Raw genomic sequence first — 56,644 nt, forward strand, 5'->3', positions numbered from 1 at the left:
CGCGCCCCGCGCCGCCGCCGGCCCGCACCGCGCCACCGGCGCCACGGCCCACCCCTGCGGCCGAGCCCCGCGAACGGCTGGACACCCGCCTGGCGCAGGAACTGGTGCGGCTCGATCCCGCCGAGCGCCCGGACCCGGTGTGGGACCTGGACCATCCCGATGCGCTGGAGATGGCCCGCCAAGGCCCGCCGACGAACCTGCTGGACACCCCCAGCGCCTTCCTGCCCAGTGGCCTGACTGAAACCCCCGCGGTCACCCATTTCCCACGGACGCTGCAGCTGCCCGCCCGCGAGCCGGCTCCCGCGCCAGCCACCGCACCAGATACCCCTGCAGTTCCAGCCCCTGCGACGCCTCACCCCACGCCCGAGGTACCGGCTGACGACGGCACGCCGACCGATGCGCCGGCCCCTGAGCCCACGCCCTCGACGCCGGCAGCCGCCCACGCCCCTGCGCCAGAACCTGCGCCAGCCCCATTGGCCCCATCGGCCCCCTTGGCCGTCGACCCCTGTCCAGCCCCGGCGCCTGAAGCACCGCCTGACCCTCCCGCGCCCGAGCCGGCGCACCCCATGGCAGGCCAGGGCCAGGCAGACTCCGTACCGCCCTGGGCCGACGAGCCCCCGGGCCAAGAAGCCCCTGCAGGGAATCCGCAAGACACGGCAGCCCCGGCAGAGATCGCGCACCGTGACGAGGCGCCGGGCCTGACCCTCCCCGCCACCGACATGGCGCCGGCGACAGCTCCCCCGGCGCCCTTACCCGCCCCCCCCGCAGTACCCAACCCCCTCCAGCCTGAAGCGCCGCAGCCTCTCCTGGAAGCCGCCCCGGGCGACCCGGCAAGCGACCCGGCACAGGCCCTAGCGTCTGACACCGGCGCCACGGACAGCTCAGCCGCCGAGCCGGAAGCCGTCCCGCCGCCGGCTATCCCCGCTCCTCCAGACCCTCCACCTCCATCCGACCCCGCCCCCGCAGCACCGGCAGACGCCGAGCGCACCGCCGCCACGCCGCCCGCGGTGCAGGCTCGATTTCTGCAGCAGGCCGAGCGGGCGCAGCGCTGGCAGTCATGGCCGGTGCGGGCAGCCCTGTGCGCCGCAGCGCTGTTGCTGGGCGCCACGGCGGCGGGTCAACTGGCCTACACGCAGCGGGACGGCCTGGCCGCCCAGCTGCCCGCACTGGCGCCTGCCCTGCACTGGGGTTGCCGCCAGCTCGGCTGCGAAGTGCAGGCGCCCCGTGTGCTGGAGGCCCTGAGCCTGCAGGCCAGCCACATCCACCAGACCCAAGTCTCCGGCGTGCTGCGCCTGAGCGTGGAGCTGCACAACAAGGCACGCCATGCCGTGCGCGCACCGGCCCTGGAGCTCACCTTGACCGACTCCCAGGGCGCCGTGCTGAGCCGGCGCATCCTGCGCCCGGAGGAGCTTCAGGCACCCGCCTCGCTGGCCGGCGGCGAAGCCTGGCTGCCCGAGGCACTGATCCAAGTCGGTGGGCTGGCCGTCTCGGGCTTTACCGTCGAGGCCCTCTATCTTTGAACCTCCATCCGGCCGGCCCCCCAGGTGCCAGCCGGCCTTCCCCCTGCACAGGACCTGCAAGCACCATGGCCATCCTCGTCAGCGGCTCTCTCGCCTTCGACACCATCACCAACTTCCCGGGCCGCTTCGCGGACCAGATCCTGCCGGACCAGGTGCACATCCTGAACGTGTCCTTCCTGGTGCCAACCCTCAGGCGCGAACTGGGCGGTTGCGCGGGCAACATCGCCTACACCTTGCGGGCCCTGGGCAGCACGCCGGTGGTGTTGGCCGCGCTGGGCAATGACGGTGGCGACTACCTGGCCCGCATGCAGGCCCAGGGCATGGACACCCGGCAGGTGCTGACCGTGGCCGACACCTACACCGCACAGGCCATCATCATCACCGACGCGGACAACAACCAGATCACCGCCTTCCACCCCGGCGCCATGATGCGGGCACATGAAATCGGCCTGCCCGAGGAGCGCAGCCAGATCCGCCTGGCCCTGATCGGCCCGGATGGCCGCGAGGCCATGCTGCGACGCGCCCAGGACTTGGCCGACGCCGGCATTCCCTTCGTGTTCGACCCGGGCCAGGGGCTGCCCATGTTCAACGGGGAGGAACTGGCCGCCTTCGTGGCCAAGGCGCGCTGGGTCGCCCTCAACGACTATGAGGCGCGCATGCTGACCGACCGCATGGGCACCGACCTGGCCACGCTGTCGCGCTCGCACCTGGCGGGCGTCATCGTGACCCTGGGGGCGGATGGTTGCGAGGTCTGGATCCAAGGCGAGTGCCACCGCGTGGCCGGCGTACAGGCCGACGCAGTGCTGGACCCGACCGGCTGCGGCGACGCCTTCCGCGGCGGCCTGCTGCACGGCCTGGAACAGGGCTGGGACCTGCTGCGCTGCGTGCGCCTGGGCAACCGCCTGGGTGCGCTCAAGATCGCCTGCCGCGGCGGCCAGAACCATGTGGTGAGCCCGGAGCTTCTGGCCCAGGCCTGATCGCTGCATGCGCGGACCGCCCGCCATGGGGTGCTCAACCTCCCCGCCGCGGCGTGAAACGACAAAAAAAGGCCGGTCAGGGACCGGCCTTTCTCTTGGCGGGAACGCGGGTTCAGGACGGCTTGGTGCCGGTCGGGAACGGCCAGGCGGCGGTCGCGCTGAGCGTCGTCTTGGCGGCGCTGGCGGCCTTCTTGGCCTTCTTCGGCGCCGGTGCAGCCTCGGTGGCCGGCGCAGCGTCGGCCTTCTTGGCAGCCTTCTTGGCTGCGGCCTTCACCACCGGCTTGTCGGCCGGGGCAGGCGCCGGAGCGGGCGCTGCCGCCTTCTTGGCTGCAGCCTTCACCACCGGCTTGTCGGCCGGCGCGGGGGCCGGTGCCGGAGCGGGCGCTGCCGCCTCAGCCTTCTTGGCCGACTTCTTGGCCGCCTTCACCACCGGCTTGTCGGCCGGGGCCGGGGCGGGCGCTGCCGCCTCAGCCTTCTTGGCCGCCTTCTTGGCGGCCTTCACCACCGGCTTGTCGGCCGGGGCCGGGGCCGGTGCGGGTGCCGCCGCCTCGGCCTTCTTGACCGACTTCTTGGCCGCCTTCACTACCGGCTTGTCGGCCGGGGCCGGGGCCGGCGCTGCCGCCTCGGCCTTCTTGGCCGACTTCTTGGCGGCCTTCACCACCGGCTTGTCGGCCGGGGCCGGGGCCGGCGCGGGCGCTGCCGCCTCAGCCTTCTTGGCCGACTTCTTGGCGGCCTTCACCACCGGCTTGTCGGCCGGCGCGGGAGCCGGTGCCGGGGCAGGCGCTGCCGCCTCAGCCTTCTTGGCCGACTTCTTGGCGGCCTTCACCACCGGCTTGTCAGCCGGTGCGGGGGCCGGTGCCGGAGCCGCCACGGCCTTCTCGGCCTTGGGTGCAGCCTTCTTGGCTGCCTTGGGGGCCGGCGTGACCACCGGTTCCACCGCCGCTTCGGTCTTCTTCGCGGCGGCCTTCTTTGCAGTTGCCATCACTCTCTCCTAGATCAAGTTGCAAATGGACGATCCGGCGGCACCGTCCGCCGGCTGCCAACCGCCCTCTTGTCATCTCCGCGGCGCCTCGCGCCGCGGATGCCTCCCCGGCGCGGTCTCCGGGAATCCAGACCGGGATCGAGCAACGGGCACTGCCCGCACCCAGTCCTCAGTCCCAGCTCAGTGCGCCACCGGATTGGTATTCGATGACGCGGGTTTCAAAGAAATTACGTTCCTTCTTCAGGTCGATCATCTCGCTCATCCACGGGAACGGGTTTTCCTCGTTCGGGAAGAGCGGATCCAGGCCGATCTGCGTGGCGCGACGGTTGGCGATGTAGCGCAGATAGCCCTTGAACATGCTGGCGTTCAAGCCCAGCACGCCACGCGGCATGGTGTCCTCGGCATAGCGGTACTCCAGGTCCACCGCCTTGATGAACAGCGACTTGATCTCCGCCTTGAACTCGGGGGTCCACAGCAGCGGGTTCTCCAGCTTGAGCTGGTTGATCAGGTCGATGCCGAAGTTGCAGTGCATCGACTCGTCACGCAGGATGTACTGGTACTGCTCGGCCGCACCGGTCATCTTGTTCTGCCGCCCCAGGGCCAGGATCTGGGTGAAGCCCACGTAGAAGAACAAGCCCTCCATCAGGCAGGCAAAGACGATGAGCGACTTCAGCAGCTTCTGGTCGTTCTCGAAGGTGCCCGTCTTGAAGTTCGGGTCCATGATCTCGTCGATGAACGGGATCAGGAACTCGTCCTTGTCACGGATGGACGACACCTCGTGGTACGCGTTGAAGATCTCGCCCTCGTCCAACCCCAGCGACTCCACGATGTACTGGTAGGCGTGGGTATGGATGGCCTCCTCAAAGGCCTGGCGCAGCAGGAACTGCCGGCACTCCGGCGCCGTGATGTGGCGGTAGGTGCCCAACGTGATGTTGTTGGCCGCCAGCGAATCGGCCGTGACGAAGAAGCCGAGGTTGCGCTTGATGATGCGGCGCTCGTCCTCGCTCAGCCCGTTGGGATCCTTCCACAGGGCGATGTCGCGGGACATGTTGATCTCCTGCGGCATCCAGTGGTTGGCGCAGGTGGCGAGGTACTTCTCCCAGGCCCACTTGTACTTGAAGGGGACGAGCTGGTTGACGTCGGTCTGGCCGTTGATGATGCGCTTGTCGGCGACGTTGACGCGCCGGTTGGCCGCAGAGGCCACCGAGGCAGAAGCAGCCGGCGCGCCACGCAGCGACTCGGCAGCCCGCGCAATGTGGCTCACAGCCTGAGCCTGTGAGGCATTGCCCACCACGGAGGGCACCATGCCGGACGCCTGCTCCGGGCGCGGGAAGGCCTGACCGGCCGACTGCAGGGGAGAGGAGGAGAGCGCCGTGGCACGTTCGGCCTCGGCAGTTCCGGTTCGCGGGGTGGCGCGTTGAGGGGGCGTCGGGACGCTCGGCGCGTCGTCTTCCCAGACCAGCATGGTGTGTTTCCTGATAGCAAGAATTATCGGGGGCGGTTCCGTGAAACACCAAGCGATTCGTGCAGAAAACGCCGGTTGCCGCACGGATCGCCGGCGGTGGCGCGGGCCCGAAGGCGCTGCGGCGCACCACCGGCGGCTGCCGGCGTCCGCCGGGCCGTCAGGCCGCGGCGGCGAGAGCGGTCACTGGCACGCCTCGCAGGTGGGGTCGTCCACGCCGCAGAACTTGATGTCGGTGGCCGGGCCGGCCTCGGCAGCCAGCATGGCCTGCGCCTGCTGCGCAGCGCGGTCCAGGGCAGACATCCCACCACCCGCCCCGGCAGACACGGCGTTGAGCTGGCCCGCGGCGATGGTGCTCTTCTCCGCATGGGTCGCGCCCATGGTGCGCAGGTAGTAGGTGGTCTTCAGGCCACGCACCCAGGCGAGCTTGTAGGTCTCGTCGAGCTTCTTGCCCGAGGCGCCCGCCAGGTACAGGTTCAGCGACTGCGCTTGATCGATCCACTTCTGGCGGCGAGAGGCGGCCTCGACCAACCAACCGGCCTCCACCTCGAAGGCGGTGGCGTACAAGCGCTTGAGCTCCTCGGGCACGCGGTCGATGCGGCGCAGGCTGCCGTCGTAGTGCTTGAGGTCCATGACCATCACGTTGTCCCACAAGCCCAGGGCCTTGAGGTCGCGCACCAGGTACTCATTGACCACGGTGAACTCGCCTGACAGGTTGGACTTGACCGACAGGTTGCTGAACGCAGGCTCGATGGAAGCGTCCACACCGATGATGTTGGAGATGGTGGCGGTGGGGGCGATGGCCACGCAGTTGGAGTTGCGCATGCCGTGGACCGCGATCTGGCGCCGCAGGGCGTCCCAGTCCAGGCTCATGCTGCGATCCACTTCCAGGTAGCCACCGCGGGCCTGGGCCAGCAGCTCCAGCGAGTCGATGGGCAGGATGCCGCGGTCCCACAGCGAACCCCGGTAGCTGCTGTAGCGGCCGCGCTCGGCTGCCAGTTCGCTGGAGGCCCAGTAGGCGAAGTAGCAGATGGCCTCCATGGAGCGGTCGGCAAAGGCCACCGCTTCGGCACTGGCGTACGGGGTGCGCAGCTGGTAGAGCGCGTCCTGGAAGCCCATCAGGCCCAGGCCCACCGGACGGTGGCGCAGGTTGCTGTCGCGGGCCTTCTTGACGGCGTAGTAGTTGATGTCGATGACGTTGTCGAGCATGCGCATCGCGGTGGACACCGTGCGACGCAGCTTGTCCAGGTCCAGGGTCTTGCCCTGCTCACCCTCGTGCAGGTGCTGGGCCAGGTTGACCGAGCCCAGGTTGCACACGGCGATCTCGCTGTCGTTGGTGTTGAGCGTGATCTCGGTGCACAGGTTCGAGGAGTGCACGACGCCGACATGCTGCTGGGGCGAGCGCAGGTTGCAGGCATCCTTGAAGGTGATCCACGGGTGCCCGGTCTCGAACAGCATGGTCAGCATCTTGCGCCACAGGTCCTTGGCGGGCAGACGCTTGAAGAGCTTGATCTCGCCGCGGTCGGCCTTGGCCTCGTAGGCGGTGTAGGCGGCCTCGAACTCGGCGCCCACCAGGTCATGCAGGTCCGGGCAGGTGGACGGGCTGAACAGTGTCCAGTCGCCACCTTCCATCACACGCTTCATGAACAGGTCCGGAATCCAGTTCGCGGTGTTCATGTCGTGGGTGCGGCGGCGGTCGTCGCCGGTGTTCTTGCGCAGCTCCAGGAACTCTTCGATGTCCAGGTGCCAGCTCTCCAGGTAAGCGCAGACCGCCCCCTTGCGCTTGCCCCCCTGGTTGACGGCCACCGCGGTGTCGTTGACCACCTTGAGGAAGGGCACGACGCCCTGGCTCTTGCCGTTGGTGCCCTTGATGTAGCTGCCCAGGGCGCGAACGGGGGTCCAGTCATTGCCCAGGCCGCCCGCAAACTTGGACAGCAGCGCGTTCTCCTTCAGCGCCTCATAGATGCCATCGAGGTCGTCGGAGACCGTGGTCAGGTAGCAACTAGACAGCTGCGAGCGACGGGTGCCGGCATTGAACAGCGTGGGCGTGCTCGACATGAAGTCGAAGCTCGAGAGCACGTTGTAGAACTCGATGGCGCGCGCCTCGCGGTCGATCTCGTTGAGGGCCAGGCCCATCGCCACGCGCATGAAGAAGGCCTGCGGCATCTCGATGCGCTGCTCGTCGATGTGCAGGAAGTAGCGGTCGAACAGGGTCTGCAGGCCCAGGTAGTCGAACTGCAGGTCGCGGCTGGCGTCCAGCGCGGCGCCCAGTTTGGCCAGGTCGAACTGCAGCAGCTTGTCGTCCAGCAACTCGGCCTCCACGCCCTTCTTGATGAAGCGCGGGAAGTAATCGGCGTAGCGCTCGGCCATCTCGCCTTGCGTCAGCTCTTCACCGAGGATCTCACGGCGGATGGTGTGCAGCAGCAGGCGGGCGGTGGCGCGGGTGTAGGCCGGCTCCAGCTCGATCAGCGTGCGGGCGGCCAGGATGGCGGCTTTGTAGACCTCGTCGATGGGCACGCCGTCGTAGAGGTTGCGGCGGGTCTCGGCCAGGATGGGCTCGGGGCGGACGTCAGCGCCCAGGCCGGCGCAGGCGGACTCGACCAGGGCCTTGAGCCGGGCCTCATCCAGGGGCACGCGCTGACCGCCATCGATGACATACAGGGCATGCGCCGGCTCGGCGGCGGCCTTCTCGGACTGCTGGCGTGCGCGCTCCTGGGCGCGGCGCTCGCGGTAGAGCACATAGGCGCGGGCCACTTCATGGTGACCACCGCGCACCAGGCCCAGCTCCACCTGGTCCTGCACATCCTCAATGGGGAAAGTGCCCCCTGCCGGACGCGAACGCATCAGGGCGCGCACCACGGCCTCGGTCAACGACTCCACGGTGTCGCGCACGCTGGCCGAGGCCGCGCCGTGGGTGCCATGCACCGCCAGAAAAGCCTTCATCAGTGCCACGGCGATCTTGTTGGGCTCAAAGGCCACCACCGCGCCGTTGCGGCGGATGATCTGGTACGACTGGTAGGCCGCAGCAGCGGTGGGCGCAGCAGCGTCATCGCCGCGCAGGGGCAGCGAAGCGGGCGTCGGGAGGGAGGCGTCCAGATGCATGGGTTGACCTTTGCAGAGGGGCAAAAAAGGAAAGGACCCGCCCGGGCTCCACGACAGCGGGACCCAGCCAGGAACAAAGGGAAAAGAGCGTCCCGGACGGCTCCTCCGGAGCCGTCTGCGGCGTACTGCAGGAAGGCGGAGGGCGCCTGCTGGGCGCTCAGGAGTCGGGTGGAGAGGTCTGGCGCTGACCCGCAGGACGGCCATCTCTCCGGCGCACACCTGTCGCGCCGGCAGGCAGGCCGAGGGCTTGCGCTGTACGCCGGGCAGCGTTGTGGTCAGGTGATGCGTCCATGAGCTCCACTATATATGGTGCCGACAAGACCTTCAAGCACTAGCGGTAGTGCCCCCAAGGGCAACAGGCCCCTCTCCGGGAAAATCCCACGGCAGCCGCTCCCCGGCGGCACAGACAGCGGCTGACGGCCGCAGCGCCTGCTGCAGGGCCGTCCAATCAAAGCCTGGACCGGGGTCCTGCTTGCGGCCCGGCGCCACATGCTCATGCCCGGACAGGGCGGCGATGCCCCACCGGCTGCGCAGCGCCTGCAGCAGGGGCACCAGGGCCTGGTACTGCCCGCGCTCGAAGCGCTCCCCCTCCAGCCCTTCGAGCTCGATGCCCACGGAGTAGTCGTTGCAGTTCTCGCGGCCGCGCCACGACGACCGGCCGGCATGCCAGGCACGCCGCCGCACATCCACAAACTGCCAGATCTCGCCGTCGCGTCGAATCCAGAAGTGCGCGGAGACCTCCAGACCGACCAGGCCGGCGTAATAAGGATGTGCGCCGGTGTCCAGGCGGTTGAGGAAGAGGGCCGGCACATCCAGACCGCCGTACTGGCCAGGCGGCAGGCTGATGCTGTGAATCACCGCCAGCTCCAGCGCCATGCCGGGTGGTCGGATGCCATGGTTGGGTGAGGCGCACCATCGGTCCGCCCCCTGCCACCAGCCCTGCGCCCAGGCCGGCTCGGCGCCCGGGCGCTGCCACCCGTGCGGCACCGCGCCCGGCGGCGGACCGGCGTCGTCCTCAGGCGTCATCAGAGGCTTCTTCCTCGGAGATGCCCAGACGCGCCATGCGGTAGCGCATCTGGCGCAAGGTCAGCCCCAGCCGGGCGCCCGCGGCGGTGCGGTTGAAGCCGTGCTCCTGGAGCGCGCGCACCAGAATGATTCGCTCCACCTCGTCCAGGTGCCGGGCCAAGTCCGGCGGCAGCGCCCCGCTGTCTGCGGCGGCGCGGAACGATTCCGGCGTGAGGGAGATCGCCCCTGGGGCGGGGGCGGGCGGCTCACCTGCGGCAGACAGGACGGACGCCTCACGCAGGGGCGTCCCGGGCTCCGGGGCCCGCCCAGACCCGGCGACATCAGCCGAGGCGTCGGCCAAGCCCAGCGCCTCCTCATCCAGCAGGTCCAGCGCACTCAGGGTGACGGCACGGTGCAGCAGATTCTCCAGCTCGCGCACATTGCCCGGCAGGCGGCAGCGCTGCAAGGCCTGCTCGGCCTGGGGGGTCAGCCGGGGCACGCGCGGCAGGCCGGCGTCCCGGGCGATGCGCTGCAACAGGGCCTGGGCGATGAGCGGGATGTCACCGCCCCGGTCACGCAACGGCGGCACGTCGATGCCGATGACGTTCAGCCGGTAGAACAGGTCCTGACGGAACTGTCCGGCGCTCACCTCGTCGACCAGACGTTTGTGGGTGGCACTGACGATGCGTACATCCAATGCCGTCTCCTGCACGGCACCCAAGGGCCGCACGCAGCGCTCCTGGATGACCCGCAACAGCTTGGCCTGCATGGCCAGCGGCAGGTCGCCGATCTCGTCGAGAAAGAGGGTCCCCCCCTGGGCCGCCTGGAAGAATCCCGGCCGGTCCTCCGCCGCCCCGGTGAAGGCCCCCTTGCGGTAACCGAAGAACTCGGCCTCCAGCAGGTTCTCGGGAATGGCCCCGCAGTTGACCGCGACAAAAGGTTGCGCCGCGCGGCCGCCGCACTCATGGATGGCGCGCGCCACCAGCTCCTTGCCGGTGCCCGACTCGCCATGCACCAAGACCGGCGCCATGCCCCGGGCTACCTTCTGGACCATGGCGCGCACCCGCTGCATGGCGTCAGAGGTCCCGGCCAGCCGGTCCAGCGCCTGGGCTGCAGGGGGCACTGGCGTGCCCTCAGCCCGCCGGCCCACGGCGGCGGCCACCACCGCCCGGAACTGCTTGAGGTCCACGGGCTTGGTCAGGTAGTCGAAGGCGCCGGCCTTAAGGGCCTCCACCGCGTTCTCGGCCGACCCGTAGGCGGTGATGACGATGACCCGCTCCTGGCGATTGCTCGCCTCCAGCTCATGGACCAGGGTCATGCCACTGGCGTCGGGCAGGCGCATGTCGGTGATGACCACGTCAAAGCGTCGGGCGGCCAGCAACTGCCGGGCGTCGTCCACCGTGCCGGCGCTCTCCACCTCATAGCCCTCGCGCAGCAGGGAGAGCTCGTAGAGGGTTCTCAGATCGGGTTCGTCGTCCACGACGAGGATGGCGTGGCGGGCGGCCATGGGGAGGGTTCCTGCGGTGTGGGCGTGAGGAAAGATTCAGGACAGTCCGGCTAAGAGGCGCCCGGGTTCGGACCGCCCCTGAACAGCGGGATGCACATTCTCGCGGCGGAGCACGACCATGAACAGGTTGCCGTGAGGGGCCCCCGGCCGCCGCACGTAGTCGATGATGCCGCCATGGCGCTGACACAGCTCGCGGCAGATGTAGAGGCCCAGCCCGGTGCCGCGGCTGCGGGTCGAATGGAAGGGCTCGAAGAGGTAGCGCTCCACGTCCGGCGGGATCAGGTCCCCGTCGTTGGCCACGCACAGCCGCGCAAAGTCGCCATCCAGCGCCTCCAGCGTGACCTGCACCGCGCCGGGACATCCGCTGCTGTGCCGCAAGGCGTTGTCCAGGAGGTTGACCAGCACCCGGCGCAGGTGGTGTGGATCGAAGAGCACCGGCAAGGCGCCAGCCGGTGGCAGCAGGTGCAACACGCCCTCTTCGCCCACAGGCACGCCAGCGGTCCGCCCCCACTCCTCGACGACGGCACGCACCTCCTCCACCAGTTCGATGACGGGCGAGGGCTGACCTCCCGCAGGCGCAGCCTCCAGCACGTCCTCCACAATGCGCTTGAGGCGCTCCACGTTGTCGCCGATCATGCGTCCCAGCAGGCGTTGGTCCGGCCGCAGGCCGCTGTCCTCCAGCAACAGGGCATTGGCCTGGGACACCGCGGCCAGCGGGTTGCGGATCTCATGGGCAATGCTGGTGGAGATGCGACCGATGCTCACCAGACGCTCCTGGCGCTGGCGGTCCTCGATACGTCGCAGCTCCTCCACGAACACCACCGCCAGCGGCTCGCCCAGCCCCTGCCCGGCATCGCCCTCCAGCAATTCTCCCGGCCCCAGCAGCCCGGTGGTGAAGCGAACGCGCACACGCATCCATTGCGGCACACCGTCGTCGCCGCCACCCAGGGCCACGTCGCTGCCGGGGTCAGGCCAGTGGCCGGACAGGAAGGCCCGCTCCAGCGCCAAGCTCAGGCTGCGCCAGGCCGACCGGCTGCTCAGGCTGAAACCGGCACCAGGGGTCTCGGCGCCCAGCCCGAGCAGCGCACGTGCCGCGCGGTTGGCCATGCGCACCTGCTGCGCACGGTCGACCACGAGCACCCCCTCAGCCATCTCCTCGATGACCAGGTGGCTGAGCGCGGCCTGCTGGTGGGCCAACCCCAGGCTGCCCAGCGCTGCCCGCTCCTCGGAAGCCACCCAGCTGGCCATTTGGCCGGAGAACAGGGTCACGGTGAACAACCCCGCCCCCACCAGCCCGGCCTGCATCAGGTGGCTGGCCCCATCAGGCCCCAAAAAACTCTTGAGCGCCACCAGCAGCAGGGCCAGACTCATGGCGGAGACGGTGGCCAGTGCCGGCACCCAGGTGCTCAGCACCCCGGCCATCATCGCCGGCAGCACCAGCAGGGCTGCATAGCTCAGGTTGCCTGTACTGCCCAAGGCGTGCATGGTGGAGAACGCCGCCGCGTCCACCGCGACCGTGGCCCACCACTGCCGCAGCGTGATGCGGCCGGCATCGGCCGAGCGGTAGGACGGCAGGGCCCAGCAGCACAAGGCCTGCACCGCATAGAGGCCGCCCAAGGCCATGAGCCCCCGGCCGATGCCGCCGCTGGCCAGCCAATGGCCGCCCTGCACCAGCACCAGGATCAACGCCAAGAGTGCCCGCGCCACCACGTAGGTGGCGAAGATGCGCCGCTGGGCCAGGTCCCCGTCCTGCACCACCTGCCTGAGCGTGCGCTGCAGCGCCTGTCCCGAAGGAACGGCCGTGGTGTCAGGATTCACCGGCTGCCTCCCCGAGCCGCACCGGGCCCCACCCAGCGCCGCGCCATGGGCCAGGACGCTGCATCAGCGCGGGTCCGCCGGCGGGGTGCAGGGCTGTGCCGAAGCGCAGACCCAGACCGCCCCGTCGGCCACAGCCTCGGACGGCGGCAGCAGCCGACCGCAGCGCGCGCAGGGCACCAGCGTTTGGGGCATGCCCACACCGGGCGCCGTTGACGGGCCGCCCGGTTCCTCGGCCCGGCCTCGCCGGCCCACCGCCTTCAGCAGACGCCACACCAGCCAGGCCAGCGCCAGGCCCCACAACACGCGCACCAGCATCGCCACCGATCCTCCCCGCAGACGCGCCCCGCCTGCCGCTCAACCTGGCGGCCGGCGGATCAGCACTTCCATCACGAAACGCGAGCCGACATAGGCCAGCAGCAGCAGCAAGGTTCCGGCGTACAGCCAGCGCGTGGCGCGCAGCCCCCGCCAGCCCTGCAGGCGGCGCCCGGCCACCAGGGCCGCAAAGGTCAGCCAACCCAAGCTGGACAGCACCGTCTTGTGGTCCCAGCGCCATTGCCCCGACACCGCTCCCAGCAACATGGCCAGGGAGAGCACCACAAAGCCCGCCTCCACGAAGCGGAAAGTCAGCCGTTCGAGCTTGAGCAGGGGCAGGCCCAGCACCACCCCCGGCCGGCGCTCGCGCAGCTGCCGGTCGGCGGCATCCAGCATCAAACCGTGAAGCACCGCAGCCCCGAACAAACCGTAGGACGCGATGCCCAGCAGCCAGTGCACGGGCGACCAGGGAGAGTGCGCCACGACCAGTGCCTCGCCCGGAAACCAGGCCCCCACCAGCACGGCAGCGGCCCCTAGCGCAGCCAGCACCCGACGCACGGTGCCCACCTGGACAAAGCGGGCCTCCACCGCGTGGACCAGCAACACCAGCCAGACGGTGAAGGACAGGACGGGCCCGAAGCCCATCCGCACCCCGTCGCCCTCATGCCAGAGCGCGGCCAACATCAGGGTGATCCCATGGCAGCCCCAGCCCAGCAGCCAGGCCTGCCGTGGCCACGGCCGCGCGTCGGTTGCCCGCAGCAAAGACGCCAGGTAACCGGCCACCGCCAGCCCGGGACCCAGGGTCGCAAGGGGGGGGGATAAAATCATCGCCACAGTGTACCGGCGCGCAGCAAGCGCGACCCTCATGTCGGGGGCCCTGCGCGCGAACCTCATGGCGTCGACCCTCACAGAACGCCTGTCCAGACTGGTCAAGACCGTCCGTGGACAGGCCCGCATCACCGAATCCAACGTCCAGGACATGCTGCGCGAAGTGCGCATGGCCCTGCTGGAGGCGGACGTCGCACTGCCCGTGGTGCGCGACTTCATCCAGCGCGTGAAGGACAAGGCCCTGGGCCAGGAGGTCGTCGGCTCGCTCAACCCCGGCCAGGTGCTGGTCAGCATCGTCCACAAGGAGCTGGCCGCCACCATGGGCGAAGGGGTGGCCGACCTGAACCTGGCGGCCCAGCCGCCGGCCATCATCCTGATGGCCGGCCTGCAGGGGGCGGGCAAGACCACCACCACCGCCAAGCTGGCCAAACACCTGATCGAGAAGCGCAAGAAGAAGGTGCTGACGGTTTCGGCCGACGTGTACCGCCCTGCCGCCATCGAGCAGCTCAAGACCGTGACGGCCCAGGCGGGCGCCGAGTGGTTTGCCTCCACCCCCGACCAGAAGCCTCGCGACATCGCCCTGGCCGCGCTGGACTGGGCCAAGCGCCACTACTTTGATGTGCTGCTGGTGGACACCGCCGGCCGCCTGGCCATCGATGAAGCCCTGATGGCCGAGATCCGAGATCTGCACGCCACGCTGCGCCCAGTGGAGACGCTGTTCGTCGTCGATGCGATGCAGGGTCAAGACGCCATCAACACCGCGCGCGCCTTCAAGGAAGCACTGCCGCTGACCGGCATCGTGCTGACCAAGCTGGACGGCGATGCCCGGGGCGGGGCCGCGCTCAGCGTGCGGCAGGTGACCGGGGCCCCCATCAAGTTTGCCGGCGTCTCCGAGAAGATCGACGGACTGGAGGTGTTCGATGCCGACCGCCATGCCGGGCGCGTGCTGGGCATGGGCGACATCGTCGCCCTGGTCGAGGAGGTCACCAAGGGCGTGGACCTGGCCGCGGCGCAAAAGCTGGCGGAGAAGGTCAAGTCAGGCTCCGGCTTCGACCTCAACGACTTCCTGGCCCAGTTGGGTCAGATGAAGAAGATGGGCGGACTGGGCCAGTTGATGGACAAGCTGCCCACCCACCTCGCGGCCAAGGCCGGACAGGCCGACCTGAACCGGGCCGAAAAGGACATGCGTCGCATGGAGGGCATCCTGAGCGCCATGACGGCCAAGGAACGGGCTCACCCCGCCCTGCTGCTGGACGGCAAGTCCAAGGCCAGTCGCAAGCGGCGTATCGCTCAAGGGGCCGGTGTCCAGGTTCAGGAGGTCAACCGCGTGCTCAACCAGTTCGAGCAGATGCAGACCATGATGAAGAAGATGAAGGGCGGCGGCCTCTTCAAGATGATGAAGCGCATGGGCGGCATGAAGGGCATGATGCCTCCGGGCTTCCCGGGCGCCTGAAGCCGCTCACGGCGGCGAACCTCTCCAAGGCGCGCCGCCGATCGCCTCAACCCACCAGGGCGCGGGCGAACTCCTCGGCGTCAAAGGTCTGGAGATCCTCCAGCTTTTCGCCCACGCCGATGAAATAGACCGGGATCGCGCAAGCCTCGCCCCGCTGCTGGGCCCGCTGGCGCGACCACAAGGCGATGGCGGCGAGCACCCCGCCCTTGGCGGTACCGTCAAGCTTGGTGACGATGAGGCCCGTCAGGCCCAAGGCCTCATCAAAGGCCTTCACCTGGGCCAAGGCGTTCTGGCCGGTGTTGCCATCCAGCACCAGCAGCACCTCATGCGGGGCCTGCGCATCGGCCTTGGCAATCACGCGCTTGACCTTCTTGAGCTCCTCCATCAGGTGGAGCTGGGTCGGCAGGCGTCCGGCCGTGTCGGCGATGACCACGTCACAGCCACGGGCCTTGCCGGCCGAGACGGCATCAAAACTCACCGCCGCCGGATCCCCCCCGGCCTGGGAGACGATCTCCACCCGGTTGCGGTCGGCCCAGACCCCCAGTTGTTCGCGGGCCGCGGCACGGAAGGTGTCGGCGGCCGCCAGCAGCACCCGCTTGTCGGCCTCAGCCAGGTGGCGGGTGAGCTTGCCGATGCTGGTGGTCTTGCCGGCGCCGTTGACGCCGACCACCATCATCACGGTGGTGTCGTACCGGCCGACCTCCAGCGAACGCTGCAAGGGCTGCAACAGCTCCGCCAGGCCGGCCACCAGCAGCTCACGGGCCTGCTGCCCGTCCTTGCAGCCGGTTTGCCGCACCCGCTTGCGCAAGTCGTCCAGCAGGTACTGGGTGGCCGCCACGCCTGCGTCCGCCTGAAGCAAAGCGGCCTCCAAGTCCTCATAGAGGGCCTCGTCCAGGGTCTGGCCCTTGAAGACCTGGGCAATGCTCGCCCCAGTCTTGGCCAAGCCCTGACGCAGCCGGGAGAACCAACCGGCACGCGGCGCAGGCGCAGGCGCAGGCGCAGGGGCGGGCGCCGGCGACACGACAGGCGACTGTGCCGGTGCCGGTGTCGAGAGGGCAGCCGGTGCGGCCGGTGTGGCAGGAGCCAGGGGGACGGCCGCGGGCGGCAAGGGCTGCGCCGCCGGGGCAACTGGCGGCGGCACCGCCGCCGGCTTCTTCTTGAAAAAGCTGAACATCGTGCCGGGATTCTCGCCCAGACCGGCACGCCGCTCGACGTGCCCGCCCCCTACATCCCAGCCTCCCGCCGGGCATCAGCGGGAGGCCAGGCTCAGAAGCGCTCCGCGATGGCCAGGGACAGACCCGCCGAGCGCGGAATCTGGTTGCCATCTGCCTTCACCCGCTGGGTGGACGCGTTGAGGTCCAGGCTGAAGACGCCCCAGGTGAAGCCCAGCCCGATGGTGCTGAGCTTGCTGCCCACCATGTTCTGGCGCAGACCCAGGCGCACGCTCGGCACCAGCCACTCCTGCCAGGCGGTCTCGAAACGCTCCGCGTTGTAGCTGGCCGAAACGCTGTAGACCTTCTGGGGGTCGCCCACGAAGTCATTGGTTTCGGACAGGGCGACACTGCCCTGCAGCAGCCAACGCTTGTTTTGCGAGAACACCGACCCCTCCAGCACCACATGCGGCTTGAGCTCCACGGTATCGCGCAGGTTCAGCTTGCCCTGGCCGGACAACGCCATGGCGGCCGCCCGGTTGGCCACATTCGGATCTTCCGCAGGGTTGGGGTAGTGGAACTTGGGCCGGTTGAGGTTGTAGAGCGAAGCCCCCAACTGGTAATGGTCGTCGCCCCACATCAGACCCAGGTCCAGGCCCAGCGCCGTGGCCTGTTTGAGGTAAGCATCGTTGCGGTTGATCTCGACCTCGTTGGCGTTGCCCGACTCGTCGACGAAAGCCACGACCTGCCGGTAGAGGTTGGCCTGGTACACATTGACGCGCAGGCCTGCATCGAGCTTGGCAGACGGCGCCCATTCCCGCAGGGTCGGCGAGAGCCAGCCGCTGACGTCCGTGGCGTAGCCTGCACTGATCTGGTTGACTTCGGCCAACTTGAAGTCAAAAGCCGACGAGGTGCGCAGCGCGAAGGACGCCCCCACCTTGTTGCCCGCCTTGGTGTAATCCACAACGGCCCCCAGCAGATCCTTGTCCGCCTGAGGCAGGGACGCGAACTGCGCGTCCAGAAGGGACTGCAGGGCCGAGGCCTGGGCAGCCGCAGCCTCCAGCGTGTTGGCATTGGAGATCGCCTGCTGGAGAGTCACCAGCTGGTCGGCCAGGCTGACCAACGACACCTGCATGGCTTGGCCGTCAAAACTCGCGCCGGGCGCCGAGAAACGCGTCAGCACGCCCACATCGGCGCCACGGAAAGTACCCCGCATCTGCAACTGGGCGTTCAGGTTGAAGGACCAGACGCCCGGTAGGGTTTCGGTGGACTTGAACAGGATCGGAGCGCCTGCGGACAACTGGGCCTGCGCACTGAGCACAGCACCACGCTCGAGCGCCGGCACGTAGACACTGTTGATGTTGGTGGCCAGGGTCTTGGCCACCGAGGCGCTGTCGCTCGTCTGTGCCAACTCGATGTCGGCCGTCACCTGGTCCACCATGCCCGCCACATCGGAGGCATCCCCGATCTCATAACGGCCACCGACCTGGCCCACGCCGAAGCGCCACTTCTCGTCATCGCCCACCAGTCGCACGGCGTTGGCCGGATTGAAGGCCACGGAGCCCAAGTTGGAACGGTTGAACACCGGGCCGACCGTGAGGCCGTAACCCGTGATGGACAGGGACTGGTTGGCCTGCGCCGGCAGGGCGGCGAGGGCACCCGCCACCAGCGCGGCAGCGTTGAGCACGCGAAGAACAGGCGCGCCACGGGACGAAGGGAGCGGACGGGGGGTGCAGGCCATGGGAACCTCGTGATCTTGATGTGTTGTCGCGCCCATCCCGGCCGCCCCCCTGAGGGGTTGGCCGAGATCAGGCAGCGGTGGGCAGGTACAGCCCCACAAGGTTGCCAGGGAAGCCGAAGGCAGGGAAGCGCAAAGAAGTGTGAATCCACCCCCTCATCCACATCGACCGGAGATTTTTCAAAAAAGTGCTTGCGCGCCTCAGAACTCGTGCATAGAATGCGAGGCTCTTAGGCGCTTTAGCTCAGCCGGTTAGAGCGACGGAATCATAATCCGCAGGTCCGGGGTTCGAATCCCTGAAGCGCCACCAAAACCAGCCAAAACGGCCCGCACACCACCATGTCGGGCCGTTTTGCATTTCTCCACAGCCTCTGGATCAACACCATGCCCTGCTGTGCGGCGACGCCTCCCCTCCAACGCCTAGGCCTGCTGGCCGCCAGCCTGGCCCTGGTGCCGGCTCTGGCCTTGGCGCAGTACCCCGGGCGCCAGTTCCCCCGGGACGCCCTGCGGGCGGAGGCCGTGTTCGGCACGCCGCCGCAGGTGACGCTGGCCAAGCAGGCGCTCACCTTGTCGCCGGGGGCCAGGGTTCGCAACGAACTCAACCAGTACGTGCCGGCGGGCACCCTCACCGGCCAGAAGCGGACGATCCACTACACGCTGGACATCACCGGCCAGTTGCGGGATGTGTGGCTGCTTCGCGCTGAGGAGATCGCCAACCTGCCCTGGCCCAGCACCCTGGAGCAGGCCCAGACCTGGACCTTCAACCCTTCGACGCAGACCTGGACCCGGCCATGAGCAAGAAAGTCTTCATCCGCACCTTTGGCTGCCAGATGAACGAATACGACTCGGACAAGATGCGGGACGTCCTGCAGGCGGCCGAGGGGTACGAGCTGACCCAGGACGTGGACCAGGCGGACTTGGTGCTGTTCAACACCTGCTCGGTGCGGGAGAAGGCCGCCGAGAAGGTGTTTTCCGACCTGGGCCGCGTCAAGCACCTCAAGAAGAAAGGCGTGCTGATCGGTGTGGGCGGCTGCGTGGCCAGCCAGGAGGGCGCCGCCATCATCGAGCGTGCGCCGTATGTGGACCTGGTCTTCGGCCCCCAGACCCTGCACCGGCTGCCGCAGATGATCGAGCAGCGCCAGACCCAGCGCCGCCCGCAGGTCGACATCAGCTTCCCTGAGATCGAGAAGTTCGACCACCTGCCACCCGCCCGGGTGGAGGGCGCCTCAGCCTTCGTCTCCATCATGGAAGGCTGCTCCAAGTACTGCACCTACTGTGTCGTGCCCTACACCCGAGGCGACGAGGTGTCGCGCCCGTTCGAGGACGTGCTCACCGAGATCGCCGGCCTGGCCGACCAGGGCGTCAAGGAAGTGAACCTGCTGGGCCAGAACGTCAACGCCTACCGCGGGACCATGGGGCAGAGCGGCGAGATCGCCGACTTCGCCCTGCTGCTGGAATATGTGGCCGAGATCCCGGGCATCGAGCGCATCCGCTACACCACCAGCCACCCCAACGAGTTCACCCAGCGCCTGATCGACGCCTACGGCAAGATTCCGCAGCTGGTGAACCACCTGCACCTGCCGGTCCAGCACGGCGCCGACCGGATCCTCATGGCCATGAAGCGCGGCTACACCGCGCTGGAGTACAAGAGCACCATCCGCAAGCTCAAGGCCGTGCGGCCGGGTATCAGCCTGTCCTCGGATTTCATCGTGGGCTTCCCCGGTGAGACGCAGGAAGACTTCGACAAGCTGATGCGGCTGGTTGACGACGTGGGCTTCGACGCCTCGTTCAGCTTCATCTACAGCCCGCGCCCGGGCACCCCGGCAGCCAACCTGCAGGACGACACCCCGCACGAGGTCAAGCTGCAGCGCCTGCAGACCCTGCAGGCCCGCCTGGAGGAGAACGTGCGGGCGATCGGCCAGTCCCGCGTGGGCACCCTGCAGCGCATCTTGGTGGAAGGCCCGTCCCGCCGCAACGCCGAGGAGCTCATGGGTCGCACGGAGTGCAACCGGATCGTCAACTTCGCGGGCTCTGCGCGGCTGATCGGCCAGATGGTGGACATCCACATTGCCTCAGCCCTGCCCCACTCCCTGCGCGGCGAGCTGCCGCTGCGCGACACCGTCGCCCAGTCCGCCTGAGCCGATCGCCCGATCGCAACCACCCGTGCGCGACGCCTGCGCCCGCGATTCAGCGGCCCCGCAGGCCGGCCCACCACAGGGCCGCGGCCACGGCCAACGCGAGCAGGCCATAGCCCGCCATGGTGCCATCGCGCCCCATCACCACCAGCCCCGACAACTGGGCAAGCACGCCCGCCCCAACCGTCCAAGCCAGCAGGTGCCGCCAAGCCACGGACGCCAGCCGGCGGCGCCACACGGCCTTGGCCAGCAGCACGGCCCATACGGCCACGCCCACACCGGGCATCAGCCCATTGACCACATGCCAGAAGGCCACGACAGGATCCATGCTCAACGCCCCGGGACGCTGCCCCGCTCGAGAGCTTGATCCCCATCAAGAAATCAGGCCACCCGCCGAGGAAATGTCCTTCGGCAGACTTTGGCCTGCACGGCTTGAAATTTTATAATCCGAGACCATGAGCTGCTTTGCGCTGGGCCTGAACCACCATTCCGCGCCACTGGACCTGCGCGGTCGGTTCGCGTTTGCGCCCACGCAGCTGCCTGAAGCCCTGCGTGCCCTGCGCGCCCATCTGGGTCAGGCCCTGCCAGAGGCGGCCATCCTTTCAACCTGCAATCGCACCGAGCTCTACGTGGCCGCAGGCCATGGCCTGAAGGCCCGCGAGATCATCCGCCCGGCCGTGGACTGGCTGGCGGCGCAGGGGGGGGTGGAAGCCGGTGCGCTCAGCTCGCACACCTACGTGCTCGAGAACCGCGAGGCCGCGCGGCATGCCTTCCGCGTGGCTTCCGGCCTGGACTCCATGGTCCTGGGCGAGCCCCAGATCCTGGGCCAGATGAAGCAGGCCGTGCGTGGTGCCGACGAGGCAGGCACCTTGGGCACCACCCTGCATCAGCTGTTCCAGCGCTCCTTTTCGGTGGCCAAGGAGGTCCGGACCTCCACCGAGATCGGCACCCACTCCATCAGCATGGCAGCCGCCTCGGTACGGCTGGCGGCCCAGCTTTTCGAGGACCTGCGCGACATCCGGGTGCTCTTCGTGGGCGCAGGCGAAATGATCGAACTGGTGGCCACCCACTTCGCGGCACGTGAGCCGCGAATGATGGCCGTGGCCAACCGCACGCTGGAGCGGGGCGAGAAGCTTGCCAGCCGTTTCGGCGCGCAAGCCCTGCGGCTGGCCGACCTGCCAGAGCGGCTGCACGAATTTGATGCCGTGGTGTCCTGCACCGCCAGCAGCCTGCCCATCATCGGGTTGGGCGCGGTCGAGCGGGCGCTGCGGGCGCGCCGTCATCGTCCCATGTTCATGGTCGACCTCGCCGTGCCTCGGGACATCGAGCCCGAAGTGGCACGGCTGTCCGACGTCTACCTCTACACCGTGGACGACCTGACCTCGCTGGTGCAGACCGCCACCGAGAAGCGGCAGGCCGCTGTGGCCCAGGCCGAGGCGATCATCGACGCCGGCGTGCAGAGCTTTTCCCACTGGCTGGACCAGCGGGCCAGCGTACCCCTCATCCAGGCCCTGCATCAGCAGGCCGACGACTGGCGCCAGACCGAGATCAGCCGGGCCCGCCGGCTGCTGGCCAAGGGACAGGACGTGGAGGCCGTGCTGGAGGCGCTGAGCCGTGGCCTGACCCAGAAGATGCTGCACGGCGCGCTGGCCGAGCTGCACGCCAGCGAAGGCGAGCAACGGCTCCACCTGGCGGAAACGGTCTCCCGGCTGTTCCTGCGCCAAACCTCCCGCGACCCTGCCCAGGAGCGGGGCAAGGACGCCTAGCGGCGCCTGGCGCCGCCTGACGCCCGCAGACACCCCTCACGCGGCCCCGCCCGCGCTGTCGCCCCTCCCCCTGCAGCCTCAGGCTGCCGGTCCGCCCCCTCCGCCTCCCCCACGCGCATGAAGGACTCCCTTCGGCAACGGCTCCAACGCCTGTCCCTCCGGCTTGCCGAGCTGGAGACCATCCTCGCGGATCCCCACATCACCCGGGACATCGCCCGCTGGCGGCAGCTCTCACGCGAGCAGGCCGATGCCCAGCGGCTGGTGGACCTGTTGCGCCACTACGAGCAGCGCGAAGCCGACCTGATCGCCGCCCGTGAATGCCTGGACGACCCCGCCCTGGCCGAACTGGGGCGCGAGGAAATCGAGCAGGCCCAGGCAGACCTGATCCGCACACAGCAGGACATCCAGTGGGCCCTGCTGCCCCGGGACCCGGACGACGAGCGACCGGCCTTCTTGGAGATCCGCGCCGGCGCCGGCGGTGACGAGTCCGCACTCTTCGCGGCAGACCTGGCCCGCATGTACCTGCGACATGCCGATCGCCAAGGTTGGCGCAGCGAAGTGCTCAGCGAGCATGCCTCGGAACTGGGAGGTTACAAGGAGATCGTGCTGCGCTTTGAAGGCACGGGGGCCTATGGCCAGTTGCGCTTCGAATCCGGCGGCCACCGGGTCCAGCGCGTGCCGGCCACGGAGTCGCAGGGCCGCATCCACACCAGCGCATGCACCGTGGCGGTGCTGGCCGAGCCCGATGAAGCCGAGGCGATCACCCTCAACCCGGCGGAACTGCGGATCGACACCTTCCGTGCCAGCGGCGCAGGGGGCCAGCACATCAACAAGACCGACAGCGCCATCCGCATCACCCACCTGCCCACCGGCCTGGTGGCCGAGTGCCAGGACGACCGCTCCCAGCACCGCAACAAGGCCAAGGCCATGGCCGTGCTGCTGGCCCGGCTGCGTGACAAGGAACAGGGCGAACAGCGGGCCAGGGAGGCGGCCACCCGCAAAGCCTTGGTGGGCAGCGGCGACCGGTCCGACCGCATTCGCACCTACAACTTTCCGCAGGGCCGGCTGACGGACCACCGCATCAACCTCACCCTCTACAAGCTGGGCCAGGTCATGGAGGGCGACCTGGACGACGTGGTCGAGGCCTTGCGGGCGGCACGGGCACAGGCTCAACTGGCGGATCTGGAGGCCGGATTGTGAGCCCGCTGCCCCTCAGCGACAGCCCCGCGCAACTGCTGCGCGAAGGCCAGGAACGGGGCCTGCCCGCCTGGGAATGCCGGCGCTTGCTCGAACATACCAGCGGCCGCACCCGAGCCTGGCTGGTCGCACATGACCAGGAGCCCCTGCCTGCGGAGCAGGCCGGGCGGACACGCCAGGCCCTGGCCCGGCTTCAGGCGGGCGAACCCTTGGCCTATGTGGTGGGTGAGCAGGAATTTCATGGCCTGACCCTCCAGGTCAGCCCCGCCGTGCTGGTGCCGCGCCCGGACACGGAGACGCTGGTGGACTGGGCCCTGGCCCTGCTGCCCGCCGATGCCGAAGGCAGCGCCTTACCCGTGCTGGACCTGGGCACAGGCAGCGGGGCCGTCGCCCTGGCCCTCAAGGCCAGCCGTCCACAGCGGCAGGTGTGCGCATCCGACCTGAGCCCCGCCGCCCTGGCCGTCGCCCAAGGCAATGGCCAGCGGCTGGGCTTGACGGTGGACTGGCGCCAGGGCGCATGGTGGCAGCCGTGGCACGGCGAGCGCTTCGAACTGGTGGTCAGCAACCCGCCCTACATCGCTGCAGACGATCCGCACCTGGCGGCGCTGCACCATGAGCCGCGGTTGGCGCTCACCCCGGAAGGCGACGGCCTGGACGGCGTGCGCGCCCTGGCGGCTGGCGCCGTGTCGCACCTGACGCCCGGGGGTTGGCTGCTGCTGGAGCATGGTTGGGACCAGCACGAGGCGGTGGCCGCGCTGCTGGTGGCCCACGGACTGGAAGAGGTGCAATCACGCCAGGACCTGGGCGGCCGGTGGCGCTGCACCGGGGGGCGACGCCCGGCGCGGGCCTGACGCGACGGGCCGGGGTGTCGCGCGGACACTTGTCACATCTGGCCACCAATTGGCCCACTGATTTCCCTGTTTTTCACCTGCCCGCCAGACCGCGCGGAGCGTAGGATCCACCGGCATCAGGGGCCTGTCTGCACAGGCGCCGCCCCGCAGCCTGAGGAGCCACGCCATGAATCACGCCCCCCGCACGCTGGCCGTCGCACTCGGCCTGGCCATGGCGCAGTGGGCGTGCGCAGAGCAAGGCCTGGCCCTGCCCGATGCAGTGGACCCGCTGCCTCAGTGGCAAGCCCGCTTGGGCGTGCTGTTGCCCTTGGGGGCCGTCGCGCCGGCGGCCGAGTACGCCCAAGGCCTGAAGCTCTCGGGTGACCGCTATTTCCGCTTTGGCCGCTGGAGCGACCGCGGCGCTTTGCGGGCCACCAGCACACTGTGGGTCGGCAGCCGCAACGGACTGAGCCTGGCCCCCAGCGCCTTCGGCCGCCAGCCCTGGCTGCTCAGCAGCAGCGCTGGCAGTTGGGTTGGCACAGGAGAGGCGCAGGAACACACCACAGCAGGCTTTCTGGGTCTGGGCTACACGATGTGGTCGGCCCGCAACCAGCTGGGCCTGAGCGCAGACCTGGGACTGGCCGGAACGCTCTCCGGCAGCCCCTGGCGCATGGGGCTGCCCAAGGTTCGTTTGGGTGAGGCCGGTGGTGAGGACAGCCGGCGGCCGTGGCTGTTCACCCCACTGCTGCAGGTGAACCTCTCCTACGCGTTCTGACCGCAACCTGCCCTCCACCCATAGCCCGTGATGGGCAAGGTGCTTGCGCCGCGTCTCCAGCCACCGGCTGCCAGCGTTGGCACAATCGCGTGCATTCTTTTCTGTGATCACTTCTGTGGAGTCCACGCGCCATGAGCGACGTCCAGCAACGCATTGACCAACTCGTCAAGGGCCACAAGGTGGTCCTGTTCATGAAGGGCAGCGCCCAGTTCCCCATGTGCGGCTTTTCCGGCCGCGCCGTGCAGATCCTCAAGGCCTGCGGCGTGAAGGAGCTCACCACGGTGAACGTGCTGGAGGATGAGGCCATCCGCCAGGGCATCAAGGAATACGCCAACTGGCCGACCATCCCGCAGCTCTACATCAATGGCGAATTCATCGGCGGCTCGGACATCATGATGGAGATGTTCCAGTCCGGCGAACTGCAGCAGCTGTTCACCGCCTGAGCGCAGGACGGGACCGCCCATGTCCAGCTCCAGGCCGGCGGTCATCGTCGGCATCACCGGTGCTTCCGGAGCCGCTTATGCCTTGCGGTTGCTGCAGCGGCTGCGCGAGCTGGATTGGTACGTGCACCTTGTGGTCACACCGTCGGGCTGGCTCAACGTGCACCATGAGCTGGACCTAGACAAGGACGCCCTGATCGCGCTGGCCGACGAGCACCATGGCATCGGTCAGGTCGGGGCCTGCATCGCCAGCGGCAGCCACGCCACCCGTGCCATGATCGTGGCGCCGTGCACCGTCAAGTCGCTGGCCGCGATTGCCATGGGCTTGGGCGACAACCTGCTGACCCGGGCGGCGGACGTCACACTCAAGGAACGACGTCGCCTCGTGCTGATGGTGCGGGAGACCCCCCTGAACCTGGCGCATTTGCGCAATATGGTAGCCGTCACCGAAATGGGTGGCATCATCTTCCCGCCGCTGCCGGCGTTCTACCACCGGCCGGCCTCGATCCAGGAACTCGTCAACGAGACCGCCGAGCGCGCCCTGCAGCTGGCCGGTATCGAGACGGCCAGGCCGCGCGCCTGGCAGGGCCTGTGAACTTTTGACGATCCCGTTCACCGGCCTGCACGCCACCGGCGCGGCCTTGAACTTCCAGGCTCAGGCGATCCAGGACTTTCGGGCGCCGAAGACCATGTTGGGATACTCGGCTCGTCCTCGACTGCCGTTGTAGCGGCCCAGGGCCATGAACAGGTCCCCCTGTTCCCGGTCCAGGTAGTGGCGCAGGATCACGCAGCCAAAGCGCAGGTTGGTCTGCATGTGGAACAGCTTGGCCGGATCACCGTCGCCGATCAGCCGGGCCCAGAACGGCATGACCTGCATATAGCCCCGCGCACCGGCCGAGCTGATCGCATATTTGCGAAAGCCGCTCTCGACCTGGATCAAGCCCAGCACCAGTGCCGGCTCCAGGCCGGCCCGCTTGGACTCATACCAAAGCGTCTCCAGAAATTCCTGGCGGGTCTGGGCCTCCGACTTGCGCCGCTTGAGGCGGTCGCTCATCGCCCCCAGCCAGCGCAGGTACTGCAGGCGGTCTTCGATGCGGTCGAACGCCGGACGCGGAGGAGCCGCGCCCGCCACCGCGGCAGACAAGGCGCCGCGCACCGCATCGGCCAAAGGTTCTTCAGCTTGGCGACCGGCCCATGCCGGGCCGGGGCCCCACACCCCGGCGCCCAGAGGCAGCAGCAGCCCCCGGGTCAACAGCAGGCGGCGGCCCGGCCGTACCGGGTCGCCCAGGCGCAGGCTCATGCCTGCAGGCGCGCCTTCACGAAGGCACCGACCTCCGCCAGCGCGACCTTGCTGGCTTCAGCGTCACGACGCCCCTGCACTTCCAGCAGGCCCTCCTTGAGGCCACGGTCGGACACCACCACGCGCACCGGCACGCCCACCAGTTCCCAGTCGGCGAACATCGCGCCCGGACGTTCACCGCGATCATCCAGCAGGACATCGACACCGGCAGCCGACAGCTCTTCGTAAAGACGCACCGCTGCCTCCTTGACCGCATCCGAACGGTCCATGCCGATCGGGCACACCACCGCCTGGAACGGGGCGATGGACGCCGGCCAAATGATCCCGCGGGCGTCGTGGTTCTGCTCGATGGCCGCACCCAGGATCCGGGTCACGCCAATGCCGTAGCAACCCATCTCCATCAGTGCCGGCTTGCCGGTCTCGTCCAGAAAGGTGGCGTTCATCGCCTTGGAGTACTTGGTGCCCAGGTAGAACACATGGCCCACTTCGATCCCGCGCTCGATGGCCAGCACGCCCTTGCCGTCAGGCGAGGGGTCCCCTTCCACCACGTTGCGCAGATCGGCCACCAGGTCGGGCTCGGGCAGGTCGCGGCCCCAGTTGACCCCGGTCAGGTGGTAGTCCGCCTCGTTGGCGCCGCAGCAGAAGTCGCTCATGGCCGCGACCGTGCGGTCGGCGATGATCTTGACGGGCTTCTTCAGGCCCAGCGGCCCCAGGTAGCCCGGCTTGCAGCCAAAGTGCTCGTCGATTTCGGCAAGGGTGGCAAAGCGGAACCCTTCCTTGAGGCCCGGCACCTTGCCCACCTTGACCTCGTTCATCTCGTGGTCGCCGCGCAGCAGCAGCAACCACACGGTGGAACCGACCGGGTGGCCCTGATCGTCCAGCGTGTCGGTGGCCAGCACCAGGCTCTTGAGCGAACGGGTCAGCGGCAAGCCGAGAAACTCGGCGACATCCGCGCAGGTGCTCTTGCCCGGCGTCAGCGTCTTGGCCAGCGGCTGGGTGGGCTCGGCACGTGGCGTGGCCGGGGCCAGCGCTTCGGCCAGCTCGATGTTGGCGGCGTAGTCGCTGGTGGGGCAGTAGATGATCGCGTCCTCGCCGGTCTTGGCGATGACCTGGAACTCATGGCTGAGGTCGCCGCCGATGGCGCCGGTGTCGGCGGCCACGGCGCGGTAGGTCAGACCGAATCGGTCGAAGATGCGCTTGTAGGCCGCGAACATGGCCTCGTAGCTCTTGGCGGCACCTGCAGGGTCACGGTCGAAGGAATAGGCATCCTTCATCGTGAACTCCCGCCCGCGCATCACGCCAAAGCGTGGGCGGCGCTCGTCGCGGAACTTGGTCTGGATGTGATAGAAGTTCTTGGGCAGCTGCTTGTAGCTGCGCAGCTCTTGGCGCGCGATGTCCGTCACCACCTCTTCGGAGGTGGGCTGGATGATGAAGTCGCGGTCATGGCGATCCTTCACGCGCATCAGCTCGGGGCCCATCTTGTCGAAGCGGCCCGTTTCCTGCCAGAGCTCGGCCGGCTGCACCACCGGCATCAACAGCTCCACGGCCCCCGCGCGCTCCATCTCCTCGCGGATGATGCGCTCAACCTTGCGGATCACCCGCAGGCCCATGGGCATGTAGTTGTAGATGCCAGCGCCCAGGCGCTTGATCATCCCGGCGCGCATCATCAGCTTGTGGCTGACCACCTCGGCGTCGGCGGGGGCTTCCTTGAGGGTGGAAATGAAGAACTGGGAGGCTTTCATGGGACGTGGACCGCCCGGGACCCTTACAGGGTTTGCGACAACCTGCCGACCAGGGACACCCGGTGCTATATTGATTTCAGTTCAGAATTTGGGGTTCGATTATGCTCGACCGGGAAGGCTACAGGCCCAACGTCGGCATCATCCTGCTCAACGGCCGCAACCAGGTGTTCTGGGGCAAGCGGCTGCGTACCCATTCATGGCAGTTCCCGCAAGGGGGCATCAAGCATGGGGAATCGCCCGAGCAGGCGATGTACCGTGAGCTGCAAGAGGAGATCGGCCTGCTGCCCGTGCATGTCGAGATCCTGGCCAGGACACGGGACTGGCTGCGCTATGAAGTGCCCGAGCATTTCATCCGCAAGGATGCCCGTGGCCATTACAAGGGCCAGAAACAGATCTGGTTCCTGCTGCGGCTGATGGGCCGCGACAGCGACATGAATCTGCGAGCCACCAACCACCCGGAGTTCGACGCTTGGCGTTGGAACGACTACTGGGTGCCGCTGGATGTGGTCATCGAGTTCAAACGCGGCGTCTATCAGTCCGCGCTGAGCGAGTTGGCCCGGTTTCTGCCGCGATTGAACCACCACAACCGGTTCCTGCGCAGCAGCATGCGCGGTGGCCTGTACGGCCACGGCCCGCGCAGCGACCACGGCGAGTTGGACGCTTTGCCGCCAGCCGACCCGGCGCGAGAAGACCGGGACCGCACCGCGTCCTGACGGCCCAGCGCGCCGCCATGGCGGCGGCGGGCACACGCACCCTGGCTACGCCCGGGGTGGTCTTGCCCCTCCAACCCGACCCGTGCGGTGCGCCCAGCGTGCCGATCGGCGCGCGACGTTCGGGCGCCGCATGAGCCTAGTTACCCGGCAAAAAGGCCGCCGCCTCTCGCGAGGCGGCGGCCTTGGGTCATTCGACTCGCCGGCTTCGGGTGGGCGGCCGCCGCCAGCGGGGACCCGCCCCACGGGTCGGCGCCGACCATCCGCTCAGCGGGCGCGCAGGGCCTTCAGGCGCGCGGTCTTGTGGGCCATGACATCGCCTTGGCGCAGCACGGTGGACGCCGCGCCGGGTTCCACCGCCAGCAGGGTCACCCCTGCCGCCGTGCCGTCGGGCTGGTCATAGCGCACACCACCCAGGTAACGCTGGCCGTCGCGCAGGCCACGCCACGCCAGTCCCACCCGGGCCTTGTCACCCACGGCCACCGTCGTCGGCAGACCCGTGGCGCTCAAGGTGCGGCTGGTGTCGGACTCACCCAGGACCCAGGTGGACAGCTTGTAGTTCGCAGAACCACCTGCCGGCGCATAGCCGTCGATGCACGCCAAGTAGTTGCCCGCGGCGGGCAGGGACAGGGTGACAGCCTCCTGCGAAGACGCTCCCGCGCTTTGCGCCAGAATCACCGTGCCAGACGCATCCAGCAGGTAGAGGTCCAGGTCGTCAGCGCCAGCGCCGGAGGTGTCGCTGTCGTACAGCGCCGCACGCAAGGCCAGGCCACCCGAGGGCACGGACACGTCATGGCAGACAAAGCCCCCCTGCGCCACGACACCTGGCAGGACGGTGGCCGGCTTCATGCCCGCCACGACGCTGCGCGTCTCGCCCGCAAAGCCGTAGGTCACCGGGAACTTCACCTCACCCTTGACCACATCCCCCGTGAAGAAGGCGGGAGCAGCCACCGCAAGCCCACGGGCCGAGATGGGGCTGACGACCTGGTGCACACCGTCAGACCAGGACAGGGAACCAAAGACGGGCGCACCCAAGGGGGCGGAAGTCTTGCGGAGCTTGACGGTGAAATCCCCGGTCTTGCCCTTGCCCAAGGTGAGGGTGGACGGCGTCACCGTTGCCTCGTAGCCGGGCAGGCTGATGGAGGCGGTGTAGGTGGCGGTCGTCTTGCCCACATTGGTGACGCTGCGCTTGAGTGTGGTGGTGCTCACCACCTCGGCGGTCAGGGACGGCAGGTTCAGGGCGTTCGGGTCCAGCGGCTCCCACATCATGCACAACACGTGGCTGGACGGGAGCCAGCCGGCGCCGCACAGGTAGCGGTAGTAGTCCACCGGCTCGATGTCATAGACCAGACCCGGATCGACCGCGCCGTTCGGATTGACATGCCCGGCCCCGTAGCCATGACGGTTGCCATCCACGCTGCCATCGGCCTGGCGCACCGGGCCCGCCGTGGTCATCAGCGCGGACTTGATGGCCGCCGGAGACCAACCGGGTTGGGCCTGCTTGAGCAGCGCCGCCAGACCGGCGACGTGGGGGCTGGACATGGACGTGCCCTGCAGGGACTCCACCACCGGCGAGGGGACCATCGAGCCGTCCAGGATGGCGTCATGCTCGGCCTGGGAGCCCTGGGTGTAGGCCACCGAGGCGATGATGTCCACGCCCGGCGCGGTGATGTCGGGCTTCATCACATGGCTGTCGGCCAGATTGGGGCCCCTCGACGAGAAGGAGGCCATGACCGGCGCCACAGCGCCCGTGCTCTGCCGGGCCTTGCCGATGCCACCCGTGCCGCTGCCAGCGGCCACGTAGCCGCGAATGGCATCTCGGGTGGTGTTGGGCAGGTGGACCGTGGGCACGCTGTGGAAATCCGCCACCACGTTATTGGGCGTCGGGTTGATCAGCACCATGCCCACGCCGCCCACACGCTGAACCTCGGCGCTCTTGTCGGTGCGGGCATTGGTGCCACGGTCGCACACCACAATCTTGCCTGCTGCCTTGACGGGATCCAGGCTGCCCAGGAAACAGAGGTTGGCCGACGTGATGCTGGCGCCGGCAGCGGCCACGTCCACAGACAGCACCATGGGCGCACTGCCCAGGGCTCGGCCGTTGAAAGAGGCACCGGTGTAGAGACCGCCATCGCCCAGCTTCAGATCGGCCACCATGACCCGGTCATGGGTGGAGGCCGCCACCGTGGTGATCCAGGGGCTGGGATGCGCGACTTCATTGCCCGGACCGCTGTTGCCGGCCGAGGCTGCGACGAACACCCCCGCGAAGCTGGCGTTGAGGAAGGCGACTTCGACCGGGTCCAGCAGATTGGTCTTGGAGCCGCTGATGGAGTAGTTCAGCACGTCCACGCCGTCTTCCACCGCGGCGTCAATCGCAGCCACCAGGTCAGAGTTGTAGCCGGAGCCCGACAGCGAGCCGTCCTGGATCACCCCGAACAGCGCCTTGTAGCTGGCCAGGCGCGCCCGCGGCGCAATGCCCGATGTGGCACCGATGTAGGCCCCGCCACTGGTGTAGGCCGGCGCCTTGGCGTTGCCGCCGGCGGTGGACAGGGTATGGGTGCCGTGGCCACCTTCGTCACGGGGCACGTCATAGAAGTTGTAGGCGAAGGCGTTTGCGGGCGACTGGGCCAGGAAGCCCGCGCTGAACACCTTGGCACCAATCAGCTTGTTGTTGCAGCTGTCGGCCGCAAAACCCGGGCCGGTGGTGCAAGCGCCGCTCCACTTGGCCGGCGGCGGGCCGTAGGCCAGGGTGCCACCGCTGCGCACGGGCACGCCCTTGTCGTTGACCTGATCATAGAAAGCCGGATTCTCCGGCTGCACGCCACTGTCGATGACAGCAACGATGATGTCCTCGCCCTGGATCTTCTGGCGGTTGATCTTCTGCGACCACAGTCCACCCGGCGCATCCAGCCCCAGGAACTTCGGGGTGGAGACGGTCAGGGCCTGCCGGGCCTCATCGGGCACCACGGCACGCACCAAGCGGTTGGCCTTGAGCTGTCGGGCCTGCGCCTCGGTGAGCTTGACCGCCACGCCATTGAGCACCAAGTCGTACTGGTGCAGCACCTTGACTCCCGCTCCCAGGCTGGCCAGCGCCTTCTGGCGCTCGCCACGCAGATGCGCACGGTAGGCCTTGACGGAGGCCTGACGGGCGTCAAGTTGCGCACCCGGGGCGACACGGGTGGCCGCCAAACCGGGAATGCTGCCGTCGTAGGAGGCGGCCGGGGGACTGTTGAACTGGACGATGTAGGTGCGGGCCGAGGGGGCAGCCGCCGCCACGCCAGAAAGACACGCCAGCCACAAGGCGTGCCCGATTCGCAGGCGATTCAAGCTCAAGTTCGTACTCCTGGGTTGGGGAAGTCCGGTGCCCGGGCCGACTCGGTCCGGATAGGACACCACAAGCCAGAGCACATGCACGTCACAGTGCGAAACTGACGTTAACAGTTGCCCAGAAGCGTGGAGGAGTTGCGGGCGACACCTCCCCCGATCTAGGGAGAGGGTTGACACGGAGCCGTCAAACAGGAAAAAACCTGTCTGGCTGCAGCCACAAAAAAGCCGGCACAAGGCCGGCTTGAGGGGCTGGACGGTCTCTGGAAGGACCGTCCGGGTGGTGCGCCTAGCGCAAGACTCAGATCTTGCCCACCAGATCCAGGGACGGGGCCAGGGTCTTGGCGCCTTCCTTCCACTTGGCCGGGCACACCTGGCCGGGGTTGGCGGCGGTGTACTGGGCGGCCTTCAGCTTGCGCAGGGTCTCGGAGACGTCGCGGGCGATCTCGTTGGAGTGCACTTCCATGGTCTTGATGATGCCGTCCGGGTTCACCACGAAGGTGCCGCGCAGGGCCAGGCCTTCTTCAGCGATGTGCACACCGAAGGCGTTGGTCAGGGCGTGGGTGGGGTCGCCCACCAGCGGGAACTTGGCCTTGCCCACGGCCGGCGAGGTCTCGTGCCACACCTTGTGCGAGAAGTGGGTGTCGGTGGTGACGATGTACACCTCGGCGCCAGCGGCCTGGAAGGCGGCGTAGTTGTCGGCGGCGTCCTCGATCTCGGTCGGGCAGTTGAAGGTGAAGGCGGCCGGCATGAAGATCAGCACGGACCACTTGCCCTTCAGGGAGGCCTCGGTCACTTCGATGAAGTCGCCCTTGCCGTCACGGTTGACGAAGGCGGTGGTCTTGAACGGCTGGACGGGGGTGTTGATCAGGGACATGGTCTTCCTTGTGGCGGTTGAGGGACGCCCCACAGGCATGGGGCGATGGAAGGCATCTTAGGTGGGGAGATCCGGCTCGTGGATTGATTGATCGAATCCCCCCGATTGAGGCGGCCTATCCGCCCCGACGGCGCGTCAGCCGCACTGGCCGACGTAGCCGCAGGAGGTGCAGAAATCGCAGCCGTCCTTGTGGATCATGGTGGCGTTGCCGCACTCCGGGCAAGGCTTGCCGGCCATTGCCGCCGGTCCGGCAGGGGCCTCCGTGGCGGCCGGCTTGGCCTGGGGGGCGGATTCCATGATGCCCATGTCGGTCAGCGGACGGCCCTGCTCATCCAGCACGCCCAGCATGGCGTAGCGGTGGATGATCAGGCGGGCGACGTAGGCCACGGTGCTGGGCCAGGTCTGCTGACGCTTCTCGCCGGGCACGGGGGCCATGAAGTGGCCCAGGGGCTCGCCCACATTCAGCAGCTTGCGCAGCTTCATGCCGATCCAGGCCGGATCGATCACCCGCATGTCGAGGCTGAGCAGGCGGGCCAGGCCATCCAGTGCCTTGGGGTAGTTGCCCGAGAAGCCCACGGCGCAAGGCCGGGTGACGTACCCGGTGGGGGAATCCGGGCTGGCCAGCGCCACTTCCTTGAGGGTCAGCGTGAAGGCCTCGCCGGTGCCGGGGTTCTGCACGTCCACCGCCCAGGCCAGGGTGCCGGCGGTGCCGGTACGCGGCTCCTCGCGGCTGAACATGGCGTTGAGCACCGGGGTGTCGCCCTGCTCATCCAGCGCGCCGAGCTGTTCGCAGCGCCAGCGGATCACCGCTGCGGTGGCCGCCACGACGCCGGGGAACAGGCGGTTGTCGCCCTTGGGCGGCATGGGCATCTCGAAACTGCGCTCCTCGGCCACCGTGGCCAGCGCATCCAGCTTGAGGCGCAGCCAGGCCGGGTCGTTGACGCGCATGTCCATGGACAGGGTCTTGGCCAGGGCCCCCAGGCCTCGCGGCTGCTCGGCGCCGTTGACCCACACCTCAAAAGGCAGGGTCTTGCCAAACAGGCCGGCGTCCGGGCCGGCCTCGGCCGGCAGTTCGCCCACAAACAGCGCGAAGTCGCCGTGCGGGTGCTGGATCATGTAGCTCCAGGCCGGGTTGCCCCCCTGCAGGTCGGGACGGCCGGGCCAACGCAGCGAGGTCAGCACGGTGGCCGGCAACTTTTCCAGCTTCAGGCGCTGGTTGGCGCCATCGTCGGTCAGGACCGGTGCGGGGGCCACCGCGTCCGGTGCCGCCGCCGGGGCGGGGGCCGGCGCGCTGACGCTGAGCACCGAGCCCAGCACGCTGTTGGGCCGGTAGGTGGCCAGGCCCTTGAGGCCGCTCTGCCAGGCGGTGGTGTAGAGGTCCTGGAAGTCCTCGTAGGGGTAGTCGGCCGGCACGTTCACCGTCTTGGAAATGGCGGTGTCGATGCAGGGCGCCACGGCGGCCACCATCTGGGCATGGGCCTGGGCGCTCATTTCGAGCGCGGTGACGAAAGCATCGGTCAGCGGGGCGTCGGCGCCCTTGAGGTGCCGGTACAGGCGCCACGCGTGGTCTTCGACCGCGTATTCCTTGAAGCTGCCGTCGGGCATGCGCTTCTTGCGGGTGTAGGTCCAGCTGAAGGCGGGTTCGATGCCGTTGGACGCGTTGTCTGCGAAGGCCAGGCTGATGGTGCCGGTGGGCGCGATGGACAGCAGGTGGGAGTTGCGCAGGCCGTGCTCGCGGATGCGCTCCTTGACCTCTACCGGCAGGCGCGAGGCAAAGGTGCCGCGCGAGAGGTACAGGTCGGCGTTGAACAGTGGGAACGCCCCGCGCTCCTGCGCAAGGTCCACGCTGGCGTGGTAGGCGTGGTCACGCATCACCTCGCTGATGTGGCGAGCCATGTCGCGGGCCGCTGGGGTGTCGTACCGCAGGTTCAACATCACCAGGGCGTCGCCCAGGCCGGTGAAGCCCAGGCCCACGCGGCGCTTGTTGGCGGCCTCCTCGCGCTGGCGTTCCAGCGGCCAGACGGTGGCGTCCAGCACGTTGTCCAGCATGCGCACCGCCACCTTGACCACCTCGCCAAAGGCTTCGCCGTCAAAGCGTGCCTCGCCCTCAAAAGGGTTCACGACGAAGTGCGTCAGGTCGATGGAACCCAGGCAGCAGCAGCCGTACGGCGGCAGCGGCTGCTCCGCACACGGGTTGGTGGCGGCAATGGTCTCGCAGTAGCTGAGGTTGTTGTCTTGGTTGATGCGGTCCAGGAACAGCACGCCCGGCTCGGCGTGGTCATACGTGGAACGCATGATCTGGTCCCACAGGTGGCGGGCCGGCAGCTTGCGGTACACCCACAGGCCATCACCACGCTGGTAGGCCCCGGCCTGGCGCAGCTTCTCCCCGGGCTCGGCCTTGTGGGTCAACTCCACCGCCTCGTCAGCCTGCACGGCCTGCATGAACGCATCGGTCACGCCCACCGAGATGTTGAAGTTGCGCAGGTCGCCCTGGTCCTTGGCGTGGATGAAGTCCTCGATGTCCGGGTGGTCGCAGCGCAGCACACCCATCTGGGCACCACGGCGGGCACCGGCGGACTCCACGGTTTCGCACGAACGGTCGAACACCCGCATGTAGCTCACCGGCCCCGAGGCGCTGGACTGGGTGGAGCCCACCCAGGCGCCCTTGGGACGGATGCGCGAGAAGTCGTAGCCCACGCCACCGCCGCGGCGCATGGTCTCGGCCGCCTCGGTCAGGGCGATGTAGATGCCGGGATGGTCGTCCTCGGCACTGGCGATGGAGTCGCCCACGGGCTGCACGAAGCAGTTGATCAGCGTGGCGGTCAGGTCGGTGCCTGCCGCGGAGTTGATGCGGCCCGCCGGCACGAAGCCACGCTGCTGGGCCCGCAGGAACTGCTCTTCCCAGTGGGCGCGTTGTTCGGGGGCTTCATGGGCTGCCAGCGCCCGCGCGACGCGAGTACGCACTTCGGTGATGGAGCTTTCATCACCTTTTGCGTATTTCTCGATCAGCACTTCCTCGCTGATCGGCTGGGGGGGCAGGCTGGCGACCGTGGGACGGGCCTGCGGGGTGACGCCCGACACCGCAGCGGGCTTGGCCGGGGTGTCGCAGGCGGCAAACAGGTCTTCGGTATTCATGGCGTGGGCGGGCGGGATTCGAGCTTCCAAACCCGTGATCATCCGCTGAAACGGCCCCGCTGTCAGGCGGGATCGACTTGACCATCCCCAAGCCCGGACGAGCCGGAAAGACTTGACAAGTCGACCCAGGAAGTCGGGTCAGCCGGGCTTTTCCGGGCTTCAGGCTGGCGGCCGCCGGCCGATAGTGCCAAGACCGGATATGCCGCGCGCGTCCCGCAGGCATGAGACCCACGACACACGATCTCCTGGAGCAGTACCGCATGAACTGGCTGAACCACCTGCGCCTTCGCACGCGTCTCTACCTGGCCTTTGGGCTGCTCCTGGCGCTGACCTGCGGTATCGGCCTGCTGGCCGAGCGCAAGATGGCCGCCCTCAATGAAGCCTCGACCGAGATCACGGCCAACTGGCTGCCCAGCGTGACGCAGATCTCGAGCATGAACACGCAGACCTCGGACATCCGGGTCGCGGTGCTGCAGCACATTGCTTCCACCGACGACGCCAGCATGACCCGATACGAAAAGGACATCGAAAAGCTGCAGTCCGATCTGGCTAAGGCCGCCAAGATTTATGAGCCCCTCATTTCATCTGCGGAGGAGCGTGCCCGCTGGGATCAATTTCAGTCCCAGTGGAAAAGCTACCTAGAGGCCCAGACCGAAGCGATGGCACTGAGCCGCCAGAACAAAAATGAGGAAGCGTCGGGCTTGATCAATGGCAAGTCACAGCAGCTTTACGACACCGCCAGCGCCACGTTGGCGGGCTTGGTGGAGCTGAATGTGGAGGGCGGCAACGCCGCCTCCCGCACGGCTGACGAGGTCTATGCCGGCGCCCGCACCACGCTGTTGATCGCCGTGGTGACGGCGCTGGTGGTGGGCCTGGGTCTGGCCATGCGCCTGGCCCGCTCGATCAGCCAGCCCCTGCAGCAGGCGGTGGGCTCAGCACGCAAGATCGCCGATGGCGACCTCTCGGAGCCGCTCACCCAGACCCGGCAGGACGAACTGGGCGAGTTGCAAGCGGCCATGCGGGACATGCAGGCCTCGCTGCAGCGCATCGTGGGCCAGGTGCGCCAGGCCAGCGAGAGCATCGCCACCGGCTCTTCGCAGATCGCCAGCGGCAACAGCGACCTGAGCCAGCGCACCGAGGAACAGGCCGCCAACCTTGAAGAGACCGCGGCGTCCATGGAGGAGCTCAACGCCACGGTCAAGAGCAGCGCCGACACCGCGCGCCAGGCGGCGCAGCTGGCCACGTCGGCCTGCGGCTCGGCCGCCCGCGGCGGCGAGGTGGTGGGCCAGGTGGTCTCCACCATGGAGGAGATCACCACCAGCAGCCGTCGCATCGGCGAGATCATCGGCACCATCGACGGCATCGCCTTCCAGACCAACATCCTGGCGCTGAATGCGGCCGTGGAAGCCGCCCGCGCCGGCGAGCAGGGTCGCGGCTTTGCCGTGGTGGCCGGTGAGGTGCGCAGCCTGGCCCAGCGCAGCGCCGAGGCCGCCAAGGAGATCAAGGGCCTGATCGGCACCAGCGTGGAGAAGGTCGAATCGGGCTCGCGCCTGGTGACCGAGGCGGGCCAGCAGATGCAGGACATCGTGGCCCAGGTGCGGCGCGTGTCCGACCTGATCAGCGAGATCAGCGCGGCCTCCAACGAGCAAACCGCCGGCATCGACCAGGTGACGCATGCCGTGGGGCAGCTGGACCAAGTGACCCAGCAGAACGCCGCCCTGGTGGAACAAAGCGCCGCGGCCTCCGACAGCTTGCGCCGTCAGGCCGGCGATCTGGTGCAGCTGGTGCAAGCCTTCCGGCTGGCGGAAGGTCAACGCACGCTGCAGGACCTGCCCACGGCGCAGCGCCAGCCGGCCCGGGCCGCCACCCTGAAGCCACCCGCCGCACGCGCCAGCGCCACGGCCCGGCTGCCGGCGCCCTCGAGCGAGTCGCGCAGCCCGGCCACGGCAGGCAGCGCCGCCGGCGCCAGCGACGACTGGGAAACCTTCTGACCCCCTGGGCCCGCGGGCCGACAGGCCCCTTCACCGATGCCCGGCACCGTACCGCCTCAGGCCGGTGCGGGTGGACTAACATGCGGTCTCCGTGGCACCAGCGCCTCAGGACACCGTGAGCCGAACCGTCCACCCCGTCATTGCCCTTCACCTTACCCAGGCCCCCGCAGCGCCAGCCGAGGGCGCCTGCGGCCACTGCGGCCAAAGCGCCAGTGGCCCGGTCTGCCGGGTCGAACTGCGCCAGCCTGACCAGTTGCCGCAGCTGCAGGGCAACATCCCGCGCCTGAGCCGGCTGCTGGAGGCCCTGGCGCCGGCGCTGCAAGGCACCGAAGACGAACAAGGCACGGCGCTGCACCTGAACCAGATCGTCCACGCCTTCAAGCTGGACGAGGCCCTGGGGGAGGCGGAACTGGTGCTGGCCGTGGCGCCGCGCTGCGGCGGCATGGACCTGGCCGAACGGGCCTTCCAGGTGCTACGCCAGCACCTGCCCGACACCGACCTCTACGTGCGGCACCTTCCCGCACGCCCGCCGGCCTGACGCCCGCGGGCCTTGGCCCCAGGCTTTCCCTCAAACGCCCTCGGACACCACTGTCACCAGGCGGCCCAGGGTCCAGCTGTAGGTCTTGTCCACACTGCCGTCGGCGCCCTGGTCCACCTGCACGGTGACCACCCCGGCCGCCGCGGAGCTGTCCAGGATGACCCGCGGCAGCGTCACCACCCAGCGGCCCGACACCAGCGCGCCCTGGGCGTCCAGGGCCAGGGTCGAGTCGATGCGGGTGGACATCTGCCAGCCACGGGCCGGCAACGAGAGGGTCCAGCCGCCATGAAGCTGGCCCGCCGAGAAACTGTCCGCCTGCCACTGGGTCTGGCGGCTCAGGTCCAGGTCATCCAGCTGCCAGCGTTGGGAGCCCCCGCGGGTCGTGGCCACCGTCATGGCCAGGCCACTGCCGGCCAGGTGGGTCTGGCGCTGCTCGGTCACACCGCTGTCGTCCACCTGCTGATCCACCTGGCGGCTGAACTGCACCGTGCCGTCGAGCGTGACCGCCAGCGCCCGCTCGCCATCCACGCTGGTGGCGCTGGCGGCCAGGGCGGTGGCCTGCAGACGGCCGGTACGCAGCTGCCGGGTGGTGCCGCCCTCCTCGGCCACGGTCGCCGTGTCGTAGCTCAGGCGCGCGCCGCCGGTGAGGACCACCCCGTCAGCGCTGACGCACTGGGCGAAGTCCAGGGCATAGACCTCACCGCTGTCGGGCTGGCCGTTGAGCACGCCGGTGGCGGTGCCCTGCACGGTCAGCGTCAGGCTGCCACCGCCTGGGCAGTCCCAGGTGGCGGGCGCAGTCACCGTGCGGTCGTTGGCCGCCTGGGCCTGGCGTCGCCCGGACGCTGCCGCCGCCTGGGCCGTGGCGGTCTCGGCGGCGGCGGTCTCGGCCAGAGTCGCGGCGCTCTCCAGTCCGGCGCTCACGCTCTGCGCCGAGGTGGCCGCAACGGCCACATAGGCCTGGGCGCTGGCCTCGTCGGTGACAGCGGCGTCCTCGGCCTCCTCACCGCCGCCTCCCCCGCAGGCGCCCAGGCAAGCCAACGCCACAGCGGACAGCAGGGCCGGCAGGGCGCGGCGGCGGACGGAAAGGGCAGGGACAAGACGGCGGTTCATAGGGCTCTCCGGGGTGTGGGTTGGGGGTCGATGGCTGGGCATTGTGGGCAGCGCCACCTGCAGGCCCGCGCGGCGCCGGTGACGAACCATGACAAAGCTGTCGCCTGCCAACGGGCGCCCCGCGCCCCACCGCCGCAACGGGGGCCACGCGGGCCTCTGGCGGGGGCCATACTTGCGGCATGTCGAACTGGCTGCTTCCCTCCTTGACCCTGCTGAGCGTCTGCCTGGCGATGGCGGCGGTGCTGGGGTGGCGGCGCCGGGCGCGGCGCCAGGCTGCACAGCTGGCGGATTGGACCCCGCCGCCGGCGGCCCTGGCACGGCTGCAGGCCCGCCGTCCCGGCTGGGATGCAGCCGCCTGCGCCCAGGTGGGCCTGGGTCTGCGGCAGTTCCTGCTGGCGGCCCAGCGCAGCGACGGTGAACACCTGGACATGCCCTCCCGGGCCGCGGCGGAGCTGTGGGCCTGCCTGGCAGAAGACGCCGCGGGCTATGAGACGCTGTGCCGACAGGCCCTGGGCGGCCCGCTGCCATGGCGGGATGTGCAGGAACCCAGCGGCTGGGCCCGGGAGAACCTGGGGTTGCGCCACGTCTGGGCGGTCTGCTGCGCGCTGGAGGGCCAGGACCCCTACGCCCCCACCCAGGTCCCCCTGCTGTTTGACCTGGACCGGGCGCTGGACCTGCCCGATGGGGTGATCTACGCGCTGACCCTCTCCCCGCAGCCACCGGCCGAGGGGGATCGGCGACCCCGCTACCGCGGGCAAGACCTGATGGGCGATCCCGCTGGCGCGCGCTGGACGGGCGGAGACGAAGCGCCCGAGGGCGGCAACTGGGTGCTGTGAACCGCAGCCCCTCATGGAGGACAAGCGATGGAGTTGAGCGCACGAACCGTGGCAGGCGGCGGCACAGCCGAGGTGCTGGTGTTGAGCCTGCGGGGAGAAAGCCTGGACGCCAGCAATGTGGCGGCCTTCAAGGAGTCCGCCCTGGCCCTGAGCCGCGGCCACCCGAGGGTGGTGCTGGACATGACCGGTCTGCAGTTCGTGGACAGCTCGGGGCTGGGCGCGCTGATCTCCTGCCTGCGCCAGCAGAACGGCCAGCGGGGCGACCTGCGCCTGTGCCACATGAGCCCGGCGGTGCGTGCGCTGTTCGAGCTCATGCGCATGGACCGCGTGTTCCGCATCTTTGACCGCTGTGACGATGCCGTGGCGTCCTTTGCCTGAGCCACCCCGCCACCGGCCGGGGGGAGCGTCCCGGCGCGTCCTGCTCGGGTGTGCGGTCCTGGCGGCCACCGCGCCGGCGGCTGCGGACGACGTCTACACCTCCCAGTCGGCGGGGCTGCACAGCCACGGCGTGATGAGCAACGTGGTGCTCACCCTGAGGGAGGGCCCGGGGCTGTTTTTGGGCGGTGCCTGGATCGACCTGCGCCCCAGCGAACAGCGCCGCGGCGGCTGGGGGCTGGAGGACAGCCACTACGCGACGGGCCCCTGGGTGGCCCGCGCCGCCCTGCATGGCGGGGTGGCGCTGCACCTGGGACCGCTGACCATGGGGGCTGGCTACGGCCTGAACCTGGTGGAGCGCAGCTGGCGCTGGCAAGGCGCGCCGGGCAGCTCGCCGGCATCGTCGTCAGGTGATAACGGTTGGCGCCGCGGCGCCTTCAGCAGCCGCAGCGGCCCGGTGCTGCTGCTGCAGCTGGGCGATCCGAACACCGGTGGCCTGGAGCTGGTGGCCGGTGCGGGCGGCTGGGGCCTGGGCCTCTTCACCCGGCACTGACCCCTGGTGCCGCCATGGCCCGTGGGCTCCGCGGCTCAACCGCCGCCGCTGCGCGCCAAAGACTCGGCCCGGCCGCGGAACACCAGCGGCCGCGCCGGCACCTCACCCGCATTGGCCGCCGCCACCGCCGCCTGCACCACGCCGTGCGACGGGCTCTTGGCGCACACCGGGTCGGCCGCGGCCGCGTCCTGGGCCAGCATGTAGGCCTGGCAGCGGCAACCGCCCAGGTCCTCTTCCTTTTTCTCGCAGCTGGCGCAGGGCTCCTTCATCCAGCCGGTGCCGCGGTAGGCGTTGAAACCCTCGCTGTCGTACCAGATGGACTTGACGTCCTGCGAGCGCACGTTCGGAAAACTCAGGCCCGGCAGCATGCGGGCGGTGTGGCAGGGCAGCGCGGTGCCATCGGGGGTGATGGTGAGGAAGACGTTGCCCCAGCCGTTCATGCACTTCTTGGGCCGCGCCTCGTGGTAATCGGGGGCGACGAAGAAGAGCTTCATCTGGCCGTCGAGCTTGCGGCGCCATTCGTCGGTCACGGCCTCGGCACGCTTCAGCTGCTCGGTGCTGGGCATCAGGTGGCCGCGGTTCTCCAGGGCCCAGGAGTAGTACTGGCTGTTGGCCAGCTCCAGGTACTCGGCACCCAGCTCGTGGGCCATCGCGATGATGCGGTCGATGTGGTCGATGTTCAGGCGGTGCATGACCACATTCATCACCATCGGCCAGCCCTGGGCGCGCAGCATCTCGCCCACGCGCTGCTTGAGCGCTAAGGTCTTAGTTCTTGAGAGGAAGTCGTTGACCTCGCGGCTGGAGTCCTGGAAGGACAGCTGGATGTGGTCCAGGCCGGCGGCCTTGAGCGCCGCGCAGCGGGCCTCGGTCAGGCCCACGCCGCTGGTCAGCAGGTTGGTGTAGTAGCCCAGGCGGTGGGCCTCGGCCACCAGCAGCTCGAGGTCGTCGCGCAGCAGCGGCTCGCCGCCCGAGAAGCCGCACTGCACCGCGCCCAGGGCGCGGGCCTCGCGCAGGGTGCGCAGCCAGTCCTCGGTGGACAGCTCGTCCTCGTGGCGGGCGTAGTCCACCGGGTTGTAGCAGAAGACGCAGTGCAGCGGGCAGCGGTACGTCACCTCGGCCAGCAGCCACAAAGGCGGACCGACCACGGCGTTCTTCATGCCCGTCAACGCGTTCATGCGAGTGTCACCCAGCGGTTGCCCGCTGCGATCTCGAGGAACTTCTCGACCTCGGGGCGCAGCCCGCTGGCCGAGAAGGCTGCCTCCAGGCTGGCGACGATGTCGCCCAGCGCGGTGGCGCCGTCACAGCGGGCCAGGATCTCGCCGGCGCTGCGGTTGAGCTTGACCATGCCCTCGGGGTAGAGCAGCACGTGGCAACCCTGGGCCTCTTCCCACTGGAAGCGGAAGCCATGGGCGAGGCGGGGGGTGATGGCGTCGTCCATGTCAGGGGTTCACACCGTACCGGGTGGCCATGGCATCGTTCATCGCCCACAGCACATCGAGCTTGAACTTCAGGATGTCCAGCGCGCGCAGCTGCAGGGGCTGGGTGTTGAAGTAGCCCAGCGTCACCTCCAGGCCCTGCTCCACGTCGCGGCGGGCCTGGGTGACCCGGTTGCGGAAGTACTGCAGGCCTTCCGCCTCGATCCAGGGGTAGTGCTCGGGCCAGGTGGCCAGGCGCTGCTTGTGGATCTCGGGGGCGAAGAGCTCGGTCAGCGAGGAGCAGACCGACTCCTGCCAGGGCCGCTGGCGGGCGAAGTTGATGTAGGCGTCCACCGCGAACTGCACCGCCGGGATGATGTGGCGGCCGTCGGTGATCTCCTCGCGCGTCAGTCCGGTGGCCATGCCCAGGCGGATCCAGGCCTCGATGCCCCCCTCGTCCTTGACGCCGCCGATCTCGTAGCCATCGTGGTCCAGCATGCGCTGGATCCAGCCGCGGCGGACCTCGCGGTCGGGGCAGTTGGACATCACCGCCGCGTCCTTGACGGGGATCGCGATCTGGTAGGCGAAGCGGTTGGCCACCCAGCCGCGGATCTGCTCCGGCGTCGCCTTGCCGGTGTTGAGCATCACGTTGAACGGGTGGTGGATGTGGTACGCCTTGCCCTGCTCGCGCAGGCGGGCTTCGAACTCGGTGCGCGACCAGGCCGCGCCGGTGTCAGAGAGGATGGCGGTCACAGTTCGATCTCCAGGCCGTCAAAGCTGACCTCGACGCCGGCCGCGGTGCAGGCGGCGCGCTCGGGCGAGTGCTCGTCGAGGATGGGGTTGGTGTTGTTGATGTGGATGAGCAGCTTGCGGGTGGCCGCTGGCAGCTTGGCCAGCCACTCCAGCATGCCGCCGGCACCGCTTTGCGGCAGGTGGCCGATCTCGCGACCGAGCTTCCTGGACACGCCCAGGCGGACCATCTCGTCGTCGGTCCAGAAGGTGCCGTCGACCATCACCACGTCGGCGCCGGACATGGCTTCCCAGACGGTGGCGTCGATCTCGGCCAGGCCGGGCGCGTAGAACAGTTTGCGGCCGTTGGCGGTGTTCTCGAACAGGTAGCCCACGTTGTCGCCCACCACGTTGTGCTCGCGGTGCGGTGAGAAGGGCGCGGGCTTGCTCCACAGCGGCAGCGCCCGCACCCGCAGACCGGGCACGCCGGGGACCTCGAAGGGCGAGCCATCGGGCGTGACGGTGTGGCGGTCCACACCGCAGAAGTGGCCCAGCACGCCCAGGATGGGGTTGCCCTGGGTCAGGTCGTCGTGGACCGGGTCGGTGCACCACAGCGGCAGCGGGCTGCCGCGCTCGCGCAGCATGAACAGGCCGGTGGTGTGGTCGATCTGGCCGTCGGCCAGCAGCACGCCGCGGATGCCGGTGTCGCGCAAGGCCCGGCCCGGCTGCAGCACCGGCGTGGCCTGGATCTGCTGCAGGATGTCGGGGCTGGCGTTGACCAGCAGCCAGTCGGCGCCCTCGCCGACGATGACCGAGCTTTGCGTGCGGCGGCGCAGGCCGGGTTGGCCGGCGCGCACGCCGGCACATTGACGGCAGTTGCAGTTCCACTGCGGAAAGCCACCGCCGGCGGCGGCGCCCAGCACGATCAGTTTCATCGGGACAGCGGGTCTGGCAGGAACGAAACGGGGCCGTGCATGCACGGCCCCGCGGGATCGGCAGCCGCTTAGCGGGCCGCGATGTACATGGTGATTTCGAAGCCGAAGCGGAAATCGCAGGCGCTCGGGGTTTCCCAGGTCATGAGGTGTCTCCTTCCGTTGGAACAGTGCCAGAGGCAGCACCGATGACGAAGTGTGGACCCCACAGGCCCGCCCCAACAGCCGGCGTATCTGGAACTGGGGCTCATGAAAATCATGAATCCCCCCGCGCCGGGCCGCCCGGCGCCCACCGGCCTGCGGACAATGCCGGGATGTCCCGCCCCTGGTTCGGCGCCCTTTTGCGCCCCCGCCCCCGCCCCCTGGGCTTGCGCTGGCAGCTCAACGGCCTGCTGCTGATGCTGATGCTGCTGTTCACCGCCGCCCTGGCCGGCCTGCGCATACAAGCCACCCGCTCTGGCGTGCATGAGGAGATCGTGGCCGCCAACCGCGTGGCCGGCCAGTTGCTGGAGCGCGCCAGCTGGATCCTCAACCGAGGCGGCCCGGAGGCCATGATCAGCTTCCTGGAGCAGTTGGGTCGGGTGCGGGCCAACGACATCCGCTTCACCGATGCCCAGGGCCGGGAGCGCTACCGCTCGCCCGCCCCCACCTACAAGGCCGGACGGGAGGCGCCCGCCTGGTTCGTGGCCCTGGTCTCCCCGCCCCCCCAACGCCAGCTCATCCAGGTGGCCGACGGCCAGCTGCTGATCGAAGCCGACGCCTCGCGCGCCGTGCTCGACGGCTGGGACGAGCTGCTGACCCTGGCCGGCGTGGCCGCGGCCATGCTGGCGGTGACCGGCCTGGTGGCCGCCGCCGCCGTCTCCCGCGCGGTGCGGCCCTTCGGCCAGATCAGCCAGGCACTGGGCGCGCTGGAGCAGGGCCGCTTTGCCACCCAGCTGCCGCCCCTGCCCGGCCGCGAGGCGCAGCTCATCGGCGAGGCCGTCAACCGCCTGGGCCAGGCCATCGAGGGGGAAATTGCCGAGCGCATGCGCGCCTACCAAGCCGAGCGGGCGCTGGCCGAGAGCCGCGACTGGGCCCTGCGCGTGCAGGCCCGGCTGGAAGCCGAGCGCAAGGAGATCGCCCGCGAGCTGCACGACGAGCTGGGCCAGTCGGTCACCGCCATGCGCAGCCTGGCACGCTCGCTGCTGGCCCGCCTGCCTGACACCGACCCCACCGCCCGCGAGGCCGCCCGCCTCATCGACCAGGAAGCCGCCCGGCTTTACGACGCCATGCACGGGCTGATCCCCCGCCTGACCCCGCTCACCCTGGACCCGCTGGGCCTGCCCGACGCCCTGGCCGACCTGGTGGCCGGCCTGGGCGTGCGGCACCGCCAACTGCAGTGGCACACCGACCTGGCCGAGCTGCCCGGCCCGGTGGAGCCGCAGGTGGCGCTGGCCGCTTACCGGGTGGCGCAGGAGGCGATCAACAACGCCCTCAAGCACAGCGGCGCCAGCCGCATCGGCCTGGCGCTGATCCTGCACCCGGACCGCACCCTGGAACTGCGGGTGGACGACAACGGCTGCGGGCTGCCCGAGCCCGACCAGCGCCCGGCGCGCTTCGGGCTGACCGGCCTGCGCGAACGGGTAACGGGCCTGGGCGGCCGGTTCGAGGCCGCACGCCGGCCCGACCTGGGCAGCCGCGTCTGCGCCCAGTGGCCCGCCGACAGCTGGCCCCTGCGCCCCCCGCCCCCCGCAGCACCGCTGCCCGCCTCCCCCAGCCCCGACGCCACCGCCCCATGAGCCCTGACACCTCCCAGCCCTTGCGCCTTGTCCTGGTGGACGACCACGCCATCGTGCGCATGGGCTTTCGCATGCTGCTGGAATCGTCCAGCCCGGACCTGAAGGTGGTGGCCGAAGCCGCCGACGGCGAGGCGCTGCTGCGGCTGCTGCCCGAGACCGGCTGCGACGTGGTGGTGATGGACCTGTCCATGCCCGGCCTGGGCGGGCTGGAGACCCTGCGCCGCCTGCGGGCCCGCGACGAGGCCCCGCCGGTGCTGGTGCTCTCCGCCCACGAGGACACCGCCCACCCGCGTCGCGCCCTCAACGCCGGCGCCCTGGGCTACCTGAGCAAGCGCGCCGCCCCCGAGACCCTGCCCGAGGCGGTGCGGGCCGTGGCCGCCGGCCGCCGCTACCTGGACCCGCAGACCGCACAGGCCCTGGCCCTGTCGCAGATCGACGGCTCCGACAGCCCCTTCGACGCCCTGTCCGAACGCGAGTTCGAGGTCTTCACCCGCCTGGCCCGGGGCCGCAGCGTCCAGGAGATCGCCGCCCAGCTGCACCTCTCACCCAGCACGGTGGGCACCCACCTCTACAACATCAAGCAAAAGCTGGGCGCCGGCAACCAGGCCGAACTGACCCTGCTGGCCCTGCGCTGGGGCGTGATCGAGGCCTGAACCCGGGCGCCGGCAAGGCGCACGGCACCGGCAGCGCCTGCCCCAGGTGTAACCGCCACCTGGGCCTGCGTGGCGGCCCCTTGCCCACGGCCCGTCCCACCCGCGGTCCGGGTCTGCCCAACCGGCCCGAGTTATCCACTTGACAAGCGCCACGGGGCCCCTTTCAGCTCCCGGATCGGCGCCTGCGGCAGGTGTCCGGCCCCGTCATTGCCCCTTTTACAGGCAGCCAAAGGCCGAACCTTTCAAAACAGTCACTTGCGCAATCCTTCACCATAATTTCCACAGCATTGCCCACAGACGGCGTGGACAGCCCCAGCGGTCCCGAACCTGAGTTGGCCGCCTCGGTCAGTTTCAGCCCCCAGCTTGTCCACACACTGCACACAACCCGCCCCAAGCGCCCGCCGGGGGACCGCCGGCGCGGCCTGGGACTTTCCCCAGGGGCTGCAGCGCAGTCACATGTTTCAAGCTGACGTTCAGGCGGTCGCGCCTAGGCTGTGCGACCTACCCAAAAATGACACCGCCGCAGCTGCGGCGGACTCGCCCTGGAGACCGTCATGACGCCCCACGCCGCCCGCCCCATCCCCCCTGCCGCCGGCACCTGCCCGCGCCGTCGCCGCGGCCTGCTGGCCGCCGCCTTGCTGGCCGGTGCCGGCCTCAGCGCCGCCTGGGCGGCCGACCCGGCCCCGGCCCCGCTGCCGGTGCTGAGCCCGGGCGCCAAGCCGGTGCGGGTGGGCTTCATCTGTCCGCTCAGCGGCGGCTCGGGCGACTTTGGCAACAGCGCCCGGCTGGGCGCGGAGTTGGCGCTCAAGGAAATCAACGAGGTGGGCGGCTTCCTCGGTCGCCCCATCGAGCTGGTGGTGCGTGACGACAAGGCCACGCCGGACCTGGGCCGCGCCGCCGCCGAGGAACTGGTGCGCAAGGAGCCGGTGGCCTTCACCCTGGGCTACTGCAACACCGGCGTGGCCATGAAGTCGCTGGACGTGTTCCAGGAACAGCAGCATGTGCTGGTGGTGCCGGTGGCCACCGGCACCGCCATCACCGCCAAATACCCGGCCAAGGACAGCTACATCTTCCGCACCTCACCGCGCGACCAGATCCAGGCCGCCTTTCTGGTGGAAGAGGTGGTGGTGCGCCGCGGCCTCAAGAAGATCGCCCTGTTCGCCGACACCACCGGCTACGGCGAGGGCGGACTGAACGACCTCAAGCGCTTCCTGGCCGAAAAGGGCGTGGAAGCCGTGCAGATCAGCCGCTTTGACCTGGGCGTGAGCAGCCTGGCCAACGAACTGCGCGAGGCCCAGGCCGCCGGGGCCGAGGCCGTGATCGCCTACAGCGTGGGGCCGGAGCTGGCGGTGCTCAACGCCTCACGTGCCGCTGCCAAGTACACCGGGCTGGTGCTAGGCCCCTGGCCCATGTCCTTCCGCACCGTCTGGGACAAGTCCGGCGGCGCGGCCGAGGGCGCCATGACGGTGCAGTCCATCGTGCCCGACCTGAACAACGAACGGCGCATGAGCTTCATCGCCCGCCTCAAGCGCCATGCCGGCGACACGCCCATCGCCTCGCTCATGGCCGCCGCCCAGACCTATGACGCGTTGCACCTGACCATGCGCGCCTACTTCCAGGCCCGCGGCGAGAGCGGCCCGGCCCTGAAGAAGGCGCTGGAGAACCTGCAGCGGGCCTACACCGGCGTGGTGACCACCCACGCCAAGCCCTTCTCCGACGAGGACCACGACGCCTTCTCCGGCAACATGATCTGGCTGGCGCAGTGGAAGAAGGGCCAGCTGGCCTATGTGTACCCCGACGACGCCCGCAAGGCCGCCGTCATCCAGCGCAAGCAGAAGTGAACGGCATCCGCGGGCGGCACCGCGCCCGCGCCGGCCTCAGCCCCGGCCCACGTAAGGCATGCCGGTGGCCATGACGGTGGTGAACAGCACATTGGCCGCCAGCGGCAGGCGGGCGATCTGCACCACCATGTCGGCAACGGCCTGCACGTCCATGCGGGCCTCCTCACGCAGCGTGCCGTCGGCCTGCAGCATGCCCTTGGCCATGGCGGTGGTCATGTCGGTGGCGGCGTTGCCGATGTCGATCTGACCGACCGCGATGTCAAAAGCCCGCCCGTCCAGCGCACCCGAGCGGGTCAAGCCCGTGATGGCGTGCTTGGTGCTGGTGTAGGCCACCGAGTTGGGCCGGGGCACGTGGGCCGAGATCGAGCCATTGTTGAGGATGCGCCCGCCGCGCGGCGCCTGGGCCTTCATCAGGGCAAAGGCCTCGCGCAGGCAATAGAAGGCACCGTGGAGGTTGACGTCGACCATGCGGCGCCAGGCCTCCACCGTCAGCTCGTCGGGCGCTGCCCCGGCGGTGAAGACCCCGGCGTTGTTGAACAGGAAGTCCAGCCGCCCGAAGCGCTCGCGCACCGTGGCGAACAGCGCGGCCACCTGCGCCGGATCGGCCACATCCGCCGCCACGGCCAACGCCCGCCCGGGGGCCGGGCTGGCCTCGATGGCGGCCTGCAGCCGCTCGGCGCTGCGGCCGTTGAACACCACCGTCCAGCCATCGGCCAGCAGGGCGTGGGCGCAGGCCAGGCCGATGCCGGCGCTGGCGCCCGTCACCAGGGCGATGCGGGCGGGGGAAGAGACGGGGGTCACGGTCATGTCAGGCAGGCGGTGGGGTAGAGGGATAGGACGCCATGGACCCGGCCGGTGCCGGGGCGCATCCGCGGCGGCAGTCTGCCACGCCCGCCGCCGCGGGACGACCGCACCGCCACCGCCGCGCCGGACCGGCCGCCTACACTGCCGACCCCATGCCCGAACCGACTGCCGCCACCGCCGCCCCCGCCGCTGCCCCCACCTTCGACAGCCTGGGCCTCCGCCCGGCCCTGGTGCAGGCCGCCCGGGCGCTGAACCTGAACCATCCCACCCCCGCCCAGCAGGCGGTCATCCCCGCGCTGCTGGCCGGCCAGGACGTGCTGCTGCAAGCCCCCACCGGCGCTGGCAAGACCGCCGCCTATGCCCTGCCCCTGTTGCAGCACTGGCTGCAGGGCCGCCCACGCACGCCGCGCCCGGTGCGCGCCCTGGTGGTGGTGCCCACCCGTGAGCTGGTGGGCCAGGTCGCCAGCCTGCTGCGCGAGCTCTCCCACGGCCTGCCGGGCCTGCTGAAGGTGGCCGTGGGCTTTGGCGGCGTCTCGATCAATCCACAGCTCATGGCGCTGCGCGGTGGCGCCGACATCGTGGTGGCCACCCCTGGACGCCTGCTGGACCTGGTGCGCCACAACGCCCTGCACCTGGACGAGGTGGACCTGCTGGTGCTGGACGAGGCCGACCGCCTGCTGGACGCCGACTTTGCCGAGGAGCTGCAGGCGGTGCTGGCCCTGCTGCCCCGCGGCCCGGCCACGCCGGGCAGCCGCGGCCGCCAGACGCTGCTGTGCTCGGCCACCTGGCCTGCCGACGTGCAGGCCCTGGCCCAGGCCCAGCTGCAGACCCCGCTGAACGTGCGGTTGAGCCCGGCGCAGTCGCGTCCGGACATCCGCCAGCGCGCCCTGACGGTGGACACCGCCCGCCGGACCGCCCTGCTGCGCCACCTGCTGGCCGAACAGGCCGCCCCGGCAGAGGGCGCCCCGGGCGATGGCCGTGCCCTGGTCTTCGTGGCCAGCCAGCACGGCGCCGAGCATGTGGCCACCAAGCTGCGTCAGCACGGCCTGAAGGCCGAGGCCCTGCACGGCGGGCTCAGCCAGGGCAGCCGCCACGACACCCTGGACGCCCTGCGCCAGGGCCGCCTGCAGGTGGTGGTGGCCACCGACTTGGCCGCCCGCGGCCTGCACATCGACGCCCTGCCCCTGGTGGTCAACTACGACCTGCCGCGCTCGGCCCAGGACCACCAGCACCGCATCGGCCGCACCGGGCGGGCGGGCGCCCGCGGCGAGGCGGTGAGCCTGGTGCCCCCGGAGTCTGAGGCGCACTTTCGCCTGATCGAAAAGCGTCAGGGCCTGCGCCTGCCCCGTGAGGTGGTGCCCGGCTTCGAGCCCACACCGGCCGCACGGGACGAGGATGGCGCCCCCCTGGCCCCGGCAGGCACCGGCCTGGATCCGAACGGCGGCGTCAAAGGCCGGCGCCCCAGCAAGAAAGACAAGCTCAGGCAGGCCGCGGCGGCGGCAGCGGCTTCGGCCCCCGTCACCGCCACGACCACCACCGGGCCAGGCGCTTCAGCGGCGAAGTCCGCTCGCCCGCGGTCGCGCCCGTAGCAGCCTCCTCGACCACCTCAAGGTCTTCTGCCGGGCGGGGCGCCGCCATGGGGGCCGGCGGGGCCCGCCCGGTCCACTCGGCCAGCGCCGCCACGGCGGAAGGTGAGGGGCTCCACAGATCCGGCTCCCGCGCCAGGCCGCCGGGCCGCGCCGGGCCCACGCCTGACAGATCCGCCCCCAAGCGGGCGCAGGCCCAATCCAGATCGGCGCGATAACGCCGCCGCTTCTCGTCCAGCACGGTGTCGGCCCAAACGACCTTATCCCCCGGCAACCGCTGCAGGGCGGCGTCGGCACGCCGCCAGCCGGCCTCTTTGCGCTGTCGGTTGAACTTGCGGTCCAGGTAGAGCAGACACAAGGCATCACGGCGCATGCCCTGGTTCACCCGACGGATCGTGGACGCCTCCAATTCGAGCCCCAGGCGCTGGCAGAAGTCACGCACCACGCAGCCCTCGGGCATGGCCGCCGGGTCAAAGGGCCAGAGCAAGACCTTCTCACGCCCGAACACCTGGTCGAGCTTCTCCAGATGGGCGCGGTAATGCGGATAGAGCAGGCGCGGGGCGAAATGGCCGGTGCCCCCCCTTGACCCGCTGTTGGAAGGCGCTGGCCATGAAGCCCGGCATGTCGCGGACATACCCCACCACCTCGATCGACTGGAACTGAGGCGCCAGCGCCGCCTGCAAGGCCTGCAGGCCGTGGATGGAAAGCCGCGACAGGGCTTCTGCGGAGAAGATCACGGTGTCGGCCGGCCCCACCTCAGCCAGGGCACGATCCAACCGCTTGCGGGCCAGGTCCCGGGCGGCCTCATCCCCTTGCTGGCGGGCCAAGGGCGTTTGGGAAGCCTGTTCCGCCCCGCCGAACAGGAGCTTGACCATGCCGCTTGCGTTGGCCTCTCCCAGGTCCAGGTAGTGCGCACCACGCAGGCTGGCGTTGCGGTAGAGCGTCTCCTGGATGGAGGAGCTGCCGGTCTTGTGCAGACCGACATGGAGGATGCAGCGACGGGTCATGAAGGCCGGATCGAGCAGGAAGTCGGCATTTTGCCACCCCCTAATTTGGCGGTACTTGCCGTCAAGCCCGCAGGCGCCACCGGTCAGACGGGGTGCGCCAGGGCCTCCAGCACCAGCGGATGCAGGCCCTGGCCGCCGGCCGCCAGGTGCGCCGCCAGCGCCTGGCGCATGCGCGGCGCCCAGAAGCGCTCGATGTGCTGGGCCACGCCGCTGCGGGCCTCTGCGCGGTCGGGCATGGCCTCAAAGAACTGCGCGATGCGGTTGGCCATCTGGACCAGGTTGTCGGTGTCCATGCGAGATCGTCCGGTGAAGGGTCCGGTGGGTGGTTCAGGAAGCGGCCGCGCCGGGCAGGCCAAAGCGTTCGGCCCCGGTGTAGGCCACAAAGTCATCGCCGCGCACAAAGCCGGCCAGCGCCAGCCCGGCGGTCCGGGCGGTGTCCACCGCCAGCGCGGTGGGCGCCGACACGGCGGCCAGCAGGCCCACGCCGGCGCGGGCGGTTTTCTGCACCATCTCAAAGCTGGCGCGGCTGGTGATGGCGATGAAACCCTGCGCCGCCTGCGCAGGCCCAAACCCGCCCGGCTGGCGCAGCAGGGCACCGATGAGCTTGTCCAGCGCGTTGTGGCGGCCCACGTCTTCACGCACACACAGCACCGCGCCGTCCAGCCCGCACCAAGCAGCGGCGTGACAGGCGCCGGTGCGCTGCTGCAGGTGCTGGTGGGCGCGCAGCTCGCGCTGCGCCCGGGCGGGGGCGGCGGGCGCCACCCGCACCGGCGCCACGGCGGGCAGGGGCAGGCCCACCTGGTCCAGGCTGTCGGTGCCGCACAGGCCGCAGCCGGTGCGCCCGGCCAGGGTGCGGCGGCGGGCCTTGAGCGCCTCGAAGGCGCGGCTGGCCACGTCCAGCTGCAGTTCCAGCCCGGCGGGCGTGTCCTGCACTTCGCAGCCATACAGCTGGGCGGGCTGCTCGATCAGGCCCTCGGTGAAAGCAAAACCCAGGGCAAAGTCTTCCAGATCGGCCGGGCTGGCCATCATCACCGCATGGCTCAGGCCGTTGAACACCAGAGCCACCGGGCGCTCCTCGGCCAGCCAGTCAGGCTGGGCCACGGCACGGCCCTGCCGCCAGGCCACCGGCGTGGCGGCGCGGGCGGTGGGCGGTGCGGTGTCCCCTGCAGCCGCCACCACGGGGCCTTCCGGCACGGGCCGCATCAGGCCCCCGCCGGGGCCAGGCCCCGCGCCTGGGCCAGCAGGTCCAGCTGGCGGCGGTGGGTGTCGGCAAAGGCCTGCTGCCAGGCCGAGGGCGCCATCACCTTGGCCACCTGCACCGCCGTCACCTTGTACTCGGGGCAGTTGGTGGCCCAGTCGGAGGAGTCGGTGGTGATGACGTTGGCGCCACTCTCGGGGAAGTGGAAGGTGGTCCAGACCACGCCGGGCTGCATGCGCTCGCTCACCACCACACGCAGCACGGTCTGGCCGGCGCGGCTGCTGATGCCGGCCCAGTCGCCATCCAGCAGGCCACGCTCCTGGGCGTCGTGCGGGTGGATCTCCAGCACGTCCTCGGCATGCCACTGGCTGTTGGCGGTGCGGCGGGTCTGGGCGCCCACGTTGTACTGGCTGAGGATGCGGCCGGTGGTCAGCAGCAGCGGGAAGCGCGCGTTCACCCGCTCGTCGCTGGGCACGTACTGGGTGTTGAAGAAGCGACCCTTGCCGCGCACAAAGCCGCCCACATGCATCATGGCGGTGCCGGCCTCGTCGGTGCTGTCGTTGCAGGGCCACTGCACGCTGCCCAGGCGCTCGATCTTGGCGTAGCTCACCCCGGCAAAGCTGGGCGTGAGCGCCGCGATCTCTTGCATGATCTGCTCGGGGTGGGCGTAGTGCATGGGGTAGCCCAGGGCCTGGCTGAGCTTCATCGTCACCTCCCAGTCGCCCAGGCCGGCCAGCGGCGGCATCACCTGGCGCACGCGGCTGATGCGGCGCTCGGCGTTGGTGAAGGTGCCGTCCTTCTCCAGGAAACTGCTGCCGGGCAGCAGCACATGGGCAAACTTGGCGGTCTCGTTGAGGAAGAGGTCTTGCACCACGATGCAGTCCATGGCCGAGAGGGCCGCGGCCACATGCTGGGTGTTGGGGTCACTCTGGGCGATGTCCTCGCCCACGCAGTACAGGCCCTTGAACTGGCCGGCCAGCGCGGCCTCGAACATGTTGGGGATGCGCAGGCCGGGCTCAGCGCTCAGGCTCACGCCCCAGGCGGCCTCGAAGCTGCCGCGCACCGCGGCGTCGGAGATGTGGCGGTAGCCCGGCAGCTCATGCGGGAAGCTGCCCATGTCGCAGCTGCCCTGCACATTGTTCTGGCCGCGCAGCGGGTTCACGCCCACGCCCTCGCGGCCCACCATGCCGCAGGCCATGGCCAGGTTGCAGATGCCGATGACCATGGTGCTGCCCTGCGCATGCTCGGTCACGCCCAGGCCGTAGTAGATGGCCGAGTTGGGGCCGCTGGCGTACAGGCGCGCGGCGGCGCGCAACTCGGCGGCCGGCACGCCGGTGACGGCCTCGAAGGCCTCGGGCGAGTTCTCGGGCCGGGCGACAAATTCGCGCCAGGCCTGGAAGCTGGGGGTGTCGCAGCGCTCGGCCACATAGGCTTCGTTCACCAGCCCTTCCGTGACCACCACATGGGCCATGGCGGTGATGACGGCCACGTTGGTGCCCGGCAGCAGGGCCAGGTGGTGGTCGGCACGCACATGCGGTGAGTCCACCAGCTCGGTGCGGCGCGGGTCAATCACCACCAGGCGGGCGCCTTGCCGGATGCGCCGCTTCATGCGGCTGGCGAACACGGGGTGCGCGTCGCTGGGGTTGGCGCCAATCACCACGATCACGTCGGCCTGCGCCACGCTGGCAAAGGTCTGCGTGCCGGCCGAGGTGCCGAAGGTCTGGCCCATGCCGTAACCGGTGGGCGAGTGGCAGACGCGGGCGCAGGTGTCCACGTTGTTGGTGCCAAACGCGGCGCGGATCAGCTTCTGCACCAGGTACACCTCTTCGTTGGTGCAGCGGCTGGAGGTGATGCCACCCACGGCGTCGCGGCCGTGTTGCGCCTGGATGGCCTGGAAGCGCTGGGCGGCAAAGCCGATGGCCTCGTCCCAGCTCACCGCGCGCCACGGGTCGGTGATCTTCTCGCGCACCATGGGCTGGGTGATGCGGTCAGCGTGGGTAGCGTAGCCCCAGGCGAAGCGGCCCTTGATGCAGCTGTGGCCCTCGTTGGCCTTGCCGTCCTTCCAGGGCACCATGCGGACGACCGTGTTCCCCTTCATTTCCGCCTTGAAGCCGCAGCCCACACCGCAGTAGGCGCAGGTGGTGACCACGGCGTGCTCGGGTTGGCCCAGCTCGATGACCGACTTCTCCTGCAACGTGGCGGTGGGGCAGGCCTGCACGCAGGCACCGCAGCTCACGCAGTCGCTGTCCATGAAGCTGTCGCCCTGGCCGGCGGTGACGCGGCTCTCGAAACCCCGGCCCGAGATGGTGAGCGCAAACGTGCCCTGCACCTCTTCGCAGGCCCGTACGCAGCGGTTGCAGACGATGCACTTGGACGGGTCGTAGCTGAAGTAGGGGTTGGAGGTGTCCGCCTGCGCATCGCAGTGGTGGGCACCGGCCACGCCGGCCACGGTCTGGCCGCCCACGCCATACCTCACGTTGCGCAGGCCCACCACGCCGGCCTGGGTCTGCAGCTCGCAGTTGCCGTTGGCGCTGCAGGTCAGGCAGTCCAGCGGGTGGTCAGAGATGTAGAGCTCCATCACGCCCTGGCGCAGCTTCTGCAGGCGCGGGGTCTGGGTGTGCACCACCATGCCGGCCTCCACCGGGGTGGTGCAGCTGGCGGGGGTGCCGCGGCGGCCGTCGATCTCCACCAGGCACAGGCGGCAGGAGCCAAAGGGCTCCAGGCTGTCGGTGGCGCAGAGCTTGGGCACCTGCACACCGGCCTCGGCGGCGGCGCGCATCACCGAGCTGCCGGCCGGCACCTGCACGGCCCGACCGTCGATGGTGAGGGACACCGCCGCGCCGTCACGCGCCGGGGTGCCGAAATCCAGGTCACGCAGCGGCACGGTGGCCTGCAGGCCGGCCAGCGCGGCACTGCCGCAACCACAGGTGCCGCTGCCGCAGCCGGCGCGGGGCGCAGCGGGGGTGGGCGTGGGCGTGGCTGACTTCAGCGCGGAGTGGGAGGCGCAGCTCATGGGGAAATCTCCGGTGGAGGCGTCGATTCGGGGGGGGGCCCGCGCTCAAGCGGAGGCGGAGGCGGAGGTGGACGCCGAGGCGGTCGAGGTCGCCGCCGTCGCTGCGGCCGGCGCCGCCAGCCCAAAGTCTTGCGGATAGTGGTTCAGCGCCGAGAGCACCGGGTAGGGTGTCATGCCGCCCATGGCGCACAGGCTGGCC

General features: G+C 69.6%; 50 protein-coding genes and 1 tRNA gene (1 of these 51 cut by a window edge). 22 read left to right on the forward strand and 29 right to left on the reverse strand.

Features of this window, described 5'->3' with window-relative positions; all coding sequences use genetic code 11:
- The coding region (locus tag G3A44_RS23300) for a DUF3426 domain-containing protein (protein WP_203561459.1) at positions 1-1,520 on the forward strand (1,520 nt) is incomplete at its 5' end.
- Positions 1,521-1,585: 65 nt separating this feature from the next.
- On the forward strand, positions 1,586-2,497 hold the full coding sequence (locus G3A44_RS17815) for a carbohydrate kinase family protein (RefSeq protein WP_163459107.1): 912 nt from the start codon (positions 1,586-1,588) through the stop codon (positions 2,495-2,497).
- A gap of 112 nt (positions 2,498-2,609) precedes the next feature.
- Here G3A44_RS17815 and G3A44_RS17820 read toward each other — a convergent pair whose 3' ends face one another.
- The 8 genes from G3A44_RS17820 to G3A44_RS17855 all read right to left on the reverse strand — a co-directional run bounded on the left by G3A44_RS17820 (position 2,610) and on the right by G3A44_RS17855 (position 13,513).
- Positions 2,610-3,479, reverse strand: coding sequence for a hypothetical protein (locus G3A44_RS17820; RefSeq protein ID WP_163459108.1), 870 nt, complete (start codon positions 3,477-3,479; stop codon positions 2,610-2,612).
- 169 nt (positions 3,480-3,648) lie between these two features.
- The gene (locus G3A44_RS17825) at positions 3,649-4,944 is read right to left on the reverse strand and encodes a ribonucleotide-diphosphate reductase subunit beta (RefSeq protein WP_239061945.1); all 1,296 of its coding nucleotides are present in this window, start codon (positions 4,942-4,944) and stop codon (positions 3,649-3,651) included.
- Positions 4,945-5,124: 180 nt separating this feature from the next.
- A complete protein-coding gene (locus tag G3A44_RS17830; RefSeq protein ID WP_163459109.1) occupies positions 5,125-8,043 on the reverse strand; it encodes a ribonucleoside-diphosphate reductase subunit alpha in 2,919 nt (972 codons plus the stop codon).
- A gap of 324 nt (positions 8,044-8,367) precedes the next feature.
- Positions 8,368-9,069: a 1,6-anhydro-N-acetylmuramyl-L-alanine amidase AmpD gene (gene ampD / locus G3A44_RS17835; protein ID WP_163459110.1), complete on the reverse strand. Its 702-nt coding sequence runs from the start codon at positions 9,067-9,069 to the stop codon at positions 8,368-8,370.
- Positions 9,059-10,555: a sigma-54-dependent transcriptional regulator gene (locus G3A44_RS17840; protein ID WP_163459111.1), complete on the reverse strand. Its 1,497-nt coding sequence runs from the start codon at positions 10,553-10,555 to the stop codon at positions 9,059-9,061. Before G3A44_RS17840 ends, ampD begins: the two co-directional genes overlap by 11 nt.
- A gap of 36 nt (positions 10,556-10,591) precedes the next feature.
- Entirely contained in the window at positions 10,592-12,373 is a 1,782-nt protein-coding gene (locus G3A44_RS23695) for an ATP-binding protein (RefSeq protein ID WP_163459112.1), read from the reverse strand.
- Positions 12,374-12,436: 63 nt separating this feature from the next.
- Complete coding sequence (locus G3A44_RS17850) at positions 12,437-12,688, reverse strand: hypothetical protein (RefSeq protein WP_163459113.1); 252 nt, start codon at positions 12,686-12,688, stop codon at positions 12,437-12,439.
- 39 nt (positions 12,689-12,727) lie between these two features.
- Positions 12,728-13,513, reverse strand: a complete 786-nt coding sequence (locus G3A44_RS17855; RefSeq protein ID WP_163459114.1) for a cytochrome C assembly family protein — start codon at positions 13,511-13,513, stop codon at positions 12,728-12,730.
- A 64-nt stretch (positions 13,514-13,577) separates the two neighbouring features.
- Between G3A44_RS17855 and ffh the strand changes: the two genes are divergently transcribed.
- Positions 13,578-14,966 (forward strand): signal recognition particle protein, encoded by a 1,389-nt coding sequence (ffh, locus tag G3A44_RS17860; protein WP_163459115.1) that lies wholly within the window; start codon positions 13,578-13,580, stop codon positions 14,964-14,966.
- 46 nt (positions 14,967-15,012) lie between these two features.
- Here the strand turns inward: ffh and ftsY are convergent, their stop codons facing one another.
- The gene (gene ftsY, locus G3A44_RS17865; protein WP_163459116.1) at positions 15,013-16,140 is read right to left on the reverse strand and encodes a signal recognition particle-docking protein FtsY; all 1,128 of its coding nucleotides are present in this window, start codon (positions 16,138-16,140) and stop codon (positions 15,013-15,015) included.
- A 92-nt stretch (positions 16,141-16,232) separates the two neighbouring features.
- The gene (traF, locus tag G3A44_RS17870; RefSeq protein WP_163459117.1) at positions 16,233-17,804 is read right to left on the reverse strand and encodes a conjugal transfer protein TraF; all 1,572 of its coding nucleotides are present in this window, start codon (positions 17,802-17,804) and stop codon (positions 16,233-16,235) included.
- 284 nt (positions 17,805-18,088) lie between these two features.
- On the opposite strand from traF, the gene G3A44_RS17875 reads away from it, so the two are divergent.
- From G3A44_RS17875 to miaB, 3 genes are all read left to right on the forward strand, one after another.
- Positions 18,089-18,165, forward strand: a tRNA-Met gene (locus G3A44_RS17875).
- Between the two features lie 29 nt (positions 18,166-18,194).
- Positions 18,195-18,650 (forward strand): hypothetical protein, encoded by a 456-nt coding sequence (locus G3A44_RS17880; protein ID WP_163459118.1) that lies wholly within the window; start codon positions 18,195-18,197, stop codon positions 18,648-18,650.
- Entirely contained in the window at positions 18,647-19,993 is a 1,347-nt protein-coding gene (miaB, locus tag G3A44_RS17885) for a tRNA (N6-isopentenyl adenosine(37)-C2)-methylthiotransferase MiaB (RefSeq protein ID WP_163459119.1), read from the forward strand. The genes G3A44_RS17880 and miaB overlap by 4 nt, the downstream gene beginning before the upstream one ends.
- A 49-nt stretch (positions 19,994-20,042) precedes the next feature.
- On the opposite strand, the gene G3A44_RS17890 is transcribed toward miaB, so the two are convergent.
- Positions 20,043-20,318, reverse strand: a complete 276-nt coding sequence (locus G3A44_RS17890; RefSeq protein ID WP_163459120.1) for a hypothetical protein — start codon at positions 20,316-20,318, stop codon at positions 20,043-20,045.
- Positions 20,319-20,445: 127 nt separating this feature from the next.
- Here G3A44_RS17890 and hemA point away from each other — a divergent pair, with 127 nt between their 5' ends.
- The 6 genes from hemA to G3A44_RS17920 all read left to right on the forward strand — a co-directional run bounded on the left by hemA (position 20,446) and on the right by G3A44_RS17920 (position 25,593).
- Positions 20,446-21,756: a glutamyl-tRNA reductase gene (gene hemA, locus G3A44_RS17895; protein ID WP_163459121.1), complete on the forward strand. Its 1,311-nt coding sequence runs from the start codon at positions 20,446-20,448 to the stop codon at positions 21,754-21,756.
- A 117-nt stretch (positions 21,757-21,873) separates the two neighbouring features.
- Positions 21,874-22,956 (forward strand): peptide chain release factor 1, encoded by a 1,083-nt coding sequence (gene prfA / locus G3A44_RS17900; protein WP_163459122.1) that lies wholly within the window; start codon positions 21,874-21,876, stop codon positions 22,954-22,956.
- Positions 22,950-23,804, forward strand: a complete 855-nt coding sequence (gene prmC, locus G3A44_RS17905; RefSeq protein WP_375138677.1) for a peptide chain release factor N(5)-glutamine methyltransferase — start codon at positions 22,950-22,952, stop codon at positions 23,802-23,804. The genes prfA and prmC overlap by 7 nt, the downstream gene beginning before the upstream one ends.
- Before the next feature lie 166 nt (positions 23,805-23,970).
- Positions 23,971-24,558: a hypothetical protein gene (locus tag G3A44_RS17910; RefSeq protein ID WP_163459123.1), complete on the forward strand. Its 588-nt coding sequence runs from the start codon at positions 23,971-23,973 to the stop codon at positions 24,556-24,558.
- Between the two features lie 131 nt (positions 24,559-24,689).
- Complete coding sequence (gene grxD, locus G3A44_RS17915; RefSeq protein ID WP_163459124.1) at positions 24,690-25,001, forward strand: Grx4 family monothiol glutaredoxin; 312 nt, start codon at positions 24,690-24,692, stop codon at positions 24,999-25,001.
- A gap of 19 nt (positions 25,002-25,020) precedes the next feature.
- Positions 25,021-25,593: a UbiX family flavin prenyltransferase gene (locus G3A44_RS17920; RefSeq protein ID WP_163459125.1), complete on the forward strand. Its 573-nt coding sequence runs from the start codon at positions 25,021-25,023 to the stop codon at positions 25,591-25,593.
- A gap of 60 nt (positions 25,594-25,653) precedes the next feature.
- Here G3A44_RS17920 and G3A44_RS17925 read toward each other — a convergent pair whose 3' ends face one another.
- Both G3A44_RS17925 and G3A44_RS17930 read right to left on the reverse strand, forming a co-directional pair.
- Positions 25,654-26,298, reverse strand: coding sequence for a lytic transglycosylase domain-containing protein (locus tag G3A44_RS17925; RefSeq protein ID WP_163459126.1), 645 nt, complete (start codon positions 26,296-26,298; stop codon positions 25,654-25,656).
- Entirely contained in the window at positions 26,295-28,040 is a 1,746-nt protein-coding gene (locus G3A44_RS17930) for a proline--tRNA ligase (protein WP_163459127.1), read from the reverse strand. Before G3A44_RS17930 ends, G3A44_RS17925 begins: the two co-directional genes overlap by 4 nt.
- Positions 28,041-28,141: 101 nt before the next feature.
- Here G3A44_RS17930 and G3A44_RS17935 point away from each other — a divergent pair, with 101 nt between their 5' ends.
- The gene (locus G3A44_RS17935; protein WP_163459128.1) at positions 28,142-28,753 is read left to right on the forward strand and encodes an RNA pyrophosphohydrolase; all 612 of its coding nucleotides are present in this window, start codon (positions 28,142-28,144) and stop codon (positions 28,751-28,753) included.
- 264 nt (positions 28,754-29,017) lie between these two features.
- Here the strand turns inward: G3A44_RS17935 and G3A44_RS24160 are convergent, their stop codons facing one another.
- The 3 genes from G3A44_RS24160 to G3A44_RS17950 all read right to left on the reverse strand — a co-directional run bounded on the left by G3A44_RS24160 (position 29,018) and on the right by G3A44_RS17950 (position 36,086).
- Positions 29,018-32,083 (reverse strand): S8 family peptidase, encoded by a 3,066-nt coding sequence (locus G3A44_RS24160; protein ID WP_163459129.1) that lies wholly within the window; start codon positions 32,081-32,083, stop codon positions 29,018-29,020.
- 292 nt (positions 32,084-32,375) lie between these two features.
- On the reverse strand, positions 32,376-32,951 hold the full coding sequence (gene ahpC / locus G3A44_RS17945) for an alkyl hydroperoxide reductase subunit C (protein WP_163459130.1): 576 nt from the start codon (positions 32,949-32,951) through the stop codon (positions 32,376-32,378).
- 135 nt (positions 32,952-33,086) lie between these two features.
- The gene (locus G3A44_RS17950) at positions 33,087-36,086 is read right to left on the reverse strand and encodes an adenosylcobalamin-dependent ribonucleoside-diphosphate reductase (protein WP_163459131.1); all 3,000 of its coding nucleotides are present in this window, start codon (positions 36,084-36,086) and stop codon (positions 33,087-33,089) included.
- Positions 36,087-36,346: 260 nt separating this feature from the next.
- Here G3A44_RS17950 and G3A44_RS24165 point away from each other — a divergent pair, with 260 nt between their 5' ends.
- Both G3A44_RS24165 and G3A44_RS17960 read left to right on the forward strand, forming a co-directional pair.
- The gene (locus G3A44_RS24165) at positions 36,347-38,077 is read left to right on the forward strand and encodes a methyl-accepting chemotaxis protein (RefSeq protein ID WP_163459132.1); all 1,731 of its coding nucleotides are present in this window, start codon (positions 36,347-36,349) and stop codon (positions 38,075-38,077) included.
- A gap of 115 nt (positions 38,078-38,192) precedes the next feature.
- Positions 38,193-38,615: a hypothetical protein gene (locus G3A44_RS17960; protein ID WP_163459105.1), complete on the forward strand. Its 423-nt coding sequence runs from the start codon at positions 38,193-38,195 to the stop codon at positions 38,613-38,615.
- 30 nt (positions 38,616-38,645) lie between these two features.
- On the opposite strand, the gene G3A44_RS17965 is transcribed toward G3A44_RS17960, so the two are convergent.
- Entirely contained in the window at positions 38,646-39,725 is a 1,080-nt protein-coding gene (locus G3A44_RS17965) for a hypothetical protein (protein ID WP_163459133.1), read from the reverse strand.
- Between the two features lie 179 nt (positions 39,726-39,904).
- Between G3A44_RS17965 and G3A44_RS17970 the strand changes: the two genes are divergently transcribed.
- From G3A44_RS17970 to G3A44_RS17980, 3 genes are all read left to right on the forward strand, one after another.
- Positions 39,905-40,561, forward strand: coding sequence for a UCP032817 domain-containing protein (locus tag G3A44_RS17970; protein WP_163459134.1), 657 nt, complete (start codon positions 39,905-39,907; stop codon positions 40,559-40,561).
- Positions 40,562-40,588: 27 nt separating this feature from the next.
- Entirely contained in the window at positions 40,589-40,939 is a 351-nt protein-coding gene (locus G3A44_RS17975; protein ID WP_375138675.1) for an STAS domain-containing protein, read from the forward strand.
- A 133-nt stretch (positions 40,940-41,072) separates the two neighbouring features.
- Positions 41,073-41,489, forward strand: coding sequence for a hypothetical protein (locus G3A44_RS17980; RefSeq protein WP_163459136.1), 417 nt, complete (start codon positions 41,073-41,075; stop codon positions 41,487-41,489).
- A 35-nt stretch (positions 41,490-41,524) separates the two neighbouring features.
- Here G3A44_RS17980 and pqqE read toward each other — a convergent pair whose 3' ends face one another.
- The 5 genes from pqqE to pqqA form a co-directional block, all read right to left on the reverse strand.
- A complete protein-coding gene (gene pqqE / locus G3A44_RS17985) occupies positions 41,525-42,664 on the reverse strand; it encodes a pyrroloquinoline quinone biosynthesis protein PqqE (RefSeq protein ID WP_163459137.1) in 1,140 nt (379 codons plus the stop codon).
- Positions 42,661-42,927 (reverse strand): pyrroloquinoline quinone biosynthesis peptide chaperone PqqD, encoded by a 267-nt coding sequence (gene pqqD / locus G3A44_RS17990; RefSeq protein WP_163459138.1) that lies wholly within the window; start codon positions 42,925-42,927, stop codon positions 42,661-42,663. The genes pqqE and pqqD overlap by 4 nt, the downstream gene beginning before the upstream one ends.
- 1 nt (position 42,928) lies before the next feature.
- Entirely contained in the window at positions 42,929-43,657 is a 729-nt protein-coding gene (pqqC, locus tag G3A44_RS17995; protein WP_310734409.1) for a pyrroloquinoline-quinone synthase PqqC, read from the reverse strand.
- Complete coding sequence (gene pqqB, locus G3A44_RS18000) at positions 43,654-44,568, reverse strand: pyrroloquinoline quinone biosynthesis protein PqqB (protein WP_163459139.1); 915 nt, start codon at positions 44,566-44,568, stop codon at positions 43,654-43,656. Before pqqB ends, pqqC begins: the two co-directional genes overlap by 4 nt.
- A gap of 68 nt (positions 44,569-44,636) precedes the next feature.
- A complete protein-coding gene (gene pqqA / locus G3A44_RS24320) occupies positions 44,637-44,711 on the reverse strand; it encodes a pyrroloquinoline quinone precursor peptide PqqA (protein ID WP_510587267.1) in 75 nt (24 codons plus the stop codon).
- Between the two features lie 168 nt (positions 44,712-44,879).
- Between pqqA and G3A44_RS18010 the strand changes: the two genes are divergently transcribed.
- The 3 genes from G3A44_RS18010 (at position 44,880) to G3A44_RS18020 (ending at position 48,837) form a co-directional block, all read left to right on the forward strand.
- Complete coding sequence (locus tag G3A44_RS18010; protein WP_163459141.1) at positions 44,880-46,343, forward strand: histidine kinase; 1,464 nt, start codon at positions 44,880-44,882, stop codon at positions 46,341-46,343.
- A complete protein-coding gene (locus G3A44_RS18015) occupies positions 46,340-46,996 on the forward strand; it encodes a response regulator (RefSeq protein ID WP_163459142.1) in 657 nt (218 codons plus the stop codon). Before G3A44_RS18010 ends, G3A44_RS18015 begins: the two co-directional genes overlap by 4 nt.
- 554 nt (positions 46,997-47,550) lie before the next feature.
- Positions 47,551-48,837, forward strand: a complete 1,287-nt coding sequence (locus G3A44_RS18020; RefSeq protein WP_163459143.1) for an ABC transporter substrate-binding protein — start codon at positions 47,551-47,553, stop codon at positions 48,835-48,837.
- A gap of 36 nt (positions 48,838-48,873) precedes the next feature.
- Here the strand turns inward: G3A44_RS18020 and G3A44_RS18025 are convergent, their stop codons facing one another.
- Positions 48,874-49,644, reverse strand: a complete 771-nt coding sequence (locus G3A44_RS18025; protein WP_163459144.1) for an SDR family oxidoreductase — start codon at positions 49,642-49,644, stop codon at positions 48,874-48,876.
- A gap of 149 nt (positions 49,645-49,793) precedes the next feature.
- Between G3A44_RS18025 and G3A44_RS18030 the strand changes: the two genes are divergently transcribed.
- Positions 49,794-51,230 carry a DEAD/DEAH box helicase gene (locus tag G3A44_RS18030; protein WP_163459145.1) on the forward strand — a complete coding sequence of 479 codons (1,437 nt, stop codon included), beginning with the start codon at positions 49,794-49,796 and terminating at the stop codon, positions 51,228-51,230.
- Here G3A44_RS18030 and G3A44_RS18035 read toward each other — a convergent pair.
- From G3A44_RS18035 to G3A44_RS18060, 6 genes are all read right to left on the reverse strand, one after another.
- Positions 51,160-51,714, reverse strand: coding sequence for a hypothetical protein (locus G3A44_RS18035; protein ID WP_163459146.1), 555 nt, complete (start codon positions 51,712-51,714; stop codon positions 51,160-51,162). The two genes, G3A44_RS18030 and G3A44_RS18035, sit on opposite strands and share 71 nt — an antisense overlap.
- Before the next feature lie 7 nt (positions 51,715-51,721).
- A complete protein-coding gene (locus tag G3A44_RS18040) occupies positions 51,722-52,234 on the reverse strand; it encodes a hypothetical protein (RefSeq protein WP_163459147.1) in 513 nt (170 codons plus the stop codon).
- 83 nt (positions 52,235-52,317) lie between these two features.
- A complete protein-coding gene (locus tag G3A44_RS18045) occupies positions 52,318-52,527 on the reverse strand; it encodes a formate dehydrogenase subunit delta (RefSeq protein WP_163459148.1) in 210 nt (69 codons plus the stop codon).
- Between the two features lie 34 nt (positions 52,528-52,561).
- On the reverse strand, positions 52,562-53,437 hold the full coding sequence (gene fdhD, locus G3A44_RS18050; RefSeq protein WP_163459149.1) for a formate dehydrogenase accessory sulfurtransferase FdhD: 876 nt from the start codon (positions 53,435-53,437) through the stop codon (positions 52,562-52,564).
- The gene (fdhF, locus tag G3A44_RS18055; RefSeq protein ID WP_163459150.1) at positions 53,437-56,445 is read right to left on the reverse strand and encodes a formate dehydrogenase subunit alpha; all 3,009 of its coding nucleotides are present in this window, start codon (positions 56,443-56,445) and stop codon (positions 53,437-53,439) included. The genes fdhD and fdhF overlap by 1 nt, the downstream gene beginning before the upstream one ends.
- 45 nt (positions 56,446-56,490) lie before the next feature.
- Positions 56,491-56,644 carry the 3' end of a formate dehydrogenase beta subunit gene (locus tag G3A44_RS18060; RefSeq protein ID WP_163459151.1) on the reverse strand. 1,511 nt of this gene lie beyond the right edge of the window, so only the last 154 of its 1,665 coding nucleotides appear in the window; the start codon falls outside the window, past its right edge; the stop codon is at positions 56,491-56,493.

The organism is Ideonella livida, from assembly GCF_010499455.1.
GTDB lineage: Bacteria > Pseudomonadota > Gammaproteobacteria > Burkholderiales > Burkholderiaceae_C > Ideonella > Ideonella livida.

Excerpts from the sequence above, each read along its gene's own strand:
- G3A44_RS17815 (WP_163459107.1), top strand. The coding sequence starts at position 1,586 with ATGGCCATCCTCGTCAGCGGCTCTCTCGCCTTCGACACCATCACCAAC.
- G3A44_RS17820 (WP_163459108.1), bottom strand. The coding sequence starts at position 3,479 with ATGGCAACTGCAAAGAAGGCCGCCGCGAAGAAGACCGAAGCGGCGGTG.
- G3A44_RS17825 (WP_239061945.1), bottom strand. The coding sequence starts at position 4,944 with ATGCTGGTCTGGGAAGACGACGCGCCGAGCGTCCCGACGCCCCCTCAA.
- G3A44_RS17830 (WP_163459109.1), bottom strand. The coding sequence starts at position 8,043 with ATGCATCTGGACGCCTCCCTCCCGACGCCCGCTTCGCTGCCCCTGCGC.
- ampD (WP_163459110.1), bottom strand. The coding sequence starts at position 9,069 with ATGACGCCTGAGGACGACGCCGGTCCGCCGCCGGGCGCGGTGCCGCAC.
- G3A44_RS17840 (WP_163459111.1), bottom strand. The coding sequence starts at position 10,555 with ATGGCCGCCCGCCACGCCATCCTCGTCGTGGACGACGAACCCGATCTG.
- G3A44_RS17850 (WP_163459113.1), bottom strand. The coding sequence starts at position 12,688 with ATGCTGGTGCGCGTGTTGTGGGGCCTGGCGCTGGCCTGGCTGGTGTGG.
- G3A44_RS17855 (WP_163459114.1), bottom strand. The coding sequence starts at position 13,513 with ATGATTTTATCCCCCCCCCTTGCGACCCTGGGTCCCGGGCTGGCGGTG.
- ffh (WP_163459115.1), top strand. The coding sequence starts at position 13,578 with ATGGCGTCGACCCTCACAGAACGCCTGTCCAGACTGGTCAAGACCGTC.
- ftsY (WP_163459116.1), bottom strand. The coding sequence starts at position 16,140 with ATGTTCAGCTTTTTCAAGAAGAAGCCGGCGGCGGTGCCGCCGCCAGTT.
- G3A44_RS17880 (WP_163459118.1), top strand. The coding sequence starts at position 18,195 with ATGTCGGGCCGTTTTGCATTTCTCCACAGCCTCTGGATCAACACCATG.
- miaB (WP_163459119.1), top strand. The coding sequence starts at position 18,647 with ATGAGCAAGAAAGTCTTCATCCGCACCTTTGGCTGCCAGATGAACGAA.
- G3A44_RS17890 (WP_163459120.1), bottom strand. The coding sequence starts at position 20,318 with ATGGATCCTGTCGTGGCCTTCTGGCATGTGGTCAATGGGCTGATGCCC.
- hemA (WP_163459121.1), top strand. The coding sequence starts at position 20,446 with ATGAGCTGCTTTGCGCTGGGCCTGAACCACCATTCCGCGCCACTGGAC.
- prfA (WP_163459122.1), top strand. The coding sequence starts at position 21,874 with ATGAAGGACTCCCTTCGGCAACGGCTCCAACGCCTGTCCCTCCGGCTT.
- G3A44_RS17910 (WP_163459123.1), top strand. The coding sequence starts at position 23,971 with ATGAATCACGCCCCCCGCACGCTGGCCGTCGCACTCGGCCTGGCCATG.
- grxD (WP_163459124.1), top strand. The coding sequence starts at position 24,690 with ATGAGCGACGTCCAGCAACGCATTGACCAACTCGTCAAGGGCCACAAG.
- G3A44_RS17920 (WP_163459125.1), top strand. The coding sequence starts at position 25,021 with ATGTCCAGCTCCAGGCCGGCGGTCATCGTCGGCATCACCGGTGCTTCC.
- G3A44_RS17925 (WP_163459126.1), bottom strand. The coding sequence starts at position 26,298 with ATGAGCCTGCGCCTGGGCGACCCGGTACGGCCGGGCCGCCGCCTGCTG.
- G3A44_RS17930 (WP_163459127.1), bottom strand. The coding sequence starts at position 28,040 with ATGAAAGCCTCCCAGTTCTTCATTTCCACCCTCAAGGAAGCCCCCGCC.
- G3A44_RS17935 (WP_163459128.1), top strand. The coding sequence starts at position 28,142 with ATGCTCGACCGGGAAGGCTACAGGCCCAACGTCGGCATCATCCTGCTC.
- ahpC (WP_163459130.1), bottom strand. The coding sequence starts at position 32,951 with ATGTCCCTGATCAACACCCCCGTCCAGCCGTTCAAGACCACCGCCTTC.
- G3A44_RS17950 (WP_163459131.1), bottom strand. The coding sequence starts at position 36,086 with ATGAATACCGAAGACCTGTTTGCCGCCTGCGACACCCCGGCCAAGCCC.
- G3A44_RS24165 (WP_163459132.1), top strand. The coding sequence starts at position 36,347 with ATGAACTGGCTGAACCACCTGCGCCTTCGCACGCGTCTCTACCTGGCC.
- G3A44_RS17965 (WP_163459133.1), bottom strand. The coding sequence starts at position 39,725 with ATGAACCGCCGTCTTGTCCCTGCCCTTTCCGTCCGCCGCCGCGCCCTG.
- G3A44_RS17970 (WP_163459134.1), top strand. The coding sequence starts at position 39,905 with ATGTCGAACTGGCTGCTTCCCTCCTTGACCCTGCTGAGCGTCTGCCTG.
- G3A44_RS17975 (WP_375138675.1), top strand. The coding sequence starts at position 40,589 with ATGGAGTTGAGCGCACGAACCGTGGCAGGCGGCGGCACAGCCGAGGTG.
- G3A44_RS17980 (WP_163459136.1), top strand. The coding sequence starts at position 41,073 with ATGAGCAACGTGGTGCTCACCCTGAGGGAGGGCCCGGGGCTGTTTTTG.
- pqqE (WP_163459137.1), bottom strand. The coding sequence starts at position 42,664 with ATGAACGCGTTGACGGGCATGAAGAACGCCGTGGTCGGTCCGCCTTTG.
- pqqD (WP_163459138.1), bottom strand. The coding sequence starts at position 42,927 with ATGGACGACGCCATCACCCCCCGCCTCGCCCATGGCTTCCGCTTCCAG.
- pqqB (WP_163459139.1), bottom strand. The coding sequence starts at position 44,568 with ATGAAACTGATCGTGCTGGGCGCCGCCGCCGGCGGTGGCTTTCCGCAG.
- G3A44_RS18010 (WP_163459141.1), top strand. The coding sequence starts at position 44,880 with ATGTCCCGCCCCTGGTTCGGCGCCCTTTTGCGCCCCCGCCCCCGCCCC.
- G3A44_RS18015 (WP_163459142.1), top strand. The coding sequence starts at position 46,340 with ATGAGCCCTGACACCTCCCAGCCCTTGCGCCTTGTCCTGGTGGACGAC.
- G3A44_RS18020 (WP_163459143.1), top strand. The coding sequence starts at position 47,551 with ATGACGCCCCACGCCGCCCGCCCCATCCCCCCTGCCGCCGGCACCTGC.
- G3A44_RS18025 (WP_163459144.1), bottom strand. The coding sequence starts at position 49,644 with ATGACCGTGACCCCCGTCTCTTCCCCCGCCCGCATCGCCCTGGTGACG.
- G3A44_RS18030 (WP_163459145.1), top strand. The coding sequence starts at position 49,794 with ATGCCCGAACCGACTGCCGCCACCGCCGCCCCCGCCGCTGCCCCCACC.
- G3A44_RS18040 (WP_163459147.1), bottom strand. The coding sequence starts at position 52,234 with ATGACCCGTCGCTGCATCCTCCATGTCGGTCTGCACAAGACCGGCAGC.
- G3A44_RS18045 (WP_163459148.1), bottom strand. The coding sequence starts at position 52,527 with ATGGACACCGACAACCTGGTCCAGATGGCCAACCGCATCGCGCAGTTC.
- fdhD (WP_163459149.1), bottom strand. The coding sequence starts at position 53,437 with ATGCGGCCCGTGCCGGAAGGCCCCGTGGTGGCGGCTGCAGGGGACACC.
- fdhF (WP_163459150.1), bottom strand. The coding sequence starts at position 56,445 with ATGAGCTGCGCCTCCCACTCCGCGCTGAAGTCAGCCACGCCCACGCCC.